Annotated in this window: 52 protein-coding genes (2 of these 52 only partly in view); 16 read left to right on the top strand and 36 right to left on the bottom strand. The window is 62.6% G+C overall.

The window, feature by feature from the left end; genetic code table 11:
- From Q8K08_RS06115 to tpa, 8 genes are all read right to left on the bottom strand, one after another.
- A protein-coding gene (locus Q8K08_RS06115; protein WP_305249513.1) for a DmsC/YnfH family molybdoenzyme membrane anchor subunit crosses the window boundary here: on the bottom strand, window positions 1–391 show its beginning. The gene continues 479 nt to the left of window position 1, outside the view; the window shows 391 of its 870 coding nt (coding positions 1–391); it begins with the start codon at window positions 389–391; the stop codon falls past the left edge of the window.
- Window positions 392–1,129: a 4Fe-4S dicluster domain-containing protein gene (locus Q8K08_RS06110; protein WP_305249512.1), complete on the bottom strand. Its 738-nt coding sequence runs from the start codon at window positions 1,127–1,129 to the stop codon at window positions 392–394. It lies immediately after the preceding gene.
- Complete coding sequence (locus Q8K08_RS06105) at window positions 1,126–3,909, bottom strand: molybdopterin oxidoreductase family protein (protein WP_305249511.1); 2,784 nt, start codon at window positions 3,907–3,909, stop codon at window positions 1,126–1,128. Before Q8K08_RS06105 ends, Q8K08_RS06110 begins: the two co-directional genes overlap by 4 nt.
- Window positions 3,906–5,000, bottom strand: a complete 1,095-nt coding sequence (locus Q8K08_RS06100; protein ID WP_305249510.1) for an acetate/propionate family kinase — start codon at window positions 4,998–5,000, stop codon at window positions 3,906–3,908. The genes Q8K08_RS06105 and Q8K08_RS06100 overlap by 4 nt, the downstream gene beginning before the upstream one ends.
- Window positions 5,000–5,740, bottom strand: a complete 741-nt coding sequence (locus Q8K08_RS06095; protein WP_305249509.1) for a sulfite exporter TauE/SafE family protein — start codon at window positions 5,738–5,740, stop codon at window positions 5,000–5,002. Before Q8K08_RS06095 ends, Q8K08_RS06100 begins: the two co-directional genes overlap by 1 nt.
- The gene (gene xsc / locus Q8K08_RS06090) at window positions 5,737–7,509 is read right to left on the bottom strand and encodes a sulfoacetaldehyde acetyltransferase (RefSeq protein WP_305249508.1); all 1,773 of its coding nucleotides are present in this window, start codon (window positions 7,507–7,509) and stop codon (window positions 5,737–5,739) included. Before xsc ends, Q8K08_RS06095 begins: the two co-directional genes overlap by 4 nt.
- 100 nt (window positions 7,510–7,609) lie before the next feature.
- Complete coding sequence (locus Q8K08_RS06085) at window positions 7,610–9,073, bottom strand: PLP-dependent aminotransferase family protein (protein ID WP_305249506.1); 1,464 nt, start codon at window positions 9,071–9,073, stop codon at window positions 7,610–7,612.
- A gap of 185 nt (window positions 9,074–9,258) precedes the next feature.
- Complete coding sequence (tpa, locus tag Q8K08_RS06080) at window positions 9,259–10,635, bottom strand: hypotaurine--pyruvate aminotransferase Tpa (RefSeq protein ID WP_305249505.1); 1,377 nt, start codon at window positions 10,633–10,635, stop codon at window positions 9,259–9,261.
- 277 nt (window positions 10,636–10,912) lie between these two features.
- On the opposite strand from tpa, the gene Q8K08_RS06075 reads away from it, so the two are divergent.
- Genes Q8K08_RS06075 through Q8K08_RS06065 form a run of 3 tightly spaced genes read left to right on the top strand, consistent with a single transcriptional unit; the run spans window position 10,913 to window position 14,020 of the window.
- On the top strand, window positions 10,913–11,914 hold the full coding sequence (locus Q8K08_RS06075; RefSeq protein ID WP_305249504.1) for an ABC transporter substrate-binding protein: 1,002 nt from the start codon (window positions 10,913–10,915) through the stop codon (window positions 11,912–11,914).
- A gap of 52 nt (window positions 11,915–11,966) precedes the next feature.
- Window positions 11,967–12,773 (top strand): taurine ABC transporter ATP-binding protein, encoded by an 807-nt coding sequence (locus Q8K08_RS06070; RefSeq protein ID WP_304797976.1) that lies wholly within the window; start codon window positions 11,967–11,969, stop codon window positions 12,771–12,773.
- A complete protein-coding gene (locus tag Q8K08_RS06065) occupies window positions 12,770–14,020 on the top strand; it encodes an ABC transporter permease subunit (protein ID WP_305249503.1) in 1,251 nt (416 codons plus the stop codon). Before Q8K08_RS06070 ends, Q8K08_RS06065 begins: the two co-directional genes overlap by 4 nt.
- Window positions 14,021–14,189: 169 nt before the next feature.
- Here Q8K08_RS06065 and Q8K08_RS06060 read toward each other — a convergent pair whose 3' ends face one another.
- On the bottom strand, window positions 14,190–15,569 hold the full coding sequence (locus tag Q8K08_RS06060) for an FAD-binding oxidoreductase (protein ID WP_305249502.1): 1,380 nt from the start codon (window positions 15,567–15,569) through the stop codon (window positions 14,190–14,192).
- A gap of 326 nt (window positions 15,570–15,895) precedes the next feature.
- Here Q8K08_RS06060 and Q8K08_RS06055 point away from each other — a divergent pair, with 326 nt between their 5' ends.
- The 3 genes from Q8K08_RS06055 to Q8K08_RS06045 are packed head-to-tail and all read left to right on the top strand — an operon-like array spanning window position 15,896 to window position 22,306.
- Window positions 15,896–17,272 carry an oligosaccharide flippase family protein gene (locus tag Q8K08_RS06055; protein WP_305249500.1) on the top strand — a complete coding sequence of 459 codons (1,377 nt, stop codon included), beginning with the start codon at window positions 15,896–15,898 and terminating at the stop codon, window positions 17,270–17,272.
- Window positions 17,269–21,207, top strand: coding sequence for an amino acid adenylation domain-containing protein (locus tag Q8K08_RS06050; protein ID WP_305249499.1), 3,939 nt, complete (start codon window positions 17,269–17,271; stop codon window positions 21,205–21,207). Before Q8K08_RS06055 ends, Q8K08_RS06050 begins: the two co-directional genes overlap by 4 nt.
- A gap of 10 nt (window positions 21,208–21,217) precedes the next feature.
- On the top strand, window positions 21,218–22,306 hold the full coding sequence (locus Q8K08_RS06045; RefSeq protein WP_305249498.1) for an aldose epimerase family protein: 1,089 nt from the start codon (window positions 21,218–21,220) through the stop codon (window positions 22,304–22,306).
- A gap of 74 nt (window positions 22,307–22,380) precedes the next feature.
- Here the strand turns inward: Q8K08_RS06045 and Q8K08_RS06040 are convergent, their stop codons facing one another.
- Both Q8K08_RS06040 and katG read right to left on the bottom strand, forming a co-directional pair.
- Window positions 22,381–23,763, bottom strand: a complete 1,383-nt coding sequence (locus Q8K08_RS06040; RefSeq protein ID WP_304800449.1) for a bifunctional enoyl-CoA hydratase/phosphate acetyltransferase — start codon at window positions 23,761–23,763, stop codon at window positions 22,381–22,383.
- Between the two features lie 106 nt (window positions 23,764–23,869).
- Window positions 23,870–26,041 (bottom strand): catalase/peroxidase HPI, encoded by a 2,172-nt coding sequence (gene katG / locus Q8K08_RS06035; RefSeq protein ID WP_305249496.1) that lies wholly within the window; start codon window positions 26,039–26,041, stop codon window positions 23,870–23,872.
- Window positions 26,042–26,196: 155 nt separating this feature from the next.
- Here katG and Q8K08_RS06030 point away from each other — a divergent pair, with 155 nt between their 5' ends.
- Both Q8K08_RS06030 and Q8K08_RS06025 read left to right on the top strand, forming a co-directional pair.
- Window positions 26,197–27,093, top strand: a complete 897-nt coding sequence (locus tag Q8K08_RS06030) for a hydrogen peroxide-inducible genes activator (protein WP_305249495.1) — start codon at window positions 26,197–26,199, stop codon at window positions 27,091–27,093.
- A 31-nt stretch (window positions 27,094–27,124) separates the two neighbouring features.
- The gene (locus Q8K08_RS06025; RefSeq protein WP_305249494.1) at window positions 27,125–27,799 is read left to right on the top strand and encodes a hypothetical protein; all 675 of its coding nucleotides are present in this window, start codon (window positions 27,125–27,127) and stop codon (window positions 27,797–27,799) included.
- 139 nt (window positions 27,800–27,938) lie between these two features.
- On the opposite strand, the gene Q8K08_RS06020 is transcribed toward Q8K08_RS06025, so the two are convergent.
- From Q8K08_RS06020 to Q8K08_RS05980, 9 genes are all read right to left on the bottom strand, one after another.
- The gene (locus Q8K08_RS06020) at window positions 27,939–29,231 is read right to left on the bottom strand and encodes a VWA-like domain-containing protein (RefSeq protein ID WP_305249493.1); all 1,293 of its coding nucleotides are present in this window, start codon (window positions 29,229–29,231) and stop codon (window positions 27,939–27,941) included.
- Entirely contained in the window at window positions 29,228–30,343 is a 1,116-nt protein-coding gene (locus tag Q8K08_RS06015) for an ATP-binding protein (RefSeq protein ID WP_304803341.1), read from the bottom strand. The genes Q8K08_RS06020 and Q8K08_RS06015 overlap by 4 nt, the downstream gene beginning before the upstream one ends.
- Before the next feature lie 54 nt (window positions 30,344–30,397).
- Complete coding sequence (locus Q8K08_RS06010; RefSeq protein ID WP_305249492.1) at window positions 30,398–31,285, bottom strand: energy transducer TonB; 888 nt, start codon at window positions 31,283–31,285, stop codon at window positions 30,398–30,400.
- Window positions 31,282–31,704: a biopolymer transporter ExbD gene (locus tag Q8K08_RS06005; protein ID WP_305249491.1), complete on the bottom strand. Its 423-nt coding sequence runs from the start codon at window positions 31,702–31,704 to the stop codon at window positions 31,282–31,284. The genes Q8K08_RS06010 and Q8K08_RS06005 overlap by 4 nt, the downstream gene beginning before the upstream one ends.
- 4 nt (window positions 31,705–31,708) lie before the next feature.
- Window positions 31,709–32,086 carry a biopolymer transporter ExbD gene (locus Q8K08_RS06000; RefSeq protein ID WP_304803335.1) on the bottom strand — a complete coding sequence of 126 codons (378 nt, stop codon included), beginning with the start codon at window positions 32,084–32,086 and terminating at the stop codon, window positions 31,709–31,711.
- Complete coding sequence (locus Q8K08_RS05995) at window positions 32,083–32,778, bottom strand: MotA/TolQ/ExbB proton channel family protein (protein ID WP_304803333.1); 696 nt, start codon at window positions 32,776–32,778, stop codon at window positions 32,083–32,085. Before Q8K08_RS05995 ends, Q8K08_RS06000 begins: the two co-directional genes overlap by 4 nt.
- A 135-nt stretch (window positions 32,779–32,913) precedes the next feature.
- Window positions 32,914–34,470 (bottom strand): trimethylamine methyltransferase family protein, encoded by a 1,557-nt coding sequence (locus Q8K08_RS05990; RefSeq protein ID WP_305249490.1) that lies wholly within the window; start codon window positions 34,468–34,470, stop codon window positions 32,914–32,916.
- A 94-nt stretch (window positions 34,471–34,564) separates the two neighbouring features.
- Window positions 34,565–35,257, bottom strand: a complete 693-nt coding sequence (locus Q8K08_RS05985) for an HAD family hydrolase (protein WP_304797660.1) — start codon at window positions 35,255–35,257, stop codon at window positions 34,565–34,567.
- Between the two features lie 36 nt (window positions 35,258–35,293).
- Window positions 35,294–35,575 carry a DUF3572 domain-containing protein gene (locus tag Q8K08_RS05980; RefSeq protein ID WP_304797662.1) on the bottom strand — a complete coding sequence of 94 codons (282 nt, stop codon included), beginning with the start codon at window positions 35,573–35,575 and terminating at the stop codon, window positions 35,294–35,296.
- Between the two features lie 139 nt (window positions 35,576–35,714).
- Here Q8K08_RS05980 and Q8K08_RS05975 point away from each other — a divergent pair, with 139 nt between their 5' ends.
- Window positions 35,715–37,112, top strand: coding sequence for a diguanylate cyclase (locus Q8K08_RS05975; protein WP_305249489.1), 1,398 nt, complete (start codon window positions 35,715–35,717; stop codon window positions 37,110–37,112).
- A 10-nt stretch (window positions 37,113–37,122) separates the two neighbouring features.
- Here Q8K08_RS05975 and Q8K08_RS05970 read toward each other — a convergent pair whose 3' ends face one another.
- The 4 genes from Q8K08_RS05970 to Q8K08_RS05955 form a co-directional block, all read right to left on the bottom strand.
- Window positions 37,123–37,656, bottom strand: a complete 534-nt coding sequence (locus Q8K08_RS05970) for a periplasmic heavy metal sensor (RefSeq protein WP_305249488.1) — start codon at window positions 37,654–37,656, stop codon at window positions 37,123–37,125.
- Window positions 37,653–38,021: a dihydroorotate dehydrogenase gene (locus tag Q8K08_RS05965; RefSeq protein WP_305249487.1), complete on the bottom strand. Its 369-nt coding sequence runs from the start codon at window positions 38,019–38,021 to the stop codon at window positions 37,653–37,655. The genes Q8K08_RS05970 and Q8K08_RS05965 overlap by 4 nt, the downstream gene beginning before the upstream one ends.
- The gene (locus Q8K08_RS05960; RefSeq protein ID WP_305249486.1) at window positions 38,005–38,601 is read right to left on the bottom strand and encodes an RNA polymerase sigma factor; all 597 of its coding nucleotides are present in this window, start codon (window positions 38,599–38,601) and stop codon (window positions 38,005–38,007) included. The genes Q8K08_RS05965 and Q8K08_RS05960 overlap by 17 nt, the downstream gene beginning before the upstream one ends.
- Before the next feature lie 77 nt (window positions 38,602–38,678).
- Entirely contained in the window at window positions 38,679–39,239 is a 561-nt protein-coding gene (locus Q8K08_RS05955; protein WP_305249484.1) for an EF-hand domain-containing protein, read from the bottom strand.
- 256 nt (window positions 39,240–39,495) lie between these two features.
- Here Q8K08_RS05955 and Q8K08_RS05950 point away from each other — a divergent pair, with 256 nt between their 5' ends.
- On the top strand, window positions 39,496–39,882 hold the full coding sequence (locus tag Q8K08_RS05950; protein ID WP_304797610.1) for a DUF983 domain-containing protein: 387 nt from the start codon (window positions 39,496–39,498) through the stop codon (window positions 39,880–39,882).
- Window positions 39,851–40,480, top strand: coding sequence for an NUDIX hydrolase (locus Q8K08_RS05945; RefSeq protein ID WP_304797608.1), 630 nt, complete (start codon window positions 39,851–39,853; stop codon window positions 40,478–40,480). Before Q8K08_RS05950 ends, Q8K08_RS05945 begins: the two co-directional genes overlap by 32 nt.
- Here the strand turns inward: Q8K08_RS05945 and Q8K08_RS05940 are convergent.
- Window positions 40,420–41,400, bottom strand: coding sequence for a fatty acid desaturase (locus Q8K08_RS05940; protein ID WP_304797607.1), 981 nt, complete (start codon window positions 41,398–41,400; stop codon window positions 40,420–40,422). The genes Q8K08_RS05945 and Q8K08_RS05940 overlap by 61 nt on opposite strands.
- 117 nt (window positions 41,401–41,517) lie before the next feature.
- On the opposite strand from Q8K08_RS05940, the gene Q8K08_RS05935 reads away from it, so the two are divergent.
- Window positions 41,518–42,366 (top strand): helix-turn-helix transcriptional regulator, encoded by an 849-nt coding sequence (locus Q8K08_RS05935; RefSeq protein ID WP_305249481.1) that lies wholly within the window; start codon window positions 41,518–41,520, stop codon window positions 42,364–42,366.
- Here the strand turns inward: Q8K08_RS05935 and Q8K08_RS05930 are convergent.
- From Q8K08_RS05930 to Q8K08_RS05920, 3 genes are read right to left on the bottom strand one after another with little or no spacing between them, the layout of a single operon-like run.
- The gene (locus Q8K08_RS05930; RefSeq protein WP_304801091.1) at window positions 42,363–42,881 is read right to left on the bottom strand and encodes a lipocalin family protein; all 519 of its coding nucleotides are present in this window, start codon (window positions 42,879–42,881) and stop codon (window positions 42,363–42,365) included. The two genes, Q8K08_RS05935 and Q8K08_RS05930, sit on opposite strands and share 4 nt — an antisense overlap.
- Window positions 42,869–43,399: a hypothetical protein gene (locus tag Q8K08_RS05925; protein WP_305249480.1), complete on the bottom strand. Its 531-nt coding sequence runs from the start codon at window positions 43,397–43,399 to the stop codon at window positions 42,869–42,871. Before Q8K08_RS05925 ends, Q8K08_RS05930 begins: the two co-directional genes overlap by 13 nt.
- Before the next feature lie 8 nt (window positions 43,400–43,407).
- On the bottom strand, window positions 43,408–44,451 hold the full coding sequence (locus tag Q8K08_RS05920) for an aldo/keto reductase (protein WP_304801096.1): 1,044 nt from the start codon (window positions 44,449–44,451) through the stop codon (window positions 43,408–43,410).
- 190 nt (window positions 44,452–44,641) lie between these two features.
- Here Q8K08_RS05920 and Q8K08_RS05915 point away from each other — a divergent pair, with 190 nt between their 5' ends.
- The 4 genes from Q8K08_RS05915 (at window position 44,642) to Q8K08_RS05900 (ending at window position 49,311) form a co-directional block, all read left to right on the top strand.
- Window positions 44,642–45,862, top strand: a complete 1,221-nt coding sequence (locus Q8K08_RS05915; RefSeq protein ID WP_305249520.1) for an MFS transporter — start codon at window positions 44,642–44,644, stop codon at window positions 45,860–45,862.
- 130 nt (window positions 45,863–45,992) lie between these two features.
- Complete coding sequence (gene metG / locus Q8K08_RS05910; protein ID WP_304801098.1) at window positions 45,993–47,711, top strand: methionine--tRNA ligase; 1,719 nt, start codon at window positions 45,993–45,995, stop codon at window positions 47,709–47,711.
- Window positions 47,708–48,604 carry a hypothetical protein gene (locus Q8K08_RS05905; RefSeq protein WP_304801101.1) on the top strand — a complete coding sequence of 299 codons (897 nt, stop codon included), beginning with the start codon at window positions 47,708–47,710 and terminating at the stop codon, window positions 48,602–48,604. The genes metG and Q8K08_RS05905 overlap by 4 nt, the downstream gene beginning before the upstream one ends.
- On the top strand, window positions 48,601–49,311 hold the full coding sequence (locus Q8K08_RS05900; protein WP_304801103.1) for an acylneuraminate cytidylyltransferase family protein: 711 nt from the start codon (window positions 48,601–48,603) through the stop codon (window positions 49,309–49,311). The genes Q8K08_RS05905 and Q8K08_RS05900 overlap by 4 nt, the downstream gene beginning before the upstream one ends.
- Here the strand turns inward: Q8K08_RS05900 and Q8K08_RS05895 are convergent.
- The 8 genes from Q8K08_RS05895 to Q8K08_RS05860 form a co-directional block, all read right to left on the bottom strand.
- The gene (locus Q8K08_RS05895) at window positions 49,298–50,614 is read right to left on the bottom strand and encodes a 3-deoxy-D-manno-octulosonic acid transferase (RefSeq protein ID WP_305249478.1); all 1,317 of its coding nucleotides are present in this window, start codon (window positions 50,612–50,614) and stop codon (window positions 49,298–49,300) included. The two genes, Q8K08_RS05900 and Q8K08_RS05895, sit on opposite strands and share 14 nt — an antisense overlap.
- The gene (locus Q8K08_RS05890; protein ID WP_305249476.1) at window positions 50,611–51,849 is read right to left on the bottom strand and encodes a 3-deoxy-D-manno-octulosonic acid transferase; all 1,239 of its coding nucleotides are present in this window, start codon (window positions 51,847–51,849) and stop codon (window positions 50,611–50,613) included. Before Q8K08_RS05890 ends, Q8K08_RS05895 begins: the two co-directional genes overlap by 4 nt.
- Before the next feature lie 22 nt (window positions 51,850–51,871).
- Window positions 51,872–52,999: a UDP-N-acetylglucosamine 2-epimerase gene (neuC, locus tag Q8K08_RS05885; protein ID WP_305249474.1), complete on the bottom strand. Its 1,128-nt coding sequence runs from the start codon at window positions 52,997–52,999 to the stop codon at window positions 51,872–51,874.
- Window positions 52,996–53,769, bottom strand: coding sequence for an FkbM family methyltransferase (locus Q8K08_RS05880; protein WP_305249472.1), 774 nt, complete (start codon window positions 53,767–53,769; stop codon window positions 52,996–52,998). Before Q8K08_RS05880 ends, neuC begins: the two co-directional genes overlap by 4 nt.
- Window positions 53,770–53,782: 13 nt before the next feature.
- Complete coding sequence (locus Q8K08_RS05875; RefSeq protein WP_305249470.1) at window positions 53,783–53,923, bottom strand: hypothetical protein; 141 nt, start codon at window positions 53,921–53,923, stop codon at window positions 53,783–53,785.
- Window positions 53,910–55,064 carry a rhamnan synthesis F family protein gene (locus Q8K08_RS05870; protein WP_305249468.1) on the bottom strand — a complete coding sequence of 385 codons (1,155 nt, stop codon included), beginning with the start codon at window positions 55,062–55,064 and terminating at the stop codon, window positions 53,910–53,912. Before Q8K08_RS05870 ends, Q8K08_RS05875 begins: the two co-directional genes overlap by 14 nt.
- Window positions 55,046–56,074: an N-acetylneuraminate synthase family protein gene (locus Q8K08_RS05865; protein WP_304804209.1), complete on the bottom strand. Its 1,029-nt coding sequence runs from the start codon at window positions 56,072–56,074 to the stop codon at window positions 55,046–55,048. The genes Q8K08_RS05870 and Q8K08_RS05865 overlap by 19 nt, the downstream gene beginning before the upstream one ends.
- Window positions 56,075–56,137: 63 nt before the next feature.
- Window positions 56,138–56,935, bottom strand: partial view of an acetoin utilization protein AcuC gene (locus Q8K08_RS05860; RefSeq protein WP_305249467.1) — the 3' portion only. The gene runs 381 nt beyond the window's last position; 798 of the gene's 1,179 nt are visible here — the last part of the coding sequence; the start codon falls outside the window, past its right edge; the stop codon is at window positions 56,138–56,140.

Below are 56,935 nucleotides of genomic sequence, written 5' to 3'. Positions count from 1 at the left end.
CGGCGCGGATCTGGGCATAGATCATGCCGGTGGCCGCAACGGTCGCAAAGGCCAGCGCCGCCCCCAGCCAACCCAGCGCGCGCGGAAGGCCAAGACCCAGCCATGCCGACAGCGCCACCGGGGCCAACACCAGCAAGGCCAGCACCGCAAACCACGCCTCACGGCTCAGCCAGCTTGACCGCCATTGCGTGAACGCCCGCCACGCGCGGCTAGGATTGCCGAGGTGAAAAGCAGACGCCACAAGCCCGGCCGTGGCCAGAAAAAAGCCCATGAACCAATGCGCAAGCGCCGCCACGCCGCTGTAGTCATGCACAGTGCCAAGCAAGGCCAGATAGCCAAAGCCCATGCCGGACAAAACAGTGAATATAATGACAGAAGGTGCTGGATTCATTCAAATCTTCCCCAAAACCCGGTCCAGCCATCCGGCAAAGCCCGTGGCCTTTATGTCCAGCAAAGGTGCCAGCAGACTGGCCTGATCAGGCCGGTCCTTCTTGCGCGGGGGCAGGTATTTATTGGTAGGCTTTGCGCCCTGTTCCGGCATCAGATCATAGCCACTACGCGCCGCCACCAACTGGCTGACCGCACTTTGCGGATCGTTGAGATCGCCGAAATGGCGCGCCCCGGTCGGGCAGGTTCGCACGCAGGCAGGCTCGCGGTCTTCCTCGGGCAGGTTTTCGTTGTAAATCCGGTCCACGCACAGGGTGCATTTCTTCATCACGCCCTCATCCGCATCCATCTCACGCGCGCCATAAGGACAGGCCCAGGCACACAAACCGCAGCCGACGCAGGCGTCTTCATTGACCAGCACGATGCCATCTTCCACACGCTTGTAGCTGGCCCCGGTCGGGCAGACGGTGACACAAGGCGCATCGGCGCAATGCAGGCACGACCGCGGGAAATTCACGATCATCGGCGCAGCCACTTCCGGCTGCACCTGATAGCTGTGAACCCGGTTGAGAAACACGCCTGAAGGCTTTGATCCATAAGGATTCTGGTCCGACAACGGCACGCCGTAACCCTGATCATTCCACCCCTTGCAAGCGGTTACGCAGGCCTGACAGCCCACGCAGGTATCCAGATCAATCACCAGCCCCAAGGCACGATCGGTTTTTCCCGGTAGACAGGTCATCGCTTGCGCCCTTCCGGCACCACAGACGTCAACGCGCCAAAGGCGGGCAGGCTTTGCCCATCCGGCGGCGGCTCGGCCCGTTCGATCCGCACCCGCAAATCGAACCACGCCGCCTGCCCGGTCACCGGGTCGGAATTGGAATAGCGCATGCCGTCGCCTTTCGCGGGCAAGAGTTCCGAGATCAGATGGTTCAGCAAAAACCCTTGCTTCGCCTCTGGCGCATCCTTGCTCAACGCCCATGCCCCCTTGCGCTTGCCAATCGCATTCCAGGTCCAGACCGTGTTTTCATTCAGCGCCGCCATATGCGCCACCGGCACCGTGATCTGCCCGGTGGGCGATGTCACCCGCGCCCAGTCGCCGTCTTTGAATCCATGCTGCACCCAGATTTTCGTGGGAACATACAACGGGTTATGCCCCCGGATCTGGCGCAGCCACGCGTTCTGGCTGCCCCAAGAATGATACATGTCCATCGGCCGTTGGGTCAGGGCGTGAACGGTAAAGCCAAACGGCTCGGCCGCATCGCCAAAGGGTTCATACCAGACCGGCAGCGGGTCCATCGCCAGTTTGAGACGCTCGCGCAGATGATCAGGCGGCTGCACTGCACCATGGCCTTCGGCGGCAAGCTGAAAGCGCCGCATTGGTTCGGACCAGATGTTGAACAGATAGGGCTGCGGGCTGTCAAACAGGCCCACCTTCACCGCCCAGTCCTGATAGGCTCTGTTCCACGGCTTGAAAAACCGTGCGTCGTCAGGCACATGCGCCTGATAAAACCCGCCATTGTCGATATAGCGTTGCATCTGGTCTGGGTTGGGAGCGCCCCGCCCCTCGCCATCCCCATTGCCGCGAAAGCCCATCAACGGCCCTACACCCGGGCGGCGCTGATGGTTGACGATGTAATCGGCGTAATCCTTGAACTTCGCCGTGCCGTCCTCGGCCACCATGCCCGGCAGGCCCAGCCGTGCCCCCAGATCCAGCAGCACCGACTGGAACCCGCGCACATCGCGGTCCGGGTCCACCACTGGCCAGCGGATCGCATCGCCTGCAGCGTCCGGCTCTGAAACCGGACGGTCGAGCATGGAAATGCAGTCGTGTCGTTCCAGATAGGTGGTGTCGGGCAGGATCAGATCGGCATATGCCACCATTTCAGAGGCATAGGCATCGGAATAGATGATGCGCGGAATGGTGTAGCTGCCATCCGCTTCCTGCGCGGTCAGCATTGCCATCACCTGCGCGGTGTTCATGGAAGAGTTCCACGCCATATTGGCCATATAGAGGAACAACGTATCAATCCGGTACGGGTCGCCCGCATGCGCATTGGGGATGACCATGTGCATCATGCCATGGGCCGAAAACGGGTTTTCCCAGCTGAACGCCTTGTCGATCCGCGCAGGAGAGCCATCAGGCAACAGCGCCAGCTGCTCCGGCCCGCGGACATAGCCCAGATGTGGACCAGACAAGGGCTTTCCCGGAACGGTGACGAAATGCGGGGTGGGATGCGCCTCCATCGGTTTGGGATAGGGCGGTTTCATCCGCCAGCTGCCGGGGGTTTCCACGGCGCCCAGCAGGATTTGCAGCAGATGCAGCGCCCGCCCGGTCTGGAATCCGTTGGAATGGGCGGAAATCCCGCGCATGGCGTGGAAACTGACCGGGCGGCCGGTCATGGTGGCATGTTCATCGCCGCGAAAATCAACCCAAGGCTGCGCGATTTCAATGGCTTGATTAAAGGCCACATCCGCCAGCTCCGCCGCAAGCTGCCGGATGCGCAGCGCGGTCACACCGCAGCGCGCCTCTACCACTTCGGGGGCATAGTCGGGCGACAGATAGCGCTCTGCCATGTGCTGAAACACCGTGCGATGCCCCTGCCAGATTGCCCCCAGATCGGGTTGCACGCCCTTGGCCTCCCACGGCGCAGGCATGCCGGTGCGGCGGTCGATCACAAACGGCTGCGCCTCGGCGTTGCGGACAAACAGGCCCTTTTCCGAGCCGTCAGTTTCATTGATGAGATAGGCCGCGTTGGTGAAGCGCGCCAGATACTCCAGATCCACCTTGCCCGCCTCTAGCAGGCAATGGATCAGCGACAGGATCAGCAAGCCATCGGTGCCCGGTGTAATCCCGATCCAGTCGTCGGCCACCGCGTTATACCCGGTGCGGATGGGGTTCACCCCGATCACCCGCGCGCCGCGATCCTTCATCTTGCCGATGCCAATCTTGATCGGGTTGCTGTCATGGTCTTCGGCCACGCCAAACAGCACGAACAGCTTGCTACGCTCCCAATCGGGAGCGCCAAATTCCCAGAACGCGCCGCCAAGGGTGTAAATCCCCGCAGCCGCCATATTGACCGAACAAAACCCGCCATGGGCCGCATAATTGGGTGTGCCAAACGCCTGCGCCCACCAGCCGGTAAAGCTCTGAGATTGGTCGCGGCCGGTAAAAAACGCCAGCTTTTCAGGGGCTTCCTCGCGCAATGGCCGCATCCAATCGACCGCCGTTTGCAGCGCTTCTTCCCAACTGATCGGCTCGAACGCGCCAGACCCGCGCGGGCCGACCCGGCGCAAAGGGGTACGCAACCGGCTGGGCGCAGTCACCTGCATGATGCCAGATGCGCCCTTGGCGCACAGCACGCCCTTGTTGATCGGATGGTCGCGGTTGCCTTCAATATAGCTCACGCGGCCAGAGGTCAGATGCACGTCAATCCCGCAGCGGCAAGCACACATGTAACAGGTGGTTTTGCGAACCTCGTCAGAGATTTGTGGCGATGTGTTCACAAATGGCTGGTTCACTTGGGCCCCTCCCGGTCCATCGCTGCGGCAGCTTCCATAGCAATCTGGCGCTCCTCATCGGCGGGAACTGTCCAGATTGCGACACTGGATGTCGCCGCGTGCAGGGCGTGATCGCCCCGCGCATTCGCGTCAGCGTCGATGACAGCCCCCAGAAAGGCAAGGTGCTTTACGATTTTGGAACGGGTAATACCGTCATTCTCACCAATTCCGCCGGTAAAGGTGATCGCATCCAGCCCCCCCATCGCCGCGCATAGCGATGCGCCGTGCCGCGCGGCCCAATAGCAGAAATGCTCGATGGCAAAGGCAGCCTCGGGCGTGCCTGCCGCGTGCAGGGCGCGCATGTCATTGGTGCCGGCCAGCCCTTTCAATCCGCAATCGCGGTTCAATATCCGGGCGGCCCCATCCACCCCATGGCGCGCGGCCATGTCCAGAACCACAGCCGGATCAAGACCACCGGGGCGGGTGCCCATGGTCAGGCCATCCAGCGGTGAAAACCCCATGCTGGACGCAACAGACCGGCCGTTCAGGATGGCACAGGCCGATGCACCATTGCCTAAATGGAACGAAAGCATACGCTTTGGAACCGTCTTCCCGGAAATTAATTGCACTTTTCGAACAATTGCGGCGTAGGACAGACCATGAAAGCCATAGCGCCGCAACCCGCGCACGCGCTCGGCCATGGGCAAGGCATAGCCAGTTGCCACCTCTGGATTGGCCGCATGAAACGCCGTGTCGAAGGCGGCATATTGCGGCACCGCTGACCACAGCTTGGCCACAGCGCGAATGCCTGCCAGCGCGGGCGGATTGTGCAAGGGCGCAAAACCGGCGCAGGCCTCTATCTCGGCCTCAACCTCGGGCGTGATCCGGCAGGTCTGGGTCAGCCGCATGCCGCCATGCACGACCCGGTGCGCCGCCGCCCGCACCTGACCCAGAGGCAGTGACAGCTTGTCCAACCCAATCGCCAAGGCCTGCGCGTGATCGGCAGGCCCGCCCGAGCCAATCGCCTCGACCTGGGTTTGCGCGTGCAGGTCGGTCCCGTCAAACGCCGCCAGCTTGACCGAAGAAGACCCCGAATTGATCACCAGCAGCATCAGATCACCGATTTCAAAAGCCCCGCCACCGACAAAGCTGTCAGCAACAGGATGGCAAAGCGCCGAAAGTCTTGCGGACTGGTCCGGGCAAACCTGCGCCCGCCCAACCATAGCCCGACCAGCATGAAGGGCAAACCAAGGGCTGTCGCGATAAAACTGTCGCGGGTGATCTGTCCGGCATGCCAAAGCACCGGCAAAGACCACAGATCCAACGCTGTGAAATAGGCGATGACGGTCGCCCGAAACACCACAGGCGCCACGCCTTGCGCGGTGAAGAACACCGCCACCGGCAAACCGCCAACCCCCATGCCATTGGCAAACCCCGACACCGCGCCCACGCCGACATGCACGCCATGCCCCTGCCGCCCGATGTGCCAACCCACCAGCAGCAAAACACACATCGCCAGCACAAAGCCCGACAGCACCGCGCGCCCAAGGTCAGCCCCGGCCCAGCTAATCGCAGCGACCCCCAGCGGCACCCCGACCAGACAGCCCACGAACAGCCCCGCCACCCGCCGCCAGTCAATATGTGCCCAGATCCCCCGCGCCTGCCCCGCCGTCATGAAGATGTCGGCCAGAATGACCACCGGCACAAAGGGGAACGGGTCGGTCACCAACGCCGCAAACAGCATGACCAGCGCAGCAAACCCAAAGCCGGAATAGCCGCGCACATAGCCTGCGACGACCATTCCAACTGCGACCAGAACCGCCTCCAGCCGGGTCAGGCCAAAGGGGATCATACCGTTTGAGGGCGCATGTCAGCGGCAGAAATACCAGCAACTTCAACGGGTTTCTTCATCGCATCGCGGCGGAACGGCTCGCCCAGTTCTTGGTTGATAAGCGCCTCGATCAGCGTGGTCTTGCCCGCCTTTTGGTCGGCCAGCGCCGTGGTCAGTGCCGCGCGCAACCCCTCCATCGTGCTGGCCTGCACGCCCTGCAACCCGCACGCCCGCGCGATGGCAGCATAGCTTACGCCCTCGTCCAGTTCGGTGCCGACGAAATTGTCGTCATACCACAGGGTGGAATTGCGTTTTTCCGCGCCCCACTGATAATTGCGGAACACAACCATGGTAATCGCAGGCCATTCCGGGCGGCCAATCGCGGTCAACTCAGTCACCGCAATCCCAAACGCCCCATCCCCGGCAAAACCCACCACCGGCACATCCGGGCACGCGATCTTGGCCCCGATGATAGAAGGCAGACCATATCCACACGGGCCAAACAGGCCCGGCGCAAGGTATTTGCGCCCCGACTCAAACGTCGGATAGGCGTTGCCAATCGCGCAATTGTTACCGATATCGCTGGAAATAATCGCCTCACGCGGCAGCGCCGACTGAATCGCGCGCCATGCCATGCGCGGACTCATCCAATCAGGCTTGGCATCGCGTGCCCGCTGATTCCATGACGTGCCCGGATCATCTTCTTCGTGATCCATGGATGACAGCGCCTGCGCCCACACCGATTTTGTCTGTGCAATCTTTGCTCTGCGTTCTCTACGCGCATGGTCACCGGCGGTGATGGCCAATCGCGCCAAAACCGCTTCGGCGACCTTTTTAGCGTCGCCGACAATACCGATTGTCACCTTTTTCGTCAGCCCGATCCGATCCGGGTTGATATCGACTTGGATGATCTTGGCCGCTTTCGGCCAGTAGTCCAGCGCGTATCCCGGGAGCGTTGAAAACGGGTTTAACCGGGTACCTAAACAGAATACCACATCTGCACCCGAAATCAACTCCATTGCGGCCTTGCTCCCGTTGTAGCCCAATGGCCCGGCAAACAGCGGATGCGAGCCAGGGAAGGCATCGTTGTGCTGATAGCCCACGCAGACCGGCGCATCCAACCGCTCTGCCAGCGCCATGCTGGCTGGAATGGCCCCCGCCAGCACCACGCCCGCGCCGTTCAAGATAACCGGGAACTTCGCGGATGACAGCAACTCTGCCGCGGCCTCAATCGCCGCCTCGCCACCCGAAGGGCGTTCGAACTCCACCACGGCGGGCAGGTCGATATCAATCACCTGTGTCCAGAAATCACGCGGCATGTTGATTTGCGCCGGGGCGGACTGACGCTTGGCCTGCAAGATACAGCGGTTCAGCACCTCGGCCACACGCGACGCGTCGCGCACCTCTTCCTGATAGCAGACCATGTCCTTGAACAGCGCCATCTGTTCCACTTCCTGAAACCCGCCCATGCCGATGGTCTTGTTCGCCGCCTGCGGCGTGACCAGCAAAAGCGGGGTGTGATTCCAGTACGCGGTCTTCACGGCGGTCACGAAATTGGTGATCCCCGGTCCGTTTTGCGCGATCATCATGCTCATCTTGCCCGATGCACGGGTATAGCCATCGGCCATCATCCCGCCGCTGCCCTCATGCGCGCAATCCCAAAAGGTGATTCCCGCCCGTGGAAACAGATCAGAGATCGGCATGAAGGCCGACCCGATGATGCCGAAAGCATGCTCAATTCCATGCCGCTGCAAGACTTTGACAAAGGCTTCTTCGGTGGTCATACGCATGGGCTTGGCTCCGGCATTATGGATCTGACCCCCACTCTAACGGCGGCGCCAAACCAGCCTTAGGGCCAGAGCGCGCGCGACTTTAGGTCCAGTTGTGCCGCTACCGCATCTGCCCCAAAGCAGTGGCGATCCGCGCAATCCCCTCGGGTATCCGCGACGGCGCAATCGAGGAATAGGCCAGCCGATAAAACTGCCGACTGACCCGGTCGGGGTGAAAGAACGCCCGCCCCGGTTCAATCAGCACACCAACTTCGCGCAGCCGCGCCGCCAGCACCTCGGTGTCCACCCCGTCCGCCGCCCGCATCCAGATGCTTGAGCCACCAAAGCCGCCCTGCCCCGCCACGCTCAGACGCTGTTCGGCCAACGCCTCCTCCATCACCTGCCGCCGGCGCCGGAACGCCACCCGCATCCGGTTGATCAGCGCATCATAATGACCATCGGCCAGAAAATAGGCCACCGTGCGCTGGATATGCCCCGGTGGATGGCGCAAAACCATCGACCGCAGCGCCCGCGCCTCGGCAATAAAGCTGGGCGAGGCCACCAGATACCCCAGGCGCAGCCCCGGAAAGATCGACTTGGAAAACGAGCCCGCATAAATCACCCGGCCGTCACGGTCCAAAGACTTCAGCGCCGGGGCGACGGGTTTCAGAAATGACATCTCGAATTCATAATCATCCTCGACCACGACAAACCCCTGCCGCGCCGCCGCTTCCAGCAGCGCCACACGGCGCGCGACAGGCATGGTCGCATTGGTCGGGCACTGATGCGATGCGGTGGTGAACACCACATCCACGCCATCAGGCACTTGCTCCGGCGGCAATCCGCCCTCATCAACATCAACCGCCAGCACCTCCGTCCCTGATGGCTCCAGAATGGCGCGCAGCCCCGGATAGCCGGGATTTTCCATCACCGCCCGCTTGCCCGGCCCCAGCAAGACCTGTGCGGCAATCCACAACGCGTTCTGCGCGCCCATGGTCAGCAAAACCTCCTCGGCGCGCGCGGCAATCCCCCGGCGCGGCAGAATGCTGCGCACTACATGCTCAAGCAACAAGGGATCATCGCGCTCATAATAATCCGAGGTCAGCGCCGCAAAATCGCGTCGCCCCAAGGCACGAAGCGCACAAGACCGCCAGTTCTGGTGATCAAACAGCGCCGCATCCGCCTGCCCGTAAATAAAAGGAAACGGATATCGCTCCCAATCCTCGGGCTTGGCAAGCCGCGCCAAACGCGAAAACCGCGCGCCAGTCAACGCCGCAAAATCCACCCCCTCATCGCGCACGGGCGCGGATGGAAACTCCGGCGCACGCGGCGCCGTGTCTGATACGAAATACCCCGATCGCCCCTTTGCCGACAGATAATCAGACGACACCAGATCGGCATAGGCCAGCGTCACCGTAATGCGGCTGATCCCCAGATGGGCCGCCAATCCGCGCGAAGATGGCATCTTGTCCCCGGGCCGCAACCGCCCCGCCAGAACCCCTTGCACCACCATCGACCGGATCCGGCTTTGCAAGGTGCCAACAGCGCCCGGCGGCAGAAAAAACGCTTCAACTGGAATGGGCATGATCTGGCCTTATCACGAATAAGTCCAGAAAACGCTGCCACCATGCAAAGGTCAAGCCGCTTTCATCTTGGCAAAAATACTCCCGCCAGAGGCAATGCGGAGGAGGAGCGGCACGCGACGACGACATAAAACGAATATCCTCTGCCCCACTTTGGGGCAGAGGATTCAATTCCCTTGAAACACCGTCAGCCACATACCCGCGTCAGGGCCTGATCAATCGCATCGGTGATCTGGTCAATGTCATCCGGCGTGGCAATCAGCGCTGGCGACAGGCACAACGTGTTGTTCAGGCCCGGAACCGATCGGTTCGTGGCCCCGATAATCACCCCTTGCGCCATGCAATCGGCCACCACTGCCTGCACCCTTTTCTCGTCCAGCGCTTCTTTCGTGCCGCGGTCTGCCACCAGTTCGGCCCCAAGGAACAACCCCTTGCCACGCACATCGCCAATGGCCTTGTGCTTGTCCATCAGTGCGCGCAGGTTGTTCAGACAGCGCTCGCCCATGGTAATGGTGTTGTTCAGCAAATCCTCATCCTCGATGATCTTCATGTTCTCCAGCGCCGCCGCAGGCCCGGCGGTGCAGCCGCCAAAGGTCGAGATGTCGCGGAAATAGCTCATCGTATCTGTGGGATCGTCCTTGAACAGGTCAAACACCGCTTCGGTCGTTACCGTGCAGGAAATCGCCGCATAGCCAGAGGCAACACCCTTCGCCATGGTCACGAAATCGGGCTTGATGCCGTAATGCTGATAGCCAAACCAGGTGCCGGTCCGGCCCACGCCGCAGACCACCTCGTCGATGTGCAGCAAGATGTCATACTTGCGGCAAATCTCCTGCACCCGTTCCCAATAGCCCGCTGGCGGCACGATCACCCCGCCACCGGCCGTGATCGGTTCCAGCACCAGACAACCGACGGTATCGGGGCCTTCGCGCAGGATAACCTCCTCAATCGCGTCAGCCGCCCGCTCACCGTAATGCGCCACGTCCCATTGCGCGCGGTATTCCAGACAATGGGGCACAATCACGAACCCATCCGGGTAGGGCCCGTATTGCGCCGCCCGCTGCGCTTGCCCGCTGGTCGCCAGAGTGCCGATGGTGGTGCCGTGATAATCCCTTTCGCGGTACAGGATTTTCCACTTCTTGCCGCCATGATGCTTGTGCGCGATCTGGCGCACCATCTTGTAAACCTTCTCATTCGCCTCAGAGCCCGAGTTCGAATAGTAAACCCGGCTCAGCCCCGGCATCTTTTCGATCAATCTTTGGGCAAATCGCGCGCCAGGCACGGACCCTGCGGCGCCTGCAAAGTAGTTCATCTTGATCAGCTGGTCGCGCACGGCGTTGGCGATGCTCTCGCGGCCATAGCCCACGTTCACCGTCCAGACCCCACCCGACACCGCATCCAGATGCTCTTTGCCGCGCGCATCCCAGACCCGCATGCCCTTACCCTCGATGATCACGCGCGGATCAACGGTTTCATAGAGTTTGTGCTGGCTCAGATGATGCCAGACATGGGCGCGGTCGGCCTCGACCACCGCGGAGATATCATTGCTGCTGTAGCCATCCATGGCTGTGCCCCTTTGTGCGTGATGTGTCAGCATCCGCCTTTGACGCGGGCATTCGTAGGGCCAGACGCCCCGCCCCGATAATGCCAGTTACAAAATCGTTTTGCACATGGCGAAAGCAGGGCAAAGATCACAGGGCAACGGCCTGACGCCTGTGGAAGCAGTCCTTCCGATTTCCTGAAACCCGGTCAAGCCGCTGGACAGACCGAAAGCTGCCCCGACCAATGAGGGCAAGAGCAAAAGCAGAAAAGCAACTGACACCAACAAGGAGAACCCGAGGATGACATTCCGCAAGACTCTGACAACTGCTGCCGCAACCGTGGCCCTTCTGGCCGGCACCACCAGCGCCATGGCATTGGACGAGGTGACGGTGGCCTATTTCATGGAATGGCCGATGCCGTTCCAATACGCCAAAGTGCAGGGCACCTATGACGCTGAAATGGGCGTCAAGGTGAACTGGGTTGCTTTTGACACCGGCACCGCCATGTCGGCCGCAATGGCGGCGGGCGACGTCCATTTTGCGGTAAGCCAGGGCGTGCCGCCCTTTGTTGTCGCCACCAGTGCCGGGCAGGATCTGCAGATCCTTGATGTCGCGGTATCTTATGCCGACAACGATAATTGCGTCGTCCAATCTGCTCTTGAGATCGACAAGGACAACGCTGCCGAGATTTCCGGTAAAAAGGTAGCCGTGCCGTTGGGCACGGCCGCGCATTACGGCTTTTTGAAACAGATGGACCACTTCGGCGTCGATCTAGCCAACCTTGAGATCGTGGATATGGCGCCACCGGATGGGGCAGCCGCCTTTATCCAAGGGTCGGTTGAGATGTTCTGCGGCTGGGGTGGCAGCCTGCGCCGCGCCAAAGAGGCGGGCAATGTGCTGCTGAGCGGCGCCGAGAAAGAGGCGCTTGGCATTCTGGTGTTTGATGTCACCTCTGCCCCTGCGTCTTTTGTCGCGGAAAACCCTGATCTGGTGACCAAGTTCCTGAAAGTTACCGCCGATGCCAATGCCATGTGGGCAGACAGCGCCAATCACGCCACCATGCTTCCGGTGATTGCAGCGGATTCTGGCATGGACGAAGCTGCCACCGCCGAAACCATCGCCACTTTTGTCTTTCCGACTGTTGCAGATCAGATGTCCGCTACCTGGCTGGGCGGCGGCGCGCAAGAGTTCATGAAGGGTGTGGCCGATGTTTTTGTCAGCGCAGGCTCGATCCCGGCGGCGTTGCCCAGCTATGACACCACCGTCAACACCGCGCCACTGGCTGCTGCGGGCGGCATGTAAAACCCAAAGGGCGGCCCAAACCGGGCCGCCCGTTTTTATCACCGGGGGATTTATGTCCGGACTGATCATCGACAACATCTCGATGCGTTTTGACCTTCCGAATGGCGCGGCGGTTCAGGCGTTGCAAAACGTCTCGCTTGATCTGAAGCAGGGCGAGCTCTTGTCGGTTCTGGGACCGTCAGGCTGTGGCAAAACCACGCTTTTGAATATCCTTGCGGGCTTTCTTGCACCGACCGAAGGCCAGATCATTCTTGGTGGCAAGCGAGTGGCTGGCCCCGGCCCCGAACGCGGCATGGTGTTTCAGCAAGGCGCTCTGTTCGAATGGATGAATGTGCGCCAGAACATCGACTTTGGCCCGCGCATGAAGGGCATGGCAAAGGCAGAGCGCGACCGGATCACCGATCATCTGCTGGAAACCGTTGGCCTGCATGATTTTGGTGAAAAAGCGGTCTATGAATTGTCGGGCGGCATGCAGCAGCGCGTGGCGCTTGCCCGCTGCCTTGCCAATGATCCCGACGTGATCTTGATGGACGAACCCCTTGGTGCATTGGACGCGCTGACCCGCGAAAAGATGCAAGGTCTGGTGCTGAAGCTGTGGAAAGAGACCGGCAAGACCGTGGTGCTGATCACCCATTCGGTCGAAGAAGCGCTGCTTTTGGGCGAACGATTGCTGGTGATGGCCCCGCGGCCGGGCCGGATTTTCCGCGAATACAACCTGCCTTTTGCCGAGCGCGGCGTGAACATGGACCTGCGCGAGGTCAAGAAATCTGACGGCTTTGCCGAGACCCGAGAGGAAATCTTGTCGATGATCTGGGGCATGGAAGAAGAAATCATGGGCAAAAAAGAAGGTGCCGCATGATGGTTCTGGTCTTCTATGTGGTGATCTTTGTAAGCTCGATGCTGGTCTGGGGCCGGATCAAGCGGCACCGCGACCGGCATGATTTTACTTCGCTCAAAACCGTGACCTTTGGCGACGAATCCGCCATTGCCCCTGATCGGGTGGCAAGTGTCATTTCAATCCTGTCGGTGTTTCTGATCTGGGGCGCGTTCACCGGGTCTGCAATCGTGCCGCTGCATGTGCCGGGCCCGTTTGTCGGTGAGGCCGGGTTCACCTACACCGCCCGCGCCCCCGATGGCGCGGAAGCGCAGGCCGAAGTCCGCATTACAGTGCATAAGGCCACCGACGTTCCGACAGCGCCCACCGTTGCCGAGGGCAGCGGTTTTGCGAAATCCGATACAGCCGTGGTGCAGGCTTGGCGGTCGGTGCTGCTGCGGGTGACCGAAAACGATGGTGACGGCGCGTCCGTGGTGGCGATCAATGGCCAACCCATTGCAGTGGAAGACCGGGTGAACGTCACCGGCGGCACCGTCACGCTGACCCAGCGCGGGTCGCTGAATTTTCAGGCCGCCAAGGGCATGCAGATGGAGCCGATCTGGCTGCCCTCACCCGAGGCAGTGGTGGCGCGCTTTACGGAGATTGCGACCAACGGCTATCAGAACACCTCGCTTTGGGGGCATCTGGGCGCGTCCCTGGCGCGGGTGATGGCAGGGTTTGTGCTGGGGTCACTGGTGGGCATTCCGCTTGGCTATGCGATGGGGCTGTCGGGCTGGTTCCGGGGCTGGTTCGACCCGATCGTCGAATTCATGCGCCCTGTGCCACCCTTGGCGCTGATCCCGCTTGTCATCATCTGGTTTGGCATCTGGGAAACCGGCAAGGTGGTGCTTTTGTTCCTTGCCGCGCTCTGGATCATGGTGATCGCTGCGCGCTCTGGGGTGTCTGGAGTGAAGCTGTCGAAAATCCACGCCGCCTATTCGTTAGGGGCGTCAAAAGCGCAGATCATGCGCCATGTGATCATCCCCAACAGCCTGCCCGACATTTTCACCGGCGCACGGGTGGCCATGGGCGTGTGCTGGGGCACGGTCGTTGCTGCCGAACTTGTCGCCGCGCAAAAGGGCGCGGGGATGATGATCATCGCTGCATCAAAGTTCCAGCTGACCGATATCGTGGTGATGGGGATCATCCTGATCGGCGTGATCGGCTATGGCATCGACATCCTGGTGCGGATGGCCGAGAAAAAGCTGGTGCCATGGAAAGGGCGGGGCTGAGAGCGCCCTGCGTCAGATCTGGGCGGGCGGTTCGGTATCAGAACTTCAAGTCTGTGACCTTGACGCGCCTTCAGAAAAGGGGGGGCACTGCCCCCGCCTTCGGCTCTCCCGGGATATTTTTTGAACAGGTAAGTGTGGGGGGCGTTGCGCCTGACCGTCAACCTTGGCCTTACCGCCCTGTTGCCCGGTTTACCCAAGCCGCCAGCCGCGAGGGTGGGCCGCCCCGTGCCTCTGACCGGTCGGCAAGCGCGTAAGCCGCGTAGGTGCCGCGCAGGCCAAGCCAGCGCAGGGGTTCGGGCTCCCACCTGCGCGGGGTGCGGTTGACCCATGGCAGGAGAGTGAGCGGGTCGTCGGTGCCGAGGGCCAGCGCGGCGAGGGTGCGGCCTGCAAGATTGGCGGTGGCGACCCCCACCCCCACATAGCCGCCCGCGTGTCCGATGCGCGTCCTTGGGTCAAACGCCACCCCGGCGCACCAGTCGCGCGGCACACCAAGAACGCCGCACCATGCGTGGTCAATCCGGGCATCGCGTGTGGCAGGGAACAGGTGGTGCAGCCGGCTGGTGAGTTGCGCGATGGTGGCAGGGTCGGGTCGGCCGCTGTCGTCAATGCCTGAGCCGAAGCGGTAGGGCGTACCGCGCCCGCCGAACGCGATCCGGCCGTCGGGGGTGCGCTGGCAGTAGCAATAGCTGTGCGCAAAATCACCTACAATTTCATGATCTTGCCAGCCGATCTGCATCCATGTTTCCGGCGGCAATGGTTCGGTGATGATCTGGGCGGAATTCAGCGGCAACAGATCACGTTCATGACCGGGCAGTGTGGCGGTGAAGCCTTCGGTGCAGCGCAGGATGGTTTCAGCGGTGATGCGGCCATGGGTGGTGATGACCAGACCGGGCGCAATCGCGGTCACACGGGTGCCTTCGGCGATGCGGATGCCGCGGGCCGCGGCGACGCGGGCGAGACCAACCACAAGTTTCGCAGGCTGAATGCGGGCGGTGCCAGAAATCTCCAGCGCGCCGACGCCGCCCGCCATCCGCACCCGTTGCTTGATCTGCGCGGCGGTCAGCAAGCGCAGCCGATCCGCTTCTCCCCAGGCGCTGCGGTGCTGGTGTTCGGCTTGCAGGCGCTGCCATTGCGCCGGACTGGTTGCGATCAGAAGCTCATCGGTCGGGGTGATCCCGGCATCAATGCCAAGGGACTGGCATTGGTGGGTGATCTCGGCCACCGTTCCATTCATCGCCGCCACCATATCGCGCACGGCCTGCGGGCTGCTGCTGGCGGCGTAGCGGGCGTGGGACCATGCAAAACCACCTGTCAGCCAGCCACCATTGCGGCCAGAGGCCCCGAAGCCTGCAAACTCCGCCTCGACGATCAGGATGTCGAGATCCGGTCTGGCGGATCTGAGCGACAGAGCGGTCCACAGCCCGGTATAGCCCGCGCCGATGATGCAGACCTGTGCCGTGGTGTCGCCCGCAAGGGCCGGGCGGGGTTGGGGCGGGCCGATCTGCCGCCACCAGAATGAGGGGCCACCAGTGGGTATATCTGCTGTCATGCCAGCACCCTGCCCCGGCCCGGATGACAGCACAAGTCATGTGGGCGGCGGCGGTGATGAAGGCCGCCCTTTGTCGTGTCTCGTTTGTCCTTGGGTGTGCCCGCTTGCATGCCCGATCGCGTGATCTGGCCTGCCCGAGACGCCCGCATAGATTGAACAGATCAGCTGTTGCGCCCGACAAAGCAGAGCAGTCGCCCATCTGGGCACCAGAGAGTTGCCAAATCAGGGACTTGAACCAAACCCCTGATCTGGGGCAGGTTATGAAGGTTGAGTGTGGTAGCCGGGGGGCGGGCCACTGCCAGCCATGTTTAAAGGTTATCCAAGCGATGAGCCCGGTCATCACACGGTTGCAAGGCAACGGGCTTTTGGCCCGCGTGATGCGCAGCTCGGCGTGGACCGCGCTTGGATATGGTGCCAGTCAGGCCCTGCGGCTTGCGTCGAACCTGATCCTGACGCGGCTGTTGTTTCCCGAAGCCTTTGGTCTGATGGCACTGGTATCCGTGTTCATTGTCGGCCTGACGATGTTTTCCGATGTAGGCACCCATCCAGCGATCTTGCAACACAAGCGCGGCGATGATCCGGCATTTCTGAACACAGCCTTTTCCATTCAGGTGACGCGAGGAGTGGTTCTGTGGCTGGCCTCGGCGGCCATTGCATGGCCGGCTGCGGTGTTTTACGGCCAGCCCGACCTTGCGATGATCTTGCCCGTAGCCGGGTTTTCTTTGCTGCTTCATGGGCTTGAGCCGACGCGCGTGGATACGGCAGCGCGGCATTTGCGGCTGGGGCGGTTGACGGCGCTGGATCTGATTTCTCAGGTCATCGGCATTGTGTCGATGGTGACGCTGGCTTGGTTGACGCAATCGGTCTGGGCGCTGGTGGCGGGGTGGATCGTGTCATCAGGCGCACGTCTGTTGCTGGTAACATGGGCACTGCCCGGCCCCAAAAGCCGTCTGGGATGGGAACCGGCAGCAGCACATGATCTGCTTCATTTCGGCTTTTGGTTGTTTCTGTCAACCGCCTGCGGTTTTCTGGTGGCGCAGGGCGACAAGGCGATTTTGGGCAAATACCTGACGCTAGAGCAGTTGGGCCTCTACAACATCGGCTTTTTTCTTGCCTCGTTTCCGATGCTTCTAGGGCAGACCATTGGCGGGCGCATCCTGATCCCGCTGTATCGCGAACGCCCGCCCGGAGAGTCGCCCGAGAATTTCGCCCGCCTGCGTCAGATGCGCTTTATTCTGTCGGGGTCAGTCTTTGTGCTGCTGACGGTGATGGCATTTGGCGGTGAATGGATCGTCGATCTGATGTATGATGCGCGCTATTCGGCGGCAGGGGCAGTTTTGGTGCTGATTGCCGTGGTGCAGATCCCGTCGGTGATCGGAATGACCTATGACCAGTCGGCCTTGGCGGCGGGGGACAGCAGGAACTATTTCCTGCTGACGGCGGCGCGGGCGGGGTTGCTGGTTACCGGGCTGGTTGTCGGGGCAGAGTGGCTGGGGCTGGTCGGGGCGCTGGTGGGACAGGCTTTGGCGGCCATCGCGGTCTATCCGCTGCTGATTTGGTTGGCGAGACGGCACCGGGCATGGGATTGGCTGCATGACCTCACCTTTGCCGGGTTGGGGCTGCTGATCGCGGTTGCTGCCATCAGTCTGGACAGTGGACCGATTGGCGAGCTGCTGACTCTGTTCGGAAGGGCCGTGCCATGACCCTGCACAGCCAGACCACAGCAGATGCGACAACCGCAGAACATGCCCTGACCCCACTGCAACTTGGCATGGTTTATGAAAGCGCGCTTGCCGGACGGCCTTGGGTCAACCTTGAACAGATCGTCGTGCATCTGGACGACGAGGTGGTGGATGCCGAGGCCCTGCGCGCCGCATGGGCGGTTGTCGCCGCCCGGCATGAAGCGTTGCGCCTGTCGATCCTGTGGCGCAAGCGCGTGGTTCCGGTGCAGATCTTGCGCAGCACGGTCGATGTGGTCCTGAGCGTTGAAGACTGGTCTGGGCTGCCTGCGCGCCGCAGGGATGGGACGCTGCAGCAATATCTGGAAGCCGACCGCGAACAGGGCGTCGATCTGGAAGCGGCGCCTGCGTGGCGGGTGATGCTGGCACATCTGGGGCCACGGCGCGCAGTGATGGTCTGGACCGTGCATCACGCCATGGTCGATGGCCGCAGCATGGCCATTGTCCTCGAGGAAGTGTTTGCCGAGTTGCGCGGCCACGCCTTGCCCCCTGCCCCAAAGGTAGGATTTCTGGCCTATGCAATGGGTCTGGCCGCGCGGGACACCACGGCGGCGCAAAGCTACTTCCGCACCTATCTGGATGGGTTCGACCAGCCAAACCAGCTGACGGACGTGACCGCAGATCCGGCCCCGGCGCGCAAACGTCAGTTGGAACGCAGGCTGGACCCGGCGCTGACCGACGCGCTGACCGACCGGGCCGAAGCGACAGGCGCCACGCTGGCCACCGTGGTTCAGGCCGCATGGGGCATGGTGGTCGCCCGCTGGACCGGGCGCAGCATGGCGGTTTTCGGCGCCACGCGCGCGGGGCGCTATATTGTGCCGGGCACCGAACGCAGCGTGGGCTGTCTGATCAACACCTTGCCGATGCGGGTGCAGATCAGCCCGCCACGCGCTGCCGATGACTTTTTGTCCGACCTGCGCCACGATGCGCTGGCGCTGCGCGCGCATGAACATGCGGCACTGACCGATATTCGGCGCTGGTGCGGCATGCCAGGCACGGTATCGCTGTTTGACTCAATGGTGATGTTCGAGCGATCCAGCATGAATGAAACCATGCGCAGCACAGGCCCCGACTGGGCCACACGGCGGGTTGAGCTGCGCGAAGAAGGCGCTTTGCCGCTGACACTGGCCGCCTATGGTGACGCGGCCCTGCTTTTGGTGCTGGAACATGATCCGCTTGCGGTGAATGAGGCGCAGGCCGCCGCCATGCTGACCCATATGGCCGAACTTCTGGCATCCTTGGCCAAGGCGGGCACGACGACGCCGCTCAACCAGTTGACCATGCTGCCCCGGTCCGAGGAGGCCGCGCTGATTTCGCTGGGCAGGCCGGATCAGCGCTTGGTGCCGGCTGATCCCTGCATATCACTGCGCTTTTCCGACGTGGTTGCATTGCAGCCAAACGCTTGGGCCCTGCAGATGGTTGGTCAGCTGGGTATGCTGGATTTCACAACGCTGGCAGCGCAGGCAGGGGAGCTGGCCGGACGGCTGGTGCAGGCCGGGGCCGGGCCGGGGCAGGTCGTGGCAATCTGCCTGCCACGCGGGCCGGATTTCATCATTGCGATGCTGGCTGTCATGCAGGCTGGGGCGGCGTTCCTGCCGCTGGACCCTTCTTACCCCGAGCCGGTGATCGGCCATATGCTGCGCGACAGCGGCACAGGGCTGATGGTCACCCTGCCCGGTCAGGACGCGCCCGACGGCGTACGTTGCATTGCGCCCCACGCGGGTATCGGGGCGGTGCCGCTGCCTGCACCCGATTTTCTGCCCCCCGACCCCGACCGGCTGGCCTATGTGATCTATACCTCTGGCTCGACCGGGGTGCCAAAGGGCGTCAAAGTGCCGATGCGCGCGCTGTCGGCCCACGCGAGTGCCATCATCGCAGCCTTTGGCCTGACGCAATCGGACCGGGTTTTGCAATTTGCCAGCCTGTCGTTCGATGTGTCGATTGAGGAGATCATTCCCACGCTTCTGGCCGGGGCCAAGCTGATCTTGCGCAATGATGCGATGGCCACATCCGTTGGCCTGTTTCTGGAGGAAGTCGCGCAGCGCGCTGTCACCGTGCTGAACCTGCCAACGGCATTCTGGCATGTTCTGGTGGATGAAATGGCGCGCGATGGCTTGCAGCTTCCGCCATCAGTGCGACTGGTGATTGTGGGGGGAGAACAGATCAGCCCCCGCGCGCTGGCGACATGGCAACGGATCGCACCGCATCCGCGCTGGCTGAACGGCTATGGGCCGACCGAAACCACGATCACCTGCACCCTGCACGAACCCGGACCAGTGACTGCGGGCGAGGACATTCCGATTGGCCGACCCACAGCCCATGCCCGCGCCTATGTGCTTGCTGCAGATGGCTCTCTTGCGCCTCCGGGGGCGGTAGGCGAATTGTGGATCGGCGGGCCAGCAGTCAGTGACGGCTATATCGGACACGAGTCGCAAACCGCCGAGGCGTTTTGCCCGGACCGCTTCCATGGTGAGGGGCGGATCTACCGCACCGGCGATATGGCCCGCTGGCGGCCCGATGGGGTACTGGCCTTCCTTGGGCGGCGCGACCGTCAGGTCAAGCTGCGCGGCTTTCGCATTGACCTGCGCCATGTCGAACGTGTGCTTGAACGCGAAGACGGCGTGGGCCGCGCCTTGGCGCATGTGCTGGGGTCTGGCACGCCGACCGCCCGGCTGGTGGTCTGGGTCGCGGCAGTGGATGGTCAGCCGCTGCCCGATGCTCAGGCCCTGCGCGCCGCCGTGGCCGAGAAACTGCCGCCCCATATGCTGCCCGCAATTGTGCCGGTGGCCAGTTTTCCGCGCACGCCCGGCGGCAAGATCGACATTGCCGCCCTGCCCGCACCCGACGTGGCTCTGACAGCTGACGTGGCCCCGATCGATGATCTGGTCACCCGGAAAATCGCGGATCTGATGGCGCAGACGCTGGGGCTGGCATCGGTGGGGCCGGATGATGATTTCCACGACCTTGGCGGACATTCTCTGCTGGCGGTGCAGTTGATTGGCCGGATCGAGGCCGAGCTGGGCCACCGGCTTGGCGTGGCCGACCTGCACCGCCGCCCCACGCCGCGCGCTTTGGCGCGGGCCTTGTCAGCGGCACGGTCGGGGCCACGTTTTATCATCCCGATCCAGCCCAAAGGCAGCCTGCCACCCTTGTTCGGGGTGCATGTTCTGGGCCGGAATGAAGAACATTTCCGCCCGCTGGCCGCAGCTCTGGGACCGGATCAGCCAGTCTTTGGCCTGACGGTCGGGTTGCTCGCGCAGGATACACCTATTGGGGTGCAGGAAACCGCGCGTGCCTATGCTGATGAAATTCAACAATATTTCCCCGAAGGGCCGATCAGTCTGGGGTCGGTGTCGCTGGCAAGCTATGTCGCCTATGAACTGGCGCAGCAACTGATCCGCGCCGGGCGCGAGGTGCGGGTGATCGCGATGTTCGACAGCGCAGGCCCCGGCGGGCGCTCGCGCTTGTCGGGCCGGGCGCGGGTCGGCGTGCATCTGCGCCAGCTGTATCGGCGCGGGCCGTCGCATCTGGCGGGGATCGCGGCAAACCGTTGGGCAGATATGATGTATCGCACCAAAAAGCTGCGGCTCAGACTGCAGGAAACGCGGGGCGACACGGCGCCAATGACGGTTGATAAATTCATGGTCGCGGCGGAACTTGCTGTGCAAGCCTATGAGGTGCGCCCGATCCGCAGGCCACTGACCATTTTCCGGGCGCAGGAAAACGTCTTTGACAGCCCCGAAAGCGCGCGCGATGGTTTGGGCTGGGCCTCGGTTGCGGCTTCGGGGTTTGAGGTGATTGACGTGCCGGGCGATCACCTGTCGATCTTGCAAGCACCCAATGTGACGGTCCTGGCGGATCACCTGTCACGGCTGATGGCAGATTTGCCTGAAGGGTAAGGGTAGGCGATTGCAACCCTTTGCAGCGCGCGTCATGGTGCAGACCATGCGCGGGGGGGATGCGATGTCGGTTGAACAGATCGGACAGATTGACGGGCGGGCGGTGCAGGCAGTGACGCTTGGCGGCGGTGCCGGGCCGCGAGCGCGGGTGATCACTTATGGCGCGCGGCTGGCCGAATTGTGGGTGCCGGGCCGCGCGGGCGTGCTGGCAGATATCGTGCTGGGCCATGACGAGGCGACGGGCTATCGCACGGCCAAAGGCTATCTGGGGGCGACCTGCGGGCGCTATTCCAACCGCATCGCGGGCGCGCGGTTCATGCTGAACGGGCGCGAGGTGCTGCTGGATGCGAATGAGGGCGAAAAGCACCTGCATGGCGGCCGGGAAGGGTTTGACCGCAAGATCTGGAACATCGCCGAAGTCAGCGCGCGCGCGGTCACGCTGACCGCCACGGCCGAGGATGGCGAGATGGGCTATCCAGGGCGGCTGTCGATGCAGGTGCGCTATTGGCTGGACCCAAGCGACCGGTTGTGGATCGCGATGGAGGCCAGCACAGACGCCGCCACAGTGGTCAACATGGTCAACCACAGCTATTTCAACATGGCTGGCTCCGGGTCGGTGATGGGTCAGCAGCTGCGGCTGGGGTCCACACATTACACCCCGGTTGGTGCCGATCTGATCCCCACGGGCGAGGTGTTGGCGGTGGCTGGAACACCTTTTGACTTCATGGCCTTGCGGGAAATCGGGGCTGCGGTGCCGTCTGATGCGGGCTTTGACCATAACCTGTGCCTGACCGGGCCACTGGTGCCGAAATGGGGCGAAACCTTGCGCTTTTGCGCCGAGGCGGTTGACGCGGCTTCGGGCCGGCGGATGGAGGTCTGGACCACTGAACCGGGGGTGCAGCTCTATACCGGAGCATTTCTGGGCGGTGGGGGGCCGGGCAAAGGCGGCGTGCCGATTGCGCCCTTTACCGGGTTCACGCTGGAAACCCAGACCTTTCCCGACAGCCCTAACCGGCCTCAGTTTCCCTCGGCGCGGCTGGAACCGGGGCAGCGCTATCGGCATCTGATGGCGTTTGATTTCACGCCGCTGCCCGGCTGATCCCCGGAGTGCAGGTCTTGGGCACAGGTCTTGCTGACGCTCAGCCTGTGATGAACGGCGGGGTGAACCCCGCCCTACACCGTCTTGGCCGCGAAATGGTGCAGGGCCGCGACAGCGCAAGACGCAAGACGCGCCATGGGACTGTCAGAACGGGAATTCAGGATGACAGGCACACGCGCGCCAAGCACAAGCCCTGCGCCTTCGGCATGACTGATATAGGCCAGTTGCTTGGCCAGCATATTGCCGGCATCAATCCCCGGCACGACCAATATATTGGCGCGCCCAGCCACGCCCCCGGTCAGGCCCTTGGTGCGGGCGGCGGCCATGTCCACCGCGTTGTCCATTGCCAACGGACCTTCGACCTGCCCGCCCTTGATCTGGCCGCGCTCGGCCATCTTTGACAGCAGCGCCGCATCGATCGACGACTGGATCGCGGGGTTTATGGTTTCCACCGCTGACAGCACGCCCACGCGCGGGTCCATCCCCAAAGACAGCGCAAGGTCGATGGCGTTCTGGATGATATCCACCTTGGTCATCAGATCGGGGGCGATGTTGATGGCGGCGTCGGTGACCATGACGGGTTCGGGCAAGCCGGGCACGTCCATCAGGAACACATGGGTAAATTTGCGCCCCACCCGCAAGCCCCGGTCACGGTCCACCATCGGGCGGAGCAGGTCATCGGTGTGCAGATGGCCCTTCATCACTGCAAGCGCGCGCCCCTCATGCACCAGTTGGCATGCCATGGCGGCTGCGGCGACGTCATCGCCCGGCACGTCGATAATCTCAAACCCCGACAGATCCGCGCCGAGGGCTTTGCCTGCGGCGTGGATGGCATCGGCATGGCCGATAAGGATAGGTGTGATGATGCTCTGACTGGCCGCCAGCAGCGCGCCGCCAAGCGCGTTGGCATCGTCGGGGCAAACCACCGCTGTTGGCAGCGCAGGCAGCGGGCGCGCGCGTTCCAAGAGCGCGTCGAAATGGCGGTGACGCTGCACGATTAGTCCGGGAATGTGCTGGTTGTCGCGGTCGAACTTGATCTGCGGGGCCTGCACAATCGCCTCGCCTGACAGGATCAGGGCAGCATCGGCAGGACGGGTGACCTCGGTCTTCAGGCGCACGCCGCCATCGGCCAGTTTCTCCAGCACCGTGACCTGACACAGCAATTCATCCCCCGCGCAGGCGGCAATGTGATAGGTGAGCGACTGATAGCGCAGCACCGTTCCCGGCCCCGGAAGATGGGTGCCCAGAACCGCCGAGATCAGCGAGGCAATGAACATGCCCGCCGCCATCTGTTCGGGCTGGCCATCGCCATCCAGATCGCCGTTGGGCAGGTTCATCGGGTTGTAATTACCCGACGAGGCGGCAAAAACATAGAGATCATCCGGCGTGATCAACCGCTTAAGCTCTGCGGTATCACCGGGGCGCAGTTCGTCGAATGTGCGGTTGACCAGACGCATCGGGATCTCCTTGCCGGGAAAAGGCTGGCCCTTGCTTGCCAGCCTAGGCGCCTTGCGGCAAGAAATTTCCCCCCCGCAAGACATGGCCTGCGGGGGGACTTGGGGCTTACGCCAGATCGAAGCGGTCGGCGTTCATCACTTTGACCCATGCGGCAACGAAATCGCGCACGAACTTTTCGGCGTTGTCGTCTTGCGCATAAACCTCGGCATAAGCACGCAGCATGGAGTTCGATCCGAACACCAGATCGGCGCGGGTCGCGGTGAACTTCACGGCCCCCGACGCACGGTCGGTGATGTGATACAGGTTGTTGCCCGCCGGTTTCCACTTCCACGCCATATCGGTCAGGTGGACAAAGAAATCGGTGGTCAACGCCCCCACGCGGTCGGTGAACACGCCATGCGCTGTGCCGCCATGGTTGGTGCCGATGACGCGCATGCCGCCGACAAGGCAGGTCATTTCCGATGCGGTCAGGCCCAACAGTTGCGCGCGGTCCAGCAGCAACTCTTCGGGGCTGACAACATAGTCTTTCTTCTGCCAGTTGCGGAAGCCATCGGCCAGCGGTTCCAGCACGTCGAAGGATGCTGCATCCGTCTGCTCGGCGCTCGCATCGCCACGACCGGGCGCAAAGGGCACGGTCACGTCAAAGCCAGCGGCCTTCGCTGCCTGTTCCACGCCATAAGACCCTGCCAGCACGATCACATCTGCAAGACTTGCGCCCGTGGTTGCCGCGATGGGTTCCAGCACCGACAGCACATGCGACAGACGCGCAGGCTCGTTGCCCTCCCAGTGCCGCTGCGGGGCAAGGCGAATGCGGGCACCGTTTGCCCCGCCGCGCATGTCCGACCCGCGATAGGTGCGGGCGGAATCCCAAGCCGTTGTCACCATGTCGGAAACCGACAGGCCAGAGGCCGCAATCTTTGCCTTGACCGCCGCCACGTCATAAGCGGTGTTGCCAGCAGGCACCGGATCTTGCCAGATCAGGTCTTCGGCCGGGGCTTCCGGCCCGATGTAACGGGTGCGCGGCCCCAGATCGCGGTGGGTCAGCTTGAACCAAGCGCGGGCAAAGGTTTCCGAGAAATAGGCATGATCAGCGGCAAAGCGTTCGCAGATCGCGCGATAGATCGGATCGACCTTCATCGCCATGTCGGCATCGGTCATGATCGGCATCACGCGGATCGACGGGTCTTCGACATCCACCGGCATGTCTTCTTCGCGAATGTTGATCGGCATCCACTGGTTGGCCCCGGCCGGCGACTTTTTCAGTTCCCACTCATAGCCGAACAGCAGGTCAAAATAGCCGTTGTCCCACTTGGTCGGATGGGTGGTCCACGCGCCCTCGATGCCCGAGGTCACGGTGTTGCGCCCGACGCCACGGCTGGTGTTGTTCATCCAGCCAAGGCCGCCTTCGACAATGTCGGCACCCTCTGGCGCAGCCTGCAGGGCACCGGCATCGCCGTTGCCATGGGTCTTGCCGACGGTATGGCCACCAGCAGTCAGGGCTGCGGTTTCTTCGTCATCCATCGCCATGCGGGCAAAGGTTTCGCGCACATGCAGGGCGGTCATGGCCGGATCAGGCTGGCCGTTCACGCCTTCGGGGTTCACATAGATCAGGCCCATCTGCACGGCGGCGAGCGGGTTTTCCATGGTGGCCGGGTTTTTTACATCATCATAGCGGGTGTCGGACGGTGCCAACCATTCCTTTTCCGCGCCCCAGTAGATGTCTTTTTCGGGGTGCCAGACGTCTTCACGGCCAAAGCTGAAGCCATAGGTTTTCAGACCCATCGACTCATAGGCCACTGTGCCAGCCAGAATGATCAAATCGGCCCAGCTAATACGGTTGCCGTATTTCTTCTTGAGAGGCCACAGCAGGCGGCGCGCTTTATCAAGGTTGGCGTTGTCAGGCCACGAGTTCAGCGGTGCAAAACGAATGGTGCCAGTGCCGCCACCACCCCGGCCATCGGCCAGACGGTAGGTGCCCGCCGAATGCCACGCCAGACGGATCATCAGGCCGCCATAATGGCCCCAGTCTGCCGGCCACCAGTCCTGACTGTCAGTCAATAGCGCAATCAGATCAGCTTTGAGCGCGGGCACGTCAAGATTTTTGACCTCTTCGCGATAATCAAAGCCTTTCAGCGGGTTATACTTGGTGTCGTGCTGATGCAGGATGTCAAGATTCAGCCCCTTTGGCCACCAATCCGCCTTTGCGGTATCTTTCGCCGTCAGCGATCCGTGCATCACCGGGCATTTGCCGCCCGACCCGATATCGTTTCCATCCATGTCAACTCTCCGCTTTTTGCAAGGTGGCACAGCCGATCCACAGATCAGGCAGCACGAATCGCCGCCCGCAGAACCATGGCTGCTTAGAATCTCTCTAACATGGCATTGCGATAATTAGAATTTGCATTTTCTAATCAACATTATATGTTTTTCTTATGAAAGCCTTGTCGATGAAACATTTGCGCTACTTCGAGGCGCTGGCTCTGCACCGCCACTTCGGACGTGCAGCCGAGGCCTGTGCGATTTCGCAACCCGCGCTGTCAATTCAGATGAAAGAGCTGGAAGACATTCTCGGCGCGCCGCTCATCGAACGCGGGGCACGCCAGATCAGCCTGACTCCTCTGGGCACAGATTTCGCGCTGCGCGTGCGCGGGATTTTGCAAGCGGTCGAAGAACTGGGCGATCTGGCGCGCGCTTCTTTTGGTCCGCTGACAGGGCGACTGCGGATCGGGGTGATCCCGACAGTCGCCCCCTATCTGCTGCCACGGATCATGAAAGACCTGTCCGCGCAATTTCCCGATCTGGACCTGCGCCCGCGTGAGGCGATCACGCAACGGCTGGTCGAAGACCTGATCGAGGGGCGTCTGGATGCCGCTTTGGTGGCCTTGCCGGTCTCTGAGCCCTCGCTCACCGAATACCCGCTGTTTGACGAGGAGTTCATTCTGGTGCGCCCGGAATGGGATGCCAACAAACCCGTGCCCAACCCCGAAACCCTGCGCGAGATGCGGCTTTTGCTGCTGGAAGAAGGGCATTGCTTTCGTGAACAGGCGATTTCGTTTTGCAAACTCGGCTCGGCCCTTCCGCGTGACCTGATGGAGGGCAGTTCGCTGACAACCCTCGTGCAGATGGTGGGTGCCGGGATAGGGGTCACGCTGATCCCACAGATGGCGGTGGCGGTTGAAACCCGCTCGGCAGCGGTGGCGGTTGCGCGCCTGCCTGCGCCGCGCCCGTCGCGCACTATCGGGCTTGTCTGGCGCAAGACCAACCCGTTGGCCAGCCAGCTTGCCCAGATGGCCGATCTGATCCGCACCAGCGGCACCGCGACGGACTAGCCGCGCGCCCTGTCTGCGCTACACTTGACCGATGTTCATCATCACACCCCGCACCATCCCGAACCGCGCCGCATTGGAGTTTCGCCAGACGCCCCGCCGGTTTTTGGGCCGCAGCTTTGTCTGGCCCCGGCGCGGAGGCTGGCGGCTGAAGGCGCGGGTGATCTTTGAAGTGGAACTGCTGCGCTATCTGGTGGCGCTGGCCCCCTTTGCCGGAATGGCGCTGCTGTGGCGCGACTCCGCACTGGCGATCGCACAAGCCCCGGCGCTGATGGTGCTGGTGATCTATGGGGTCGAGATGCGCTTTCTGCGCCTCTCTCCTGCCGCCCGAGATGCCCTGTTGAACCCGGCAGAACAAGACCGCATGGGCGATCTTCTCGCCGCGAGGGGCCGGACAATTCTGACCCGGATCGGCGCGCGCGGGCGGCTCACTACCGGCACTCTGCATCTGGTAGTGGAACAGTCCGAATTGGCCCGCGTGGCGCCGCTGACCTTTGTCACGGTGCAAAGTGACGACGGCCCCGCCATCCTTGATCTGTCCGATCAGGACCAAACCCTGATCCGCGACACGCTGTTCGCTCCGCCTCTGACCGAGGCCGAGATGCAAAAGCTGACACTGGCGCGAAAGGATACATTAAGCGTTATCAGCCTTGAGCTGCGGGCCATTCCCGCCCATGCGCGCATGGCGGCGCTGACCGGCTTTGCCTGACGCCGCGCAGGCGGCGGCTGTCGCAGATTTGAGTATTCAAGACCAAGATGAAATAACAAGCAGGTTTCGCTTTCATCTTGGCAAAAATACGCATCTTGCGACGATGCCGTCCAGTGCGGCGGATCAAACCACAAGGTACCTAATGTGCCAACTCCAGCACATGGCCAAAGGGAGGCGCGGGCGCCGTACGGCTCAGCCCCCAGATGACTGGCATGCCACGCGGGGGCAGGCCGAATGGGCCGTCAAGATCGGTCAGAATCACTGCGACGGATGCCCCAAGCCCCTGTGCTGCCGCGATGGGGGACGCGAAATCAGTGCCACCGCCGCGCGGCCAGTCCAGCCCCGCGATCTGGCTTTGCCAACGGGCGGGGTCAAGCCGGTGCTGCCACCGCACCGCATCATCGAACGCAATCAAATAGATTTCGGCGGCCACGCGGCGGGCGACGCCAGCGGTTTCGGACAGGAAGCGGTGCAACAACGGGCCTTCGACCGAGCCGGAAGCATCTATGGCCAGTGCGATGCATGGCACCTCGACGCTGCGACGTGTGCCGGGACGAAAGCCGGGGGTGGGCGCACGGGTTGCCCGCGCCAGTGCCTCGGCGGCGATCCAGTCACGGGCGGGTCGGCGGTGGGTCTGCATCAGACCGGGCAGCAGCGCGCGGGAAAGCAGGCGGCGCAAGACGTGTTCCCACGGGGTGCGCGGCGGCGCAAGATCGGCCAGTCGGTGCCCGATCAGGCCAAGCCCGCGCCCCGCCATCCGCCCCGCCTCCAGCGCGCGGGTCAGATGCTGGCGCCACTGCGCGGCCTGATCGGCTCCGTCGGGGCTGTCGGCATCTGGGGTGGCGCGGGCGAGATCCGGGGTGAAGCCTGCGCGCTGCGCCAGCTTGCGTGCCTGCTCTGCCGCGTTGGGGCTGTCGCCGCCCTGCCCGTTTGGTCCTTTGCCCTTGCGCTTGTCGTTCCCCGAATCGCACAGGCGCAGATACAGCCGATCCACATCCCATTCGGCCAGCGCATCGGGCCCAAAAGGCAGGCCAAGCGCCTGTTCGAGCACGTCGCGCAAGGTAAGGGCGGGGCGCGGCATGGCATAGTTTGCCGCCAACAACGCCTCATTGATCAGGGCATCGGCGGCAATGCCATACAGGGTTTCGTCGAAGCTGCCCCCCAACCGCTGTGCCATTGCCCCCATGCGCGGGCCATGACGCAGGGCCACATGCAGGATGTGATGGGCGGCAAGCCCGGTCTGCTCGTGCGGGGCAAGCTGGCCAAATCCGGGGCCATAGTAGATCGTCACCCCATCGGTGCGCGCGGCGGGACCGTCTGCCGCATCGCGGTGTGCGCACCACAGCGCCAGCGCCCCAAGCGCCGGATCGTCGGTGGCCAGCCGCACCAGCGCGGGGCGGGCGCGGTCAGAATGCGCGCCAGGCGCGATCACACGCCGCCCTCGGCCCGCGCGCGTGCATAGGCCTGCCAGTCGGGCGAGGCGGCAAAGTGGTCTACCCACCCGTTTGTCAGCGCCTTTTGCAGCAACAGCTCAAAGCCATGCGTGCAAAGTTCGGCCAAGGGCAGGCTGCGCAACTCTGGCTCGCTGCGGTGCTGGTGCAACTTGCCCACCCCCACCATCAGCGCGATCACCGGGGCAATCGTGGATTGTTCCACTGCGCCAATCAGCGCATAGGTCAGTGCGGTCAGGCCGTGCAGCGATGTGGGGTAAAGCGCCCAGCGATCGGCGGGGCGGGCTGCGATCATCTCATCCACCCGCACGCTTGCGGCGATATCGGCCAGCACCAGGGCAAATTCGGCCGCCGGGGCCTCGCCCACCGCGCCCGAGATCATCACATCACGCAGACGGCGGTCGGCCACAGCGGTCACAATCGCACTGACCCGTGCCCAACTGCGCGGGGTGCAGGCGATCACCTGTCCGCGCTGAAGCGTCTCGGCGGTGGTTTCCAGCAGATCGGGTCGCGCGCGGATAAAGGCGGGGATCGCAGGATGCAGACGCTCCGGCAGGGCATAGTTTTCCACCCAATCCTGCGCAGTGGCGCGCAAGGACAGGTGGATCAGCCGGTCCGACAGCGCAGTGCCCATCTCATAGGCAATCGCGCCATCCTCGGGGCCGTTGCCAGCGGCCACAACAAAACATCTGTCAGGCAGGCGGTGCCGCCCGATCCGGCGCTCTTGCAGCAGGCCATAGACTGTCGGCTGCAAGGCTGGGGGGGCGGCTGTCAGCTCATCCAGAAACAAGACCGAGGGCTGGCCGGGGTCGTCGGGCAGATCTTCAGGGCGATACCAGACCGTGCGCTGTGCGGCGTGGTCGTAGTAAGGCAGACCGCGCAGATCCTGAGGCTCTATCGTGGTCAGGCGCAGATCGAACAGCATCGCCCCTGCGCGGGCAGCAAGGGCCTGCACAATCTCGGTCTTGCCGATGCCGGGGCGGCCATGCAGCATCCAGCTTGCGGTCATGCCACCGGCGGTCTGGGCCTGCCAGCCCTGCCACAAGACGGCTGCGGCCTCGCCCGTGGTGACGGGCATGGTATTGACGGACATGGCATTCCTCCCGCTTAGGAACATAGTGGGGCGGCGGGATCTGGCAACCGGGGGTCAGCGCGCGAATTTGATCGGCAGGGTAAAGGTGTAGCTGGCCTCCGTCAGGCCAGCAGGGGCGGCGGGAAAGCTGCGCGCCGCCTGCACCGCGCGCACCGCCGCCTGATCCAGCGCGGCATGGCCCGAAGATTTGGCGACCGCCACGCCCGCAAGCTGACCCGCGCGGCTGACGGTCAGGCGCACCGTCACCGTGCCAGAGGCGCCACCCGCGCCCGTGGGATAAGATTTGCGCCGCTCGATCCGGGTGCGGATAGATGCCCCCCACCCCGCCTTCAGATCATTTTGTCGCGCCTTTGTCAGGGTGGCCGATTGTGCTGACCCGCCTGTCCCCGCCTGCGCGCCGCCGCCACTGCCCGCCGCACGTTGGGCCGGTTGCGCGGCAGAAGATGACTTTGCCGCAGGCTTTGCGGCTGGTTTGGGCTTTTCGGCGACCTTGGACGCCGTGGCGGGATTGTCGGGTCGGGACTTTGGCCGTTGTGTGTGCTCGGGTGCCAGTTCCGGTTCCGGGTCTGGCTCCGGTAGTGGTGGGGGCGGCAGGCTGACATCGGCCATCGGTACTGCCTCGGCCAGTTGCGGCAGGGGCAGTGCCTCGGCCACGGGCATCTGCTGCGGAGACGGATCAGGTGCCGGGGCCAACAGTGGCGGTGTATCGGGCAATGCCGGGGGTGTCAGATCGGCCAGCGGCTTTGCCTCGGGCATTGGCTGGCGGTCCCAGTCGCGGATCAGATCGGCAAGCGCAGCATCTGCGGCCTGCAACGACACCAGATCGTCGCCCCCTGCTCCGGCTGCGACGGCACCGACCGTCTCGGGGCGCAAGGAAAAGGCCGCGACATGCAAACCTAGCGCCAGCGCAAGAGCCAGCCCAGCGTGCAGCCGCGCGCTCATGGTGCCGCTCCGGTCAGGGCAACCAGCTCGATCTGCGCAAACCCAAGCGAGGTCAGTTGTGGCAAGATTTGCGCCAAACGCGCCGCGGGCAAGGCAGCATCGGCGCGCAAGGTCAGGCGCGGGGGGGCCGCAGTGCAATCATTGGCGACGCAATGCCCGGTGTGGGCGGCGGCAAGCGCGACCAGGGCAGGATCGCCCGTGGTGTCGCCATAGCCAAGCAGGCCGTCAGCGGAGATGAACAAGGCAAAATCGCCCTGCGCCTCGGCTTGCGCATGCGCTTCGGGCGGGGTGACGGCAAAGGGTTCGGGTGGGGTCATCCGGGCCGAGATCAGGAAAAAGATCAACAAAAGGAAGACCACATTGATCATCGGCAGCAGGTTTTCCTGCGCGCGGCGGCGGGGGGGATCAGAGAAATCCACAGCCCTACTCAACCAGCACCAGACGGGTGAAGCCCGCGCCGGTCAGCCGGTCCATCACCGCCACCAGCGCCTGAAGATCGGCTCCGTCGCCAGCGCGCAGGATGATCGCATCGAAGGGGTTTTCGGTCAGGCCGCGCAACGCATCGGCCAGCGCGTCGGGAGCAATGGCCACGCCGTTCAGACGCAGGCCATCGGCGGCAAGGTCCACCAGACGCGGCGGGCCGGAATAGGTGCCGCCCCCGCCCGCGACAGACAGCGGCAACGCCCGGTCCATGCCAAAGCGCGAGACCAGCATGAAAAACACCAGCAATAGAAAAACCACGTCGATCATCGGCGTCAGATTCGGCCGCCTGCGCGGGCGTTCAGTGCCAAAGGTGATCATTCGGCGGCCTTGTGCGACACAGGAACCGCGCGCGCACCGTGCAGGATGCGGGTGGCGGAATCCTCCATATCATGGCGCAGCCCATCCACGACACTTTCAAACCACGTCAGCGCGATCGAAGCCGGAATCGCCACCGCCATGCCTGCGGCGGTGGTCAAAAGCGCCTCCCATATCCCACCGGCAAGGGCGGCAGGGTCGGCGCGCGACCCGGCCTCTTGCAGGGCCTGAAAGGCGACGATCATGCCGGTGACGGTGCCCAGCAGGCCCAGCAGCGGGCCGATGGTTGCGGCCAGTTCAAGACCGCGCAAACCCGCACGCGCACGCGCCAGAAGGCCACGCGCCACACGCCCGGTTTCGGCCTCGGCGGCGGTCTGGTCAAGCGCGGGATTCAGGGCGAATTGCATGGCGGCCAGCGCCAGACGCGCACGAAGCGAGCTACGACTGGCAAGCATTGCGATGGCCTGCGCGGCCTGACCTGCGGCCCAAAGGTCAAGCGCGTGCGCAGTGTGACGCCCTCCCGACCAAGCGCCAAAGGACAACAGCCGCATCACCTTCCACAGGATCAACGCCACCGTCAGCACCGACAGCACCGCAATCGCCCACATCGCCGGGCCACCCATGGCGACAAAGTCGATCAGGCGGGCATAGCCATCCTGAAGCGCGGGCGGGGCTGGTGTGATCGGCTGTTCCATGCGGCTCACTCTGATCTGACCGGCGGGAAGCAGGTTCCGACCGCCTTGGCCTTCATCCGCCATCACGGCACAGGTTTCAACCGGGTTTCGCCGGATCGGCAGGGATCGCCATGCCAATCCGCACCGGTAGCCAGCTTAAAAGTCGGTCGGCGCGCCACCCTCTTGTTTGCGACGTGCAACAAAGCGGGCAAGGTCTTCGCGGGCGGTGTCGTCCATGTCGGGCGCCTCGAACTCGGCCAGAATCTGCTTGTAGATCCGATGCGCGCGTTCGGGCGTCCAAAGCGCGCCATCGGCTTGCCACGCCTCATAGTTGCGCCAATCACTGGCAAAGGGGGCGTAGAACGCTGTCTGATAGCGGTCTTGCGTGTGCTGGCAGCCAAAGTAGTGCCCGCCTGCCCCCACCTCGCGGATGGCATCCAGCGCGATATCGTCATCAGAGGTCGCAAAGGTCGCTTGCTCAAAATAGCGCTGAATCATTTGCAGCACTTCGCAATCCATCACGAATTTTTCGGGGCTGGCGATCAGCCCGCCCTCCAGCCAGCCCGCCGCGTGATAGACAAGGTTGGTGCGCGACTGCACGGCTGCCCACAGACTGTTCGAGGTTTCCCACATCGACTGCCCATCGGGCACATTGGCCGCACACACACCGGATGACCGCAGCGGCAGTCCGTAGAACCGCACCAATTGCCCGGTCATTTGCGTGGCACGCATATATTCTGGCGTGCCAAAAGCGGGCGCGCCTGATTTCATATCGACATTGCTGGTAAAGGTGCCAATTGCCACCGGGCAACCGGGGTTGATGTATTGCAGAAGCGCAATGGCCGCCAGTGCCTCGGCCAAGGACAGCGCCACCGCACCTGCCATGGTCACCGGGGCCATCGCACCGGCCAGCGTGAATGGTGTCACTACCACCGGCTGACCACGCCGGGCCATCCGCATGGCCCCGTCCAGCATCGGGTAGTCATGTTTCAAGGGACTGACCGAATTGATGTTGGTGAACATGCGCGGGGCCGAGTCAAATTCCGAAGGTGTCAGGCCAGCAGCGATGCGGACCATTTCCATCACATCCTCTACCCTCTCCGCCCCCAGCGAATAGGCGTGAACCACCTTGTCTGTCAGGGTCAGCTGATCGTGCAGACAGTCCAGATGGCGCACACTTGCATGCACATCGACGGGTTCGACCGGATAGCCGCCGTTCAGATGGATGCAGTTGAAGTACTGCGTCAGCTTGGTGAATTCGCGAAAGGTCGCCAGATCGCCCGACCGCTTGCCACGTTCCAGATCCCATGCGTTGGGTGGCGAGGATACGTTGCCGAACAAGATATGCTTGCCACCCATGATCACACGGCGGCCCGGATTGCGCGGGGTGATGGTGAAGCTGTCCGGCGCATGGGCCAGCATCTCCATCACAAACGCTTCGTCCATGCGGACATTGGTGCCCGACACAATACAGCCCGCACGGGTCAGGATCTCGACCGCCTCGGGGTTCAGAAATTCGATGCCGATGTCCGACAGGATCGTCATGGCACCACGATGAATGCGCTGCACACCGTCGCCGTCCAGCGGCTCGGTGGGGTGGTCCGGGTTGACCGGGATGCGCCATGGCATCTGATCAATCACAGCAGAGCCGGCACGCGCCTTGTTGCCTGCCCGGCCCCCGGCACGACGTTTGCGGTCTTGCACATCACTCATCACGCATCCTTTCACCCGATCGGTGTCTTGTTGGGCAGGATGACTGAAAGCAGGGCAGCGCGCGCCATACACTGGCGACGTAAAAGCGTCGTTTTTAGGCTGCGCGTCCGGCCAGCCAAAGGGGGAGCGCACCGATATCGGGCAAAACCACATCGGCATGGGGGGCAAGATCGGCCTGCGTCGCAATGCCGGTCAGAACGGCGATGCACAGCATCCCCGCCGCACGCCCGGCATGCAGATCGTGCAGGCTGTCACCGACCATGGCCACGCGGGCCGGATCAAGACCGGTTTGACGGGCAAAGGCCAGACACATGCCGGGGCCGGGCTTGGCCCCATGGCCTGAATCGTAACCGGCGATGAAATCAAACAGATCGGTCAACCCGTGGGCGGCAAGATGCGCGCGGGCGGGAACTTCGGTGTCATTGGTGGCAAGACCCACGCGCAACCCCTTGGCGCGCAAGATTTCCAGCAACGGCCGCAGTGGCACGGCAGGCACCATCTGGGCACGCGCGGCGGCGGCGTTGATCAGCGCAGCAACCCCCACCACGCTTTGCCCCGGCAGATGGGGGTGCAAGGCGGCGGCAATGTCGCTGGCGGTGGCCGCAATCACCGGGCTGTCAGGCGCGAATGTGCCGGTCGTCAGATCATAGCCGATGGCCTGCCCCAGTTGAGCTGCGTGATCCTCGTCGCGCGCAATCTGTCGGATCAGCGTCTCAGCCCACTCGCCCCAGCTGCGGCGAAAGTCGAACAATGTGCCGTCTTTGTCAAAGATCACGCCGTCAATCATGTGTGCATCCTGCATTTGTAGCCTTTACCAAAGCGATCATGTCCAATGCAGCGACTCGCCGCCCGGCAGTGCCGCGCGCGCCAGCATCGGCGCGTCATAGCGAAGTCCGTTTGCATCGCAAAAAGCCACAACCCACGCATCATCCATCAATATGAAGTCAAGGACCGACCCAAGAAACTCCGGCTCTGCCGCACGCGCGGCCAACTCGTCCGGGGAAAGCCCGGTAGACCCCATAAAAACCGGCAGCAGATCTTCATTTCCCGCCAGCCAGGCCAGGGCCTGTAAAGCATGCATTTCAGCGGAATCTTGCCTAGACATCTTATATTTCCTGGCTTTTTGGGCAGTTTGTCGACAGTTTTCGTCAAAGGCTAAGAAAACTCTTATTGCTTCCGCAACCATTCCTTAACCAAATTGCGAGATACAGACTATCAATAAATTCACTTCAAACCTGAGTAGCATGGACGGCAGAATCCTCATCATTGATGACGTTGCGACCAACAGGATTGTCCTGAAGGTAAAGCTTGGTGCTGCGCGATATCATCCCATGATTGCGTCCGGCGGCGTTGAAGGTTTGCGTATGGCACGCGCACATGTGCCGGATCTGATTTTGCTGGATCTGATATTGCCAGATCTGTCTGGCATTGATGTTCTCAGACGCCTGCGCGAAGATCCTGTCACCCGCGATATTCCGGTTATTGTTGTGTCCTCATCAACGGCGCTTGATGACCGTCTAGCCGCATTTGAGGCGGGGGCGGATGATGTGTTCGTAAAACCCTATGATGACGATCTGATGCTGGCGCGCCTGCGCAACCTGTTGCGCGGCCGTCAGGAACTGACGGATCTGACCAAAGGGCACGACCCTGCGATGTTTGGCCTGGCAGAAACCGGAGCCGATTTCCGCCACCCTGGGCATCTGGTGCTGGTCACCGACCGCCCGGAGATGGCGTTGAAGCTGCGTCACGACCTGTCGCCGATAATGCGCGACACGATTTCGGTGCTCAAGCACGCGAACGCGTTGTCCGACACCGACACGTCGAGCAGTGCGCCGGATATCTATGTGATTGATGCAGATGGCGCGCAATCTGACCGGGCGCTGCGTCTGCTGTCTGACCTGCGCAGCCGCGCGGCGACCCGCCATGCCGGGATTTGCCTGATTACAAGTGCCGCACCCCGATCCGAAGTGATGATGGGCTTTGATCTGGGCGCGGATGCGATCCTGAACACTGACCAGACGATCCCGGAAATCGCCCTGCGTCTGCGGGCGGTGCTGCGCAGCAAACGGCGGGCCGATCTGCGGCGCGAACAGGTGCAGGACGGGCTGCGTCTGGCAGTCATTGATCCGCTGACCGGGTTGTTCAACCGCCGCTACGCCACCGCGCGCCTGACAATGATGGCCGAGCGGGCGGTCAAGGATGGCCGGGCGCTGGCAGTAATGGTGGCGGATATCGACCGGTTCAAATCCGTGAATGACCGCTATGGCCATGCGGTTGGCGACGATGTGCTGATTGAGGTCAGCCACCGCTTGGGCGCTAATCTGCGCGCTGATGACCTGTTGGCCCGAATTGGCGGTGAAGAATTTCTGGTCGCCCTGCCCTTTACCACTCTGGATGAGGCGCAGGCCGTCGCCCGCCGCCTGTGCAATGAGGTTGAGAGGCGCCCAGTTCTTCTGCCGGGCGGCGAGGCGTTGAGCGTGACCGTATCCATCGGGCTTACGCTGTCGGATGCCGTGCCTTTGGGCGGAGTGCGGGCAGACCCGGATCTGGTTGATGCGCTGATCGACCGGGCGGATCAGGCCCTTCTTGCCTCTAAACGGGCCGGGCGCAATCAGGTTACACTGGCCCGGAATGCCGCCTGACCCGGATGGGTCAGTTGCGGGGTTGCTCGTCGCCGCGCCCCGGTCTTTTGCCGCCGCGCGCCAGCGATTTCTCCAAACGCTCCACAAATACCGCCCGTTCGGTTTCTGACATCTGCACCACCAATGTCACCAGCGCGTCACGCCCGCCTTCGGCACGGCTGGCCATGCGGCGGCTTTGCGTCTCAACCGCGGCCTGAAAGGCCACCGGATCAAAGGGGCTGGCGCGCAATGCAGCCAGCACGGCATCGAAATCACCCCGCATCTGAGCCCGCATTTCGCGCAATCCCGGCCCATTCTCAACAAAACCACGCAGCATGGCGCGGCGTTGATCGCGTGTCAGTGCCTCGGTAAAGGGGCCAAAATTCAGATCACGCACAGCAGACGGTGCGCTGCGGCCAGCGTCCTGCCAGCGCAGCGCCATGCCCGCGACTGTGCCCGCCACCGCCAGGTTCAACGCCAGCGACACCGCCAGCAGGATCTTGACTCCGCGTCCTGTTGATTTGCCCGTTGACTTGGCGGGCGATATTGGCGGCGGTTCGGTCATTGCAAGGCATCCTCAATCAAAAGCGCATCAAAGCCGGGCAGCAGATCAAGGCTTTCGCTGACGCCAAAGCCGATGCTTCCGGCGAGCGACACCATCGGTTCGGGCTGGACATAGCCAATCACCAGCCCAGCCATCGCCGCGGTGCCAAGCCCCGCCACCGCCAGCGCACCGCCAAGCGCAGCGGCCAGCCGCGCCCAAAGACCGGGACGCACCGGCGCACGGCGTAGGGCCAAAGGCTGAAGCGCGCGCGCATCGGCCAGCACCCGCGCCATAAAGGCCGCGTCTATCTCGGGCGGATGGGCCTGCGCCTGCGCAAACAGCGCATCCAGATCGGCGTTCGGTGTCATGTCACTGTGCGTCTTCATATCCCAGTTCCTCTCGCCGCCCCGCCAGAAGCGCGGCCAATGCGCGTTTGCCCCGCGCGGTCAGGCTTTCCACCGCTTCAACCCCGACCTCCATGATCGTGGCAATCTCTGGGTTGGCAAGCCCTTCGATGTGGCGCAAGACCACAGCCTGCCGCTGACGGTCGGGCAAGGCCGCCAATGCCACCTGCAACGCGGCCATGCGGTCTGCCTCTATCATTGCCAGTACCACCGCCGGCTGATCGCTGGCGGGCTCGGGTGCATCGTCCAGCGGATCGGCGCGGCGTCGCTTACGGGCACGCAACCGGTCGGTCGCCAAATTGCCCACCACACGGTACAGCCAGGTTGTCACCTGCGCCTCGCCCGACCGCCAGTCGGGCGCGATACGCCACAGCCGCAGCAAAGCCTCTTGCGCCACATCCTCGGCTTCGGCCCGGTCGGCCAGCATCCGCAGCGCATGGGAGTATGCACGCGGGGCCAGACGTTGGGTCAACAGCCGTGCGGCTTCGGGATCTCCCTTTGCATAGAGACCCAGCAGCGCCTCGTCCGAGAGCGGGGCAGTTGTGTCGCGTGGCATATCCATCCTGTTGCTGGCTTATCGGCTTTCGCCCCCCGCCGGAAGGGCTACGCATCAACGCGGCCCCCCCTTGCAGGTCAGGATCAGTTGTTGCCGCGCGGGCCATGGTTGCCGCCCCGGTGCTCCCCGCGCTTGCCACCACGCTTGTCGCCGCGTCGCTCGGTCATGCGGTCCTTGGCGGCGGCTAGTTCAGCCTCGGAAATCGCGCCGTCCTTGTCAGTGTCCAACCGGTCAAACATCCGGGTGGGCATCGGACGGGTCGCCATTTCAGCGGCCGACAGCTTGCCATCGCCGTCTGTGTCCAGCCGCTCAATCATCTGTGCAGCCTGAGCGTTGGCCCGTTCAGTGGCGGTGCGGATATACATGGCGGCGATTTCTTCAGCAGACAACAGGCCATCGCCATCGGTATCAATCGCGGCGGTCCGGGCAGCGCGATACGCATCAATTTCGGCCTGCGTGACCTTGCCATCGCCATCCGCATCCACCGCGGCAAAATCCATCCCCGCCATCGGGCCCGCCATACCGCCCATGCCGCCCATCGGGCCACCCATACGGTCACCACGGTCGGCCATTGCAGCCCCTGCGGTCAGGGCGATGGCCAGCACCACCAGCGAGGCACCCACGATTTGGTTCTTATCGATCATTGGTCGCATCCTTTTTCAGACCGGCCCTTTGCTTTGTATCGGGCCTTGTGAATGTGAAACGCGGCACCGTCCCGGTTCCGTCGCAGAATGTTGCGGACTTGCGACAAAGCCGCGCAACGCTGTCGGGCGACCTCCCATATCCACATAGTTTGCGGTAACAATATGAGGCTTGAGCAGGTACGACTCACGCTGCCCCCAATATAAAAGTTGTGCGACCATGCCGGATACATTGATCTCCGCAGTTTCTGATCCCGTGATGGATGATCACGAGGACCGCGCCTTGCGCCCGGCCATGCTGCGGGGCTGGCACCGGCGCTGCCCGAATTGCGGCGCGGGGCAGATGCTGCGCAGCTATCTGAAAGTGCGCGACACCTGCCCGGTGTGTGGTGAGGCGTTTCACCATCACCGCGCCGATGACGGCCCGGCCTATCTGACCATTCTGATCGTCGGGCACCTGATGGCCCCGCTGATCCTGTATGTGTTTACTGCCTTTCGGCCCGACCCGCTGGTGCTGGCCTCGGTGTTCTCAGTGGGCACGGTGGCATTGTCGCTATATCTGCTGCCCCGGCTCAAAGGCGTGATGGTGGCGATCCAGTGGGCCAAGCGGATGCATGGCTTTGGCCGGTCTCGTGCTGGCGACTGACCCCCCGATCCGCGCGGCGGCAACGGTCATCTTGTGGCGCGAAACGTCGCTTGGGGCACAGGTGCTGATGGGGATGCGTGGGGCAGCGGCCGCGTTCATGCCATCGAAATACGTGTTCCCCGGCGGTGCTGTTGATCCGGGCGATGGGGCCAACCCTTTGCCGATGAACGCACTTTGCGTCCGTCGTCTTGGCATCTTGGCCAACGATGCCGCCCCCTCACCCGGCGCTTTGGCGGGTGCGGCGCTGCGTGAGTTGCATGAGGAAACCGGACTGGTCTTGCCTGCCACCGACGCGCCTGCGCTGCGCTTCGTGTTTCGCGCCATTACACCGCCCGGTCGCACACGCCGGTTTGATGCGCGGTTCTTTCTGGCCGATTCGGGCTACCTGGCTGGGTCACCAGATGATTTCAGCGCGGCAGGGGATGAGCTTTCACACCTGCACTGGATCGGGCTGGCGGAAGCCCGCGCGCTTGATCTGCCGTTCATAACCGAAGTGGTGCTGGCCGAAGTGACCGCAAGTCTGCGTGGTGCGCCAGATCAGGGTGTGCCGTTTTTCGACAACTCTGGCACCACGCCGACGTTTCGACGAATCGTATAAGCGGCGTCGGCCTGCATCAGCGGATGCGGCACCGGGTCTTTGGCACGAAAGAAGTGTCGTGCGAATATCTGGGCATAGGAACGGTAGGCATAGCCGTCATTGCGGCGCAGGTAATGGTCACGGTTCGCGGCATACAGCGCAGGCAAACGATACCACGCCACCTGCGGGTGCATGTGGTGAACAACGTGCAGGTTATTGTTCAGAAACAACAATGCAAGTGGGCCACGGTCTTCGACAACCACCGTGCGGGCACGGGCGGCTTCATGCGCACGGTGTTCCAGATAGGTGCGGATTTTGAGCAACCCCGCCGCGATGTAGAACGCAATCAGATACCCCACCCACCCCATCGGAGCGTAAGCCAGCCACAACACCAGCAGCGCAAGCCCGCCAAGATGCAGCAGCCAGTCGCGCTGCACCGCGCGGTCATGGCGCAAAAGCCGCGCCTCGGATCGCAGCCAAAAGATGGTGCCAATCAGGGGGCCAATCACCATACGCCCAAGCAGCGTGTTGTTGGCACTCAGCACATGCTGCATCCAGCGCGGCTGGCGCGCCCAGACCACCGGGTCAAGGTAGTTCGATTCCGGGTCATCATAGGGATCGGTCAGGATCGGGTCGTGGTGATGCGCCAGATGGGTGGCGCGAAAGCGGCCATAGGGCACGGTGGGAAACAGCGCCGGAAACACCAGTGCCTCATTCAGCCACGGGGTCTGGAACGGGTGGCCATGCAGCGCCTCGTGCTGAAGCGAGGAATATTGCGTGATGGCCAGCGCCGTCACGATCACCGCCAGAACAGGCGACAGGGTGTAAAGCGTGGTGGTGCCAAAGGCCCACAGCCCATAGGTGACAATCAAAACGGACAGAGTAGGCCATTCAACTGCGGCGCGGCTGCGGTGGGAAAGGACTGGGTCGCTTTGGTCCAAGATGTTGATCCGTATGTGATAACCCTTTTGTGACTATCACTTGCGCTGCGCCCCGAAAACGCCAAGGATACGCAACAAAATATCACCTTCGTTGACTTTAATCACCAAAGGCGGGCTATGATCGACAAACGCATCCGGGCGGCCCTGTTCCGCACCCGATTGGCCGAGGCGATGGCCGAACGCGGCATGTCACAGGCGGCTTTGGCGCGGGCTTGCGGGGTGGATCGGTCCACCATCAGCCAGCTTCTGGTGTCGGACAAACGCATGCCCAATGCCCAGCTTGCCGCCGATTGCGCGCAATCCCTTGGGGTATCTGCCGACTGGTTGCTGGGCCTCTCCGGGCGGCCCGAGCCGATGGCAGACCTGTTAGCGATGCAGTTGACCGAAACCCAAGCCCCGCGTGCTCTGATCGACGAGGCGATCTTTGGCTGGCACCAAGAGGCGGCGGGCTACAAGATCCGCCATGTGCCCGCCACCCTGCCCGATACGCTGAAGACGCGGGCCATGGTCGATTGGGAATATGCGCCGCAACTGGGGCGATCGGCGGCGCAGGCGATTGGCGCGTTCGAGGACCGGCTAAGCTGGATGCGCGGCGCGCGGTCGGATTACGAAATCGCCCTGCCCCGGCACGAGCTTTTGGCCTTTGCCACCGCAACTGGCTATTACACCGGCCTTCCCGTCGCCCTGCGGCTGGAGCAGATCGACCGGCTGATAGAATTGTCTGAGGCGCTGTATCCGGCGCTGCGGATCTATCTGTTTGACGCGCGCCGGGTGTTTTCCGCTCCGATCACGGTGTTCGGGCCGCTGCTGGCTGTGCTGTATCTGGGGCGGCACTATCTGGCGTTCCGCGACACCGCGCGGGTGGAAAGTTTCACCCGGCATTTTGACTGGCTGGTGCGCGAGGCCGAAATCAGCGCCCGCGATGTGCCCGCGCATCTGCGCGATTTGCGGTCGCGGATTTCTTAGAAGGCCTGCAACAGCCTTGTGTCATAGCCGTTGAAATCGAAAATCTCACGCGCGGCGGTCAGGCGGTCGCGCGGCAAGGCCCCGCCCCGATTGAGGATAAAGCCAAACGCCCCAGACGGCGTACCGATGGCAAGGGTGCGGTAATCGGTATCGACCCAGATCACCCACCATTCCTGCCCGCCCGCGCGGAACCGACCCGGCCCGATGGCCTGCAACGGCCCGGTCAGCCGCACATCCTGCCCCGACAGGCACAGCCGCGCATTCACCGTCAGCGCGCCCGCCTGCCCGCCAATCTCTGCCCCACCGGGGGCACAGCCACCCGTCGTCGCAAAAGCCGCCGATTGCCGCCAGTTGCCCACGAGCCGCGCCTGATCAAACTGCGCGTTCGACCAGATCGGTGCGCCTGACGGTCGATAGCTGACCGCTTCAGGCGGTGCAGTTTTGGGCGCGCAGCCCGCCAGCACCACAAGGGCCAAGGCAAGACCACCCCATAACCCGCGCTTCAGTTGATACATTGGGTCAACATCCTTCCGGTCTCGTTCAGGATGTCATGACAGCTCAGCATTGGCGTAACCGGGGCACAGGTTCTGGACTTTTCAAGGCAATAACCTGTGCAATCGGTTGATTTCTGGCAGGATTTGCCCCCATCCTTGGTGGGCGACTGGCAAAAGGCTGCCGATCCGCCGCCCGCCACGCTCCACCGTCCGCCCCGCTTTTCGCAGGCCAGATGCGCGGCTGTCTTGATGGCCACGGGTGCTACCGGCTCTGCTGCAGCCGGGGCGGCGCCGGACGGCGCATCGGGCATCTTGTCCGGCACTGGTGCCAATGGCGCGGGGTCTTGATCATCAGGGGGTGGCACAGCCTTCGCCGCAAGGGGTGCCGCGCCATCCAACGAGGTCACCGCAATCTCCCCCCCGGTGATCGGGCTTTCCACAGCCGCCGCAGGCTCTGCCCCACCCCGATTGCCAAAGGGAAGCGCCTGACAGCCCGCCAGCCCAAGCAAAGCACACACTACAAAAGGGATCAGGCGCATGGTGCGGCTCAATACGGCATAGGGTGCAGGCGATGCGCTATGGCGATATCGGCCAGCACCGATTCGGACAAAGAAAGATCCGCCGCCTTCAGATTGACGGCCAGTTGCCCAAGACTGGTGGCCCCGATGATCGGGATACAGGGAAACGGGCGCGACAGACAAAACGCAATTGCCATCTGGCACGGGTCAAGCCCATGGGTCGCTGCAATGCCAAGATAGGCCGCCACGGCCGGAAACACCTGCGGCGTGATCCGCCCGCCAAGATCGGGGGTGAAGCTACGCCGTGTGCCTTCGGGCACCACATCGCCCGCATACTTACCGCTGAGCAAGCCCGCCGCGAGAGGGGAGAACGCCAACAGCGGCATATCCTCAAGCGTGCTTAGCTCGCACCAATCAGTGTCGAACTGGCGGCACAACAGCGAGTATTCGTTCTGCACCGACATCATGCGCGGCAGGCCATGGGTCTGCGCCAGATGCAGCCACAGCGCCGCCCCCCAGGTGCTTTCATTCGACAGGCCGATGGCGCGGATCTTGCCTTGATCGATCAGGTCAGCGGCGGTGTGCAGCACATCCAGCATATGCGCTTCAACTTCCGAGCGGTCTGTCACACGCGGGGCAAAGCGCCACGCCTGGCGAAAGTGATAGCTGCCCCGGTTAGGCCAGTGCAGTTGGTAAAGGTCGATGTAATCGGTCTGCAACCGGCGCAGACTGTCCTCGACCGCCGCCCGCAGTGCGGCCCCGGTTATCGGAGCACCATCGCGCACCGCCGCCTGCCCCGCCCCGCTGATCTTGGTCGCGATCTGCACCCGGCTGCGCCCGCCACGCTGTGACAGCCAGGTGCCGATGATGGTTTCGGTATTGCCCACCGTCTCGGCCTTGACCGGGTTGGTCGGATACATTTCCGCTGTGTCCCAAAAGGTCACACCATGGTCCATGGCCATATCGGCCTGAGCGTGACCCTCGGCCTGCGTGTTCTGGCTGCCCCATGTCATCGTGCCAAGGCAAAGCCTGGATACGTCTATTCCGCTGTGTCCCAGTCGAACCCGTTCCATTACCTGCCCTTTTCATCGCATATTCTCTTGGCACGCAACCTAACCGCCCTGTCTGGCATGGCAAGTCCAGTCAGCCCACTGCACGATGATTTGCACAGCAAGGTCTTGTGCGATGTCACGGTTTGCCGCCCCGCGACAGCGCCGAAAACCGCCCTTTACTCTGCCCGACAAAACCGCTCTGCTGGCCTTTATGCGCTTGCTGGTCTCCTTTGCTGCCCTGTTCCTGTCGGTCGTGCTTTTGCAGCTTGGCCTTGGCGGCGTGGCCCCATTGGATGCCATATCCGGCGTCGCATTGGGGTTCAGCACGGCGCAGATCGGCTTTCTTGGCTCGGCGCATTTCTTCGGGTTCTTCATCGGTTGCTGGTGGGCCCCACGCCTGATGGGAGATGTCGGACATTCGCGCGCCTTCGCTGCCTTTACCGCCGCAGGCACGCTGGGCATTCTGGCGCATATGATGGTGGTCGATCCCTATGCCTGGGCGCTGATGCGGCTGACATCGGGGCTGGCGGTGGCGGGGTGCTACACGATCATCGAGGCGTGGTTGCAGGCCAAGGTCACCAATGAAACCCGAGGGCGCGCCATGGGGCTGTACCGCGTGGTCGATATCGCCGGCAGCCTTGGTGCGCAGTTGATGATCGGGGTGCTGGAGCCAGCCAGCTACCTGTCTTACAACATCCTCGCTCTGCTGTGTTGCCTTGCCATCTTTCCCCTCACCCTCAGCCGTGCCGAAGCGCCCGAGATGCCCGACGCGCCGCGTCTGCGCCCCGGCCTCGCCTGGCGATTGTCGCCACTTGCCTCGGCGGGTGTCGTGGTGTCCGGCATCACCGGGGCCGCCTTCCGCATGGTCGGCCCGCTTTACGGCACCGAGGTCGGCCTGCGCGCCGATCAGATCGCGCTGTTTCTGGCGGCCTACGTCCTTGGCGGGGCCTTCGCACAATATCCCGTCGGTTGGCTGGCCGACCGCTACGACCGTCGCTGGGTGCTGATCGTCATATCGGTCGCCGGGGCAGCGGCCTGTGCAGCAACCGTGTTGGCGGCAGGCAGCGGCACGGTGGGCGTCTTTCTGGCCGCCGGGTTTTTCGGCTTTGTCACCTTGCCGGTCTATTCCATCTCGACCGCCCATGCCCATGACTATGCCACCCAGATGGAACGGGTGGAACTGTCCGCCGCCCTGATGTTCCTCTACGCTGTCGGTGCAATCGCAAGCCCGCTGATTGCCGCGCTGCTGATCGACAGCTATGGCCCCTCGGCGATGTTCCTGATGATCGCGCTCGCCCATATCGGGCTGATCCTGTTCGGCCTTGCCCGGATGCGTGCCCGCCCCACACCCGGCAGCCGCACCCCCTATACCTATGAGCCGCGCACCTCTTTCCTGATTGGCAAACTACTGCGCGGCCGCCGGGACCGCTGACCAAAACGTGCACGCCTTATGGATTGCTGCTTTCCAAATACTCAAAATGCGCCGCCTGCCCCCCGCGCATGCTCTGGCAAGCTCGCACTGCTTGCGTTAAACGAACGCCATAATCAGGCAAAGGCGCAACATGGCACGGATTCTCATCACCTCGGCCATTCCCTATATCAACGGGATCAAGCATCTGGGCAACCTCGTCGGCAGCCAACTGCCCGCCGACCTGTTCGCCCGCTATAACCGCGCCCGCGGGCATGAGGTGATGTTCATCTGCGCCACCGATGAACACGGCACGCCCGCCGAACTGGCCGCGGCCAAGGCAGGACAGCCCGTGGCGGAATACTGCGCCGAAATGCACGCCGTGCAGGCCGAGATTGCGCGCGGCTTCCGGCTGTCGTTCGACCATTTCGGCCGGTCGTCCAGCCAGCGCAACCATCACCTGACCCAGGCTTTTGCAGCGGCCTTGGCCGATAACGGCCTGATCCGCGAAGTTTCGGAAAAGATGATCTATTCGGTTGATGACGGCCGCTTCCTGCCCGACCGTTATGTTGAAGGCACCTGCCCCAACTGCGGCTACGACTCTGCGCGCGGCGATCAGTGCGACAACTGTACCAAGCAGCTTGACCCGACCGATCTGATCAACCCACGATCGACCATTTCCGGCAGCACCAAGCTGGAACTGCGCGAGACCAAGCACCTGTATCTGATGCAGCGGTCCTTGCGTGACAAGCTGGAGGCGTGGATCGACAGCAAACACGACTGGCCCCTGCTGACCACCTCGATTGCGAAGAAGTGGCTCAATGATGGTGACGGGTTGCAGGATCGGGGCATCACACGCGATCTGCACTGGGGCATTCCGGTCAAGCGTGGCGATCAGCCCTGGCCGGGGATGGAGGGCAAGGTGTTCTACGTCTGGTTCGACGCCCCCATCGAATACATTGCCGCCACCGCCGAATGGGCCGATGCCAACGGGCTGGACGATGCCGCGTGGCAGCGCTGGTGGCGCACCGACATGGGCGCCGAGGACGTGACCTATTACCAGTTCATGGGCAAAGACAACGTGCCCTTCCACACCCTGTCCTTCCCGGCCACCATCCTTGGATCGGGCGAGCCGTGGAAGCTGGTCGATTACCTCAAGTCCTTCAACTACCTCAATTATGATGGTGGCCAGTTCTCCACCTCACGCGGGCGCGGGGTGTTCATGGATCAAGCCTTGTCGATCCTGCCCGCCGATTACTGGCGCTGGTGGCTTTTGTCCCATGCGCCAGAATCGTCAGACGCCGAGTTCACCTGGGAGAATTTCCAAGGCTCTGTGAACAAGGATCTGGCGGATGTGCTGGGCAATCTGGTCAGCCGGGTGACAAAATTTGCCACCGCGAAGTTCGGCACCACTGTTCCGGCGGGTGGCCACTTTGGCCCGATGGAGACCGCGCTGATTGCCGACCTTGGCGCGCGCATCCGCGAGTATGAGACGCTGATGCAGGCGATGGAGGTGCGCAAGGCTGCCGCCGAACTGCGCGCAATCTGGGTGATCGGCAACGAATACCTGCAAGCCGCCGCCCCTTGGACCGTGGTGAAAACCGATCCCGAGCAAGCGCAGGCGATGGTGCGGCTGGCACTGAACCTGATCCGGGTTTACGCGATCCTGTCGCAGCCTTTCATCCCTGACGCATCAGCAACGATGATGGCCGCGATGGAATCGGATGACTGGACATGGCCTGATGACTTGCCCGCAGCGATGCGGGTGCTGGAGCCGGGCGCCGCGTTCGCGGTGCCCGAAAACCTGTTCCGCAAGATCACCGACGAGGAACGCACCGACTGGCAAGCGCGCTTTGCCGGGGTTCGCACGTGACAACGGCGCCAGACGCCCCCGTCTGGCAGCTTGTTCTGGTGCTGTGGGGCACCAAATACCCTGTGGCCGAGGTCAATCATCTGATCGACACAGTGTGCCGCCACGCCAGTCACCCGCCCCAGGTGGTCTTGGTGACCGACCAGATGCGCGACGGCCTGCGCGAAGGTGTGATACAGCGCGAAATTCCGGCTTTTTTCATGGACCCAAGGATGCGCGGCGGTGGGTGTCAGACCAAGCTGTGCATGTTCGAGGCGGGGGTGGTCCCAGACGATCTGCCCGCCGTGTTCATTGACATCGACACGGTGGTTTTCGGTGACATGACCCGGTTTCTGGCACTCCAAACCACGCGTCGGACCGTCGCGATTTTGCACAGCGCGATCCTGCCCTTTGGTGCGATAGCCCGCGCGATTTATCGTCTGACCAAAGGGCGCAAGTATGCGCGCGGCAATTCGTCCATCGTGGTCTATCACCCGGCGGAATGCACCCATATCGCAGCACGCTACCGCGCCTTGGTGGCCGAGGTTGGCTATAACGGCATTCGCCCGATGGTCGCGGATGAGCGGTTTATCAGTTGGTCACACCAACCCCACATGCGTGCAATTCCGCGCGATATGGCAGTAAAGCTGCCGACCGAGTTCATGCTGCCCTGGCCTTGGCTGATCCATCTTCGGGCCAGCCTGCCTTGGGTGCGCAGGCGCTGGAGCCGCCTGATCGCCCTTACCCTGCCTGGGGTGGAGGTCAAGGGCGACGCCTTGCTGGCACTGCCGGACGGGGCAGAAGTGGTGGACCGCAAGGGGCGTCGTTTGATCTGGTCAGAGGCAGCCCTTGGCCCAGTCAAAGCCCAGCTGATTGCCTATTACAAAGCACTTAAACAAAGTGGAAAAACCCCATGATTTTAGGCCATATCGGCGCGCGCAAAGGGTCAAAGGGCGTTCCGGGAAAAAACTTTCGCACACTGTGTGGCAAGCCGCTGATTGACTGGTCGCTGGACCAGTTGTTCGCCAACCCGCGGGTCGGCGCGGTGGTGGTGTCGACCGATGATCCGGCGATTTATGAACATGCCGTGGCACGCGGCGCGCTGGATATTGGCTTGCGGCCCGCAGAGCTTGCCACCGATACCGCGCCGAAATGGGGCGTCTGGCAGCATGCGCTGGCCGCGTCCGAGGCGATCTGCGGGCCTGTCTCGGCCTTTCTGGATCTGGACTGCACCTCGCCCCTGCGCATTCCCGAAGACATTGACGGCGCGTTGGACAAGTTCGAGGCGGAGGCCCCGGATATGGTGATGAGCGTCTGTGAGGCGCGCAAGAACCCCTATTTCAATCTTGTCGAACCCGATGCCACCGGCGCGCTGCAGGTGTCCAAACCGCTGCCCGGCGGGGTCTGGGCACGGCAAGATGCGCCCATGGTGTATGAACATGTCGGCGTGGTCTATGTGGTCGCACCGGATTATCTGCGCCGCGCAAAGACGATTTACGAAGGGCGCGTGGTGCCCTTTGTGCTCCCGTCCGAACGCTGCCATGACATTGACACGCCGTATGATTTCCGGCTGGTCGAGTTCCTGTTGACCGAACAGCTGAACGCTGGCGTCAGGAAGACCTGACCTGCGCCAACAGGTGCGGAATCGCGGCAAGGGTCTTGCACGTGGCGTCGGAATGGGCTGCGGTGAAGGCAGCGATCCGGGCCGGATCGGTCGGAGGATTTGCCAGCAGATGCGCCGCAAGCGCTGATGCATCGGAAACGGATACCGCAACGCCCGCGGCTTCGGCCTCGGCAAAGGGGTATTCGATGGTATGAGTGTGCGGGCCTGTGATCACAGGCTTGCCCAGCACCAGCGCCTCGGAAATATTATGCGCGCCCTTAGGATTGAAGCCGCCGCCGACGATCACCTGATCGGCCATCGCCAGATAACCATACATCTCACCCAGAGAATCCCCGAAAAAGATGTCAGGGCAGTTGTCCGGCTTTTCCCAATCTGCTGGATCAAAAGGCGTCGGAAAGGACGACCTGCGCAGAACGGAAAACCCCTCTGAAGCAAGTGTTTCCGCGACGTGGTTAAAGCGTTCAGGTCGGCGCGGCACATAAACGATCAGCGGCTTGGGCAGACCAAGCCTGCGCGCCTGATCGTGCAGGGCGCGGATGGCGTGGATATAGGTCGCATCCTCACCTTCAATGGCGCTGGCAATTGTGATCACACTGCGATCTGCGGCCCCGATCCAGATGCGCGCCGCATGCCCCGCCGCGACCAGTGCGGGCGGCACCGGCTGGTCAAAGCGCAACTCGCCTGTTACAGCGATGTTGCGCACACCCACGCTGGAAAAGCGCTGCTCCTGAAGATCGGATTTGACCAGTGCCCCGGCAAATCCGCGCATCACAGCTTGCCGGATGCGCATGCCCTTGCTGTCGCGCACCAGCGCGCGGTTGGGATATTGCGCGTTGCACATGAACAAAGGCACGCCAGCAGCGCGGGCTGCCGCGACCATACGAGGCCAGATCTCAATCTCCATCACCAACCCGTAAGTGGGACGGAACGCGCGGAAAAACCCGTGGTAGGCCCAGCTGGTTTCCAGTGGCACCCACACCACCCGCATCCTGTCGGCACTGATATCTGCGGCGAAAACCCGCTGCGCCTCGGCCCGGCCTGCGGGGGTGAAATGCGTGGTCACGATCCGGTCGCCTCGGTCCAGCAGCGCACGGATCAGCGGGACAGCCGATCGCACCTCGCCCAAGGACACCGCATGCACCCAAACCGCACCGGGCAAGGGCGCAGGGTATCGGCCAAAGCGTTCAGCCAGATGGGCGGTATAGGCCGGGTCTTTCCGCCCGCGCCGCCACAGATAGCCAAGGATCAGCGGCAGACCAAAGGTCCACAGCGCCGACCAAAGCAGCAAAAAGACCCGCATCATCGCCGCACCAAGGCCAGCAATTCAGCGGCCAGCGGGTCAAGCGCGCCCGCCGCACGGTGCACGATCTGCCCGGCGCGCAGGCCGATATCGGGCAAATCTGTGTCTTGCAACGCCTCGGCCAGCTTGCCAAATGGCACGGACACTGCCGCAACTTCGTCGTGCAGGGCCTTGTAGTCATTCAAGAAGTTCGCAGTGTCCGGTCCGTGCAGAATGGCCGCATTGAAATGTGCCGCCTCCCATGGATTGTGGCCGCCGACGGCGTCAAAGCCACCACCGATCAGGGCGGCTGATGCCAAACGATACCACAGACCCATCTCTCCATAGGTGTCGGCCAGCCAGACCGCGTCGCCCGCTGACGGCACCCGCCCTAGGCTGCGGCGGGCAAAGGGCAGGCGCGCTTCGGTCAATTGCGATGCCACCACCCCGGCGCGCCCAGCATCGCGGGGCGCAAGGATCAGCAGCCACTGCGGATCGACCTGCCACAGCGCGGCCTGTGCGGCCACCGCCTGCGCCTCATCCCCTGCATGGGTCGAGGCCGCCACCCAGACCTTACGGCCCTGCACTGCCGCTTGCGCCTGCGCAAGCGTGGCAGGGTCTGCAGCCAGCGGCGGGGCGGCAGATTTGAGCGATCCAGTTACCTGCACCCCGCTCGCGCCAAGCGCGGTCAGATGATCGGCACTGCGCGTATCCTGCGCCGTGATCCGCGCAAAACGCGCCAGCAGATCACCGTAAAGCCCGCCCGCTCTGACCCTGCGATTGAATCCGGCATCTGTCATCCTCGCATTGACCAAGGCCAGCGGAATGCCACGCGCATGGGCGGCGACCACAGCACCCGGCCACAGTTCTTGCTCGGCCCAGACCGACAAATCGGGGCGCCAGTGATCCAGAAACCGCGCCAGATAGGTCGGCGCATCAAGCGGCAGATATTGGTGCTGCGTGCGGGGCGGCAGATTGGCCCCGATCACCTGTGCGGAGGAGCGCGCAGAAGAGGTGATCAGAAACTGCAACGCCGGATCATGCTGTGCCATTGCCGAAATTAACCCGCGAAGGGCCAGCACCTCACCTAAACCGACCGCGTGCAGCCAGATCAACCGCCCCTCTGGCCTTGGGGCCGAGGCGTAACCGCGCTTTTCATCCATGCGTGCGGGGTCTTCCTTGCCGCGCGCAAGCCGTCTGCGCAAGATAACGGGACCGGCCAGCGCGATCAGCGGGCTGGCCGCCAGATAGGCCCGCAAGACGAGGCCCTTTGGCGCGCGGCTAGGCAAGATCTTGATCTTGGAAAGATTTCTGAAGCCCCTGCGCCCAAAATTTGGGGCTGGTCAGGGTCTGAGCAAAGCGGTCAGCGGCGCGGCCTGTTCCAAAGCCTGTGTCTTGGGCATGGCGCTGACCCCAGCGGGTCGCCAGAAACTGCGCCACTGCCGACGCGTCGCCCGCGCCCGCAAAGGCAACTGACGCTGCCATCGCCCGATTGGTCTGGCGGGTACCAACATCCAGCGATGGGATGCCCAGAAACGGCGCCTCACGCACGCCGGCACTGGAGTTGCCGACCATACAAGCCGCGTGTTTCATCAGTTCCGAGAAATGCGCGAACCGCATCGACGGGATCAGGCGGAATCGATCCTTGGTCAGGCAGTTCAGCACGCTGAAAATCGCATCCGACCCCGGATCATTGTTCGGCGCGATCACCACAAAACTACGCCCCGACGCGTCAAGCGCGCCAAACAGCGCCTGCGCCTGCGCACCCATCGTGGCCTGCTCGGAGGTGACAGGGTGAAACACCGCGATGCCGTAATCGGCAAAGGGAATGTCATAGCGCGCGCGCACCTCATCCAGCGAAACCCCTGACGGCCCAGCGTGGAAATCAAGCTCGGGCGAGCCGATGACATGGATCGCCTCCTCGGCCTCGCCCAGCACCATCACCCGCCGCTTGGCGCTATCAGAAGAAACAAAATGATGCGTGGCCAGCTTGGTGTTGCAGTGGCGGAACACCTCATCAATGGTGCCCGACACCTCGCCGCCCTCAATATGGGCGGACGGAATGTAGTTGGTGGCGGCAACCAGAGCGCCCGCCAGTGCCTCTATCCGGTCACCATGAATGACGATCAGATCGGGCTGGTGTTCGGTGATATAATCCGAAAAGCCGACGACGGTTTTCGCCAGCACGATATCCTGACCATCACCGGGGCGCTGGTTCAGAAATTCATGCACCCGCACCCCCGGCATGCGCTGCACCTCTAGCTTGGTAAGGCCGTAGCGGTCCATCATATGCATGCCGGTGACGAAAAACGTCACTGCATGGCCCGCATCGCGCGCGGCCGCGGCCAGCGGTTCCAGCTTGCCGAAATCGGCGCGGGTGCCGGTGAGGAAGAGGAGGGATTTTGTCAATTCAAATCTCGCCGGAACATCACCACAGTTCCGCCAAGCTGGCAAGGAGAAGGCTGCAAGCCATATCTGGCAAGGGACGTGTAGATTGACTCTATCTGCTCAGCGGACAGAATATGCGGGTGCAGTTCAATCACAACTGCCCGCAATCCTCCGGCTTCCAGTGCTGGTATCAATTCTGCCTCTCCGCCTTCGATATCACACATGAGAACCGTTGGCTTAAACTCTACAACCACATCTAAAACCGACCGGGCCGGAACAGAAATTGTTCTGACACTTCGCCCATCATTGATATCCAGCATAGAGTTCGAGGCAAAGGATCCAGAGATGTGAAATTCCCGTGTCTCATCGACGTCGGCATGCGGTACCAGAACAGCATGACAAAGTTCGACATTTTCTATGTTATGATCTTTTAGAAACTTTCGGGTGTCAGAAATCAGATCTGGGTTGGCTTCAAACGAAAGAACAAATCCGTCCGGTCCGCAGGCTCGACCAATAAGGGCGGTCACAATCCCAAGGCCCGAACCAAGCTCCAGAACCCTATCTCCAGGCCTAATGCACGCACGCAACCCCTTAATCTCGGGGGTTTCGTAATAATTACGGGCGAGCGCCATAACAACATCGGACCGCATACCCGACCGTGCGATAGGAACCTGTAATCCCTGATAGAAAATCGTCGTTCTAGATCTATCCAGACCGAGCAATGCAAACTTGATCTTGCCCCTGATCCGACCAATTTCTCGGGAGAGTTTCCACCATGGAAGATTGGGCATCGTTTCGTCTCCTTCAGAACCAGCTGGCTACTGGGAAACATCCCAGCTCCCCCATCGGTGCTACATACCAGCGCTTGTCATCTGCTATCGGAACCAACGTCTGCTGATCCAGCCGTTTTTCTAAGATATTCCATTCCGCTTCAGTGCGGGTCAAGCTTCACTCCATCACGCTGGACGATTTCATCGATAACTTCTGATCTGGGACGGGGCAAATCTCCGGCCATGACCGCAGCCAGATATCTTTCGCGCATCCGAGTGTAAAGCGTACCGTATGTTCGCTTCAGAAACGTACCAGTCCCTTTTTTCAGAAAGGGCATGTCCAGCAAGGTCATGCTTGCAAATACAAATGCGCCATGAAAATTCCGCTTCAGCGTGACCCTTCTGATGTGGTCGATAACGTTCGCACGCCAGTTCTGGGCATCGACAGGTTCAGACAACAGGGCCTCACCCTCAGCCCTGAACACATCATCGGTATAGGCCGCATAAAAAAGCGTTTTTCGCAAAAACTCCGAATCCTGTTGCTCAAGAGCTGTCATAAAGTCTTCGCGGCCAAACAAGCCATCGGCGGTCAGCCCACCTTTTCGCATTTCCTCGGTGATCTTTCGCTCGCCGCGGTAAACCGCGTTGTACTTGTTGGACGACAGACGATAGCGCTGCCAGAATGACCGAAAGCACTCGGACCGCACAGCATGACGATCAAACAGGAAAAAATAGCTCTCGATCACCCTCGATCCAAAGCCCTGTCTGGTTTTTGAACGATGCGATCGATGAACAACTGTTCCGGTCACATCTATTCCGGATGCCTCCATTCTTGGAAGCAAGGTATCTTCCGGGCCTGTTGGAAACCAAATGGAGTCGTTCATCACCAGTAGTTTTGCCGGATCAGCGCGGACATCGAAAAGGTGGAGTATCCCATCACGATAGCCACCGAAATCATAACCGTAATTGGGGCGGATCAACACGGCCCAGACCTGATCCCGCAACAGCGCTATATCATTCTCGGCAAGCTGTCCGTTTGAGACAATGAGCACACTGTAGCCTTGACGCGCCAGAATGCGGCAGGTCTCAAGAGTTGATATGCACAGTCCTTTCGGTTGAAAGATCAGATAGATCGCAATCTTGTCCAAGGGCGATTGCCCGGTAGATATGATCCGAGTGAGCGTGACCCGGTTCCTGTCATAGCGCCACTGAACTACAGGTTCCCATGTCAATCCGATCACGGCCTTAATCTGCTGGACGAACCGGTCAAACTCCCGGGCAATCTTCCACCCCGGGATCACGCCAGATCCGCCCATTTCAACTGCGTGTTCCGCGTTACGGCGCGGGTCAGGCGTTTGCCTACCACCTTGTCGAAATCATAGCCCGCAATCTCGCCCGAGCCGGGGCGGCGCGCCCAGATGTCGGATTCGGTGATCACATGGCCTGCGGGCAGGTCGGCATCGGCCACCACGCTGGCGCGGGCGAAGCGGTAGACGGGTTCTTCGGCTTCGGTCCGTTGTTTGGGGTTGTTGGCGGCGATCCAGATCTCGCGTGAGCGGTCGATCAGGTGGCGCAGTTCGGACGGGTCCATCGAGTTGATGATATCGGGGCCCTTGCGGTAGCGGGTATCGGTGTAGTGCCGTTCCAGAATGGACGCCCCCAACGCCACGCTCGCAAGCGCCATTTCTGGCCCGATGGAATGGTCAGAGAACCCCACAACCGCATTCGGAAACGCATTTTTCAGATCGGTCACGCCGCGCAAGCTGACAATCTCGGGGGGTGAGGGATAGAGGTTGGTGCATTCCAGCAGCGCGTAGTCCACCCCAGCCGCATCCAGAATGGCCACGCTGGCGCGGATGGTTTCAATAGTCTGCATCCCCGTGGACAGGATCACCGGTTTGCCCTTGCGCGCGATGTGGCGGATAAGCGGCAGATTGTCCGCCTCGCCCGACCCGATCTTGTAGGCAGGCACGTCAAGGGTTTCGAGAAAATCCGCCGCCGCGCGCGAAAACGGGGTAGATATCCAGATCATCCCCAGCGATTCAGTATAGCGTTTCAGCTCTGCCTCATCCGTCAGTGACAGCGCGCAGGCCTCCATCACATGCCAGATCGACACATCCGCATTGGGCGGAAAGATCGACTTTGCCTCCTCGGTCATCTCATCTTCGATGATATGGGTCTGGTGCTTGATCATCTCGCAGCCTGCCCCCGCAGCAAGTCGCACCATCTCTTTGGCGACGGCAAGGCTGCCACCATGGTTGATGCCGATTTCTGCGATAACCAAAGGCGGGTGATCGGGGCCAATCTCACGGGTGCCGATTTTCATGGGGGCGCGGTCCTTGCAAGGGTTTTGTCCTGATCTACCGCCCGCGCGGGCGCAAGGAAAGCCCTATGCCCGCAAACGCTGCGCCAGACGGGCTATCCTTGCGCGGATTTCCGGGCGGACCGGGCCTTCGCGGGGCGGGTCCAGCAGCGTGGTCAGCAGATGCGGCGCAGGCGGCGGGCGCCCCCCCCCGCCCCAATGCAGGGCGCGCAATATGTCTTGCGCCGGGTCTGGCAGCTGGTCAGGGATTTCCACCCCCGCCAGCGTGGCCCAAAGCACCGACCAGCAGCGCCCCACCGACCACGGGTTATAGCCACCGCCACCCAACAGCAAAAACCGTGGCGCCATCGGCAGAAGGCCGCGCAGCACCTCAATATAGGCGCAGTTCGACAGGGAAAGCCGTGACAGCGGGTCTTCATCCAGCGAATCCGCCCCGGCTTGCAGGATGATCACATCGGGACGGTGCGCCTGCACATGGGGCAAGATCACACCGTCCAGCACCGCGCGCATTTCCGTATCGTTAAAGCCGCGCAGCACCGGCAGGTTCACGCAATTGCCGCCGCCGTCATCCTCCAGCGCCCCGGTAAACGGCCAACGTCCTTCTTCATGGGTCGAGATCAGCAGGGTGCGTGGATCGCCCGAAAAGCCATGCTGCACCCCGTCACAGTGATGTGCATCAATGTCGATATAGGCAATGCGGCGCAGGCCAGCATGGCGCAGCGCCAAAATCGCCAGCACCGGATCGTTCAGATAGCAAAAGCCGTTGGCCCGGTCGGGCAGCCCGTGATGTGTGCCGCCACCCGGCACATGCACCGCAGCGGTGCCGTTGGCGAGGAGTTCAGCCGCCAGTATGACACCCCCCGC

The organism is Pseudotabrizicola sp. (genome assembly GCF_030684215.1).
GTDB lineage: Bacteria > Pseudomonadota > Alphaproteobacteria > Rhodobacterales > Rhodobacteraceae > Pseudotabrizicola.
This window is presented reverse-complemented; position numbering and strand designations above follow the sequence as displayed.

What these genes read in the sequence shown, in the direction of transcription:
- Q8K08_RS06110 (WP_305249512.1), bottom strand. Translation starts at nt 1,129, where the DNA reads ATGACCTGTCTACCGGGAAAAACCGATCGTGCCTTGGGGCTGGTGATT.
- Q8K08_RS06100 (WP_305249510.1), bottom strand. Translation starts at nt 5,000, where the DNA reads ATGCTGCTGGTGATCAATTCGGGGTCTTCTTCGGTCAAGCTGGCGGCG.
- Q8K08_RS06095 (WP_305249509.1), bottom strand. Translation starts at nt 5,740, where the DNA reads ATGATCCCCTTTGGCCTGACCCGGCTGGAGGCGGTTCTGGTCGCAGTT.
- xsc (WP_305249508.1), bottom strand. Translation starts at nt 7,509, where the DNA reads ATGCGTATGACCACCGAAGAAGCCTTTGTCAAAGTCTTGCAGCGGCAT.
- Q8K08_RS06085 (WP_305249506.1), bottom strand. Translation starts at nt 9,073, where the DNA reads ATGCCCATTCCAGTTGAAGCGTTTTTTCTGCCGCCGGGCGCTGTTGGC.
- tpa (WP_305249505.1), bottom strand. Translation starts at nt 10,635, where the DNA reads ATGGATGGCTACAGCAGCAATGATATCTCCGCGGTGGTCGAGGCCGAC.
- Q8K08_RS06075 (WP_305249504.1), top strand. Translation starts at nt 10,913, where the DNA reads ATGACATTCCGCAAGACTCTGACAACTGCTGCCGCAACCGTGGCCCTT.
- Q8K08_RS06070 (WP_304797976.1), top strand. Translation starts at nt 11,967, where the DNA reads ATGTCCGGACTGATCATCGACAACATCTCGATGCGTTTTGACCTTCCG.
- Q8K08_RS06065 (WP_305249503.1), top strand. Translation starts at nt 12,770, where the DNA reads ATGATGGTTCTGGTCTTCTATGTGGTGATCTTTGTAAGCTCGATGCTG.
- Q8K08_RS06060 (WP_305249502.1), bottom strand. Translation starts at nt 15,569, where the DNA reads ATGACAGCAGATATACCCACTGGTGGCCCCTCATTCTGGTGGCGGCAG.
- Q8K08_RS06055 (WP_305249500.1), top strand. Translation starts at nt 15,896, where the DNA reads ATGAGCCCGGTCATCACACGGTTGCAAGGCAACGGGCTTTTGGCCCGC.
- Q8K08_RS06050 (WP_305249499.1), top strand. Translation starts at nt 17,269, where the DNA reads ATGACCCTGCACAGCCAGACCACAGCAGATGCGACAACCGCAGAACAT.
- Q8K08_RS06040 (WP_304800449.1), bottom strand. Translation starts at nt 23,763, where the DNA reads ATGCGTCTGGTCAACCGCACATTCGACGAACTGCGCCCCGGTGATACC.
- katG (WP_305249496.1), bottom strand. Translation starts at nt 26,041, where the DNA reads ATGGATGGAAACGATATCGGGTCGGGCGGCAAATGCCCGGTGATGCAC.
- Q8K08_RS06030 (WP_305249495.1), top strand. Translation starts at nt 26,197, where the DNA reads ATGAAAGCCTTGTCGATGAAACATTTGCGCTACTTCGAGGCGCTGGCT.
- Q8K08_RS06025 (WP_305249494.1), top strand. Translation starts at nt 27,125, where the DNA reads ATGTTCATCATCACACCCCGCACCATCCCGAACCGCGCCGCATTGGAG.
- Q8K08_RS06015 (WP_304803341.1), bottom strand. Translation starts at nt 30,343, where the DNA reads ATGTCCGTCAATACCATGCCCGTCACCACGGGCGAGGCCGCAGCCGTC.
- Q8K08_RS06010 (WP_305249492.1), bottom strand. Translation starts at nt 31,285, where the DNA reads ATGAGCGCGCGGCTGCACGCTGGGCTGGCTCTTGCGCTGGCGCTAGGT.
- Q8K08_RS06000 (WP_304803335.1), bottom strand. Translation starts at nt 32,086, where the DNA reads ATGATCACCTTTGGCACTGAACGCCCGCGCAGGCGGCCGAATCTGACG.
- Q8K08_RS05995 (WP_304803333.1), bottom strand. Translation starts at nt 32,778, where the DNA reads ATGGAACAGCCGATCACACCAGCCCCGCCCGCGCTTCAGGATGGCTAT.
- Q8K08_RS05990 (WP_305249490.1), bottom strand. Translation starts at nt 34,470, where the DNA reads ATGAGTGATGTGCAAGACCGCAAACGTCGTGCCGGGGGCCGGGCAGGC.
- Q8K08_RS05985 (WP_304797660.1), bottom strand. Translation starts at nt 35,257, where the DNA reads ATGATTGACGGCGTGATCTTTGACAAAGACGGCACATTGTTCGACTTT.
- Q8K08_RS05980 (WP_304797662.1), bottom strand. Translation starts at nt 35,575, where the DNA reads ATGTCTAGGCAAGATTCCGCTGAAATGCATGCTTTACAGGCCCTGGCC.
- Q8K08_RS05975 (WP_305249489.1), top strand. Translation starts at nt 35,715, where the DNA reads ATGGACGGCAGAATCCTCATCATTGATGACGTTGCGACCAACAGGATT.
- Q8K08_RS05970 (WP_305249488.1), bottom strand. Translation starts at nt 37,656, where the DNA reads ATGACCGAACCGCCGCCAATATCGCCCGCCAAGTCAACGGGCAAATCA.
- Q8K08_RS05965 (WP_305249487.1), bottom strand. Translation starts at nt 38,021, where the DNA reads ATGAAGACGCACAGTGACATGACACCGAACGCCGATCTGGATGCGCTG.
- Q8K08_RS05960 (WP_305249486.1), bottom strand. Translation starts at nt 38,601, where the DNA reads ATGGATATGCCACGCGACACAACTGCCCCGCTCTCGGACGAGGCGCTG.
- Q8K08_RS05955 (WP_305249484.1), bottom strand. Translation starts at nt 39,239, where the DNA reads ATGATCGATAAGAACCAAATCGTGGGTGCCTCGCTGGTGGTGCTGGCC.
- Q8K08_RS05950 (WP_304797610.1), top strand. Translation starts at nt 39,496, where the DNA reads ATGGATGATCACGAGGACCGCGCCTTGCGCCCGGCCATGCTGCGGGGC.
- Q8K08_RS05945 (WP_304797608.1), top strand. Translation starts at nt 39,851, where the DNA reads ATGGCTTTGGCCGGTCTCGTGCTGGCGACTGACCCCCCGATCCGCGCG.
- Q8K08_RS05935 (WP_305249481.1), top strand. Translation starts at nt 41,518, where the DNA reads ATGATCGACAAACGCATCCGGGCGGCCCTGTTCCGCACCCGATTGGCC.
- Q8K08_RS05930 (WP_304801091.1), bottom strand. Translation starts at nt 42,881, where the DNA reads ATGTATCAACTGAAGCGCGGGTTATGGGGTGGTCTTGCCTTGGCCCTT.
- Q8K08_RS05925 (WP_305249480.1), bottom strand. Translation starts at nt 43,399, where the DNA reads ATGCGCCTGATCCCTTTTGTAGTGTGTGCTTTGCTTGGGCTGGCGGGC.
- Q8K08_RS05920 (WP_304801096.1), bottom strand. Translation starts at nt 44,451, where the DNA reads ATGGAACGGGTTCGACTGGGACACAGCGGAATAGACGTATCCAGGCTT.
- Q8K08_RS05915 (WP_305249520.1), top strand. Translation starts at nt 44,642, where the DNA reads ATGCGCTTGCTGGTCTCCTTTGCTGCCCTGTTCCTGTCGGTCGTGCTT.
- metG (WP_304801098.1), top strand. Translation starts at nt 45,993, where the DNA reads ATGGCACGGATTCTCATCACCTCGGCCATTCCCTATATCAACGGGATC.
- Q8K08_RS05900 (WP_304801103.1), top strand. Translation starts at nt 48,601, where the DNA reads ATGATTTTAGGCCATATCGGCGCGCGCAAAGGGTCAAAGGGCGTTCCG.
- Q8K08_RS05895 (WP_305249478.1), bottom strand. Translation starts at nt 50,614, where the DNA reads ATGATGCGGGTCTTTTTGCTGCTTTGGTCGGCGCTGTGGACCTTTGGT.
- Q8K08_RS05880 (WP_305249472.1), bottom strand. Translation starts at nt 53,769, where the DNA reads ATGCCCAATCTTCCATGGTGGAAACTCTCCCGAGAAATTGGTCGGATC.
- Q8K08_RS05870 (WP_305249468.1), bottom strand. Translation starts at nt 55,064, where the DNA reads ATGGGCGGATCTGGCGTGATCCCGGGGTGGAAGATTGCCCGGGAGTTT.
- Q8K08_RS05865 (WP_304804209.1), bottom strand. Translation starts at nt 56,074, where the DNA reads ATGAAAATCGGCACCCGTGAGATTGGCCCCGATCACCCGCCTTTGGTT.